The sequence below is a fragment of the Roseovarius sp. A46 genome (assembly GCF_004126395.1).
GTDB classification, from domain to species: Bacteria; Pseudomonadota; Alphaproteobacteria; order Rhodobacterales; family Rhodobacteraceae; genus Roseovarius; species Roseovarius nitratireducens.
The window spans coordinates 1-54,828 of record NZ_PVWS01000013.1; the positions used below are offsets into that span (position 1 = coordinate 1).

Genomic DNA, 54,828 nt, shown 5'->3' on the forward strand with positions numbered 1-54,828 from the left:
CCTTCTTCTTCATCGCATCACGCAGGCTGGGAAAGGCGGGCTGTTTCGGCATCGGCAGGACTCCTCTGGCGGACGCCCCAAACCTATCAGATTAGGCAGAAAGTCGCAGGTTTTTCAGACGTTCCTTTAGTGGAAATGAACGTGCCGTTACTCTCCGCCTTTACTCAAAATTTGGTTACTCGATTGATCTCCCAGCAACAATGTGGACACCTACAGTTGTCGAAGTCACCCATGAAGAATTTCGCGCGCGAATAAAATCTGGTTACATTGACATGGTTATATCTAGATTGGATACGAAAAAGAATGTCGATTTTGAGTATAATACACAAGAGAAATTGCCCTTGATCCATCAAGTTGGGTTTCTGTGTCTCATTAATTGGTCGCGCGAAGGAGAAGTTAAATTTGAAGTTTGTTGTGAGCTAGGGAAATTGTTTGCAGGCTCTTTTGGAAGTAACTTTGAGCAACAGGCTTGGATGGTTGAATTTGAAAGTGTAGGGCACCATTTATTAGATATACTAGGCGCTGAGAAAAGTCTCGCTACTGAATTTAGCTTTTGCGACTTTGAGAAACTAAATAATACTATAATCTTTGCAGCCTCGTTGTTCTCAGCTGGCTCAATTCGATTCGAGGGCGAGTATGATTATGAAATAGATGACTTTGCAAGGGCAATTGGATACTACACAGGAAAAGTTGGAGAATGGTCTTTTGCAGCGATCTGGCGTATGCCTCTCGTTGCACGTGAAATAAGAAATGATAGGCATGTATTTGACTTCGGTCAGCCTGAAATTATTTGGAAGCAAGCATTCAAACAACCAATTGATTTATTAAGAAAACAAGTCCGTGAAGAATTTATCCGTTATAAGTGTAGTCAAGTTGAGTCCTTTGCGACTTTTCAAGACGGAGACTTGGTCGCGCTGGCGAAAGCTCTCTTCGACGAGAGATCAATCTATATAGCTGTGGATGATCCGGCATTTTAAGCCCTAGAGGCAAAGTAACCGCAGCGCAGGCAACGCTGGGCTTCGCCTACCCTGCGGTTTACCTCCGGCCTTTTGCGAACCTGGGGATGGTGCACTGAGCCGCGCGGGCGGCCGACCGTGGGTGGGCGCTGTGACGGTGGGGCGGCGCGCTTTATGGTGCAAGATACTTCCTAGTTCGCCGCTGCTTGAGGCGTTGCAAAAGCGCCCGCCCGTGCGGGTGGGTCATGCCGGAGGCATGCGTTCGGCATGACCGCTCGCGCGGCGGCGTGCAAGCACGCCTTGATTCCGCGCGGGGGAGGGTTGGGCGGTCAGTGAGAGAGAGGCAGGCGCTGGGTGGGTGCCAACCTACCGTGTGCGACGGTCGTGCCAGCAAAGGTGGGGTTTCAAGACCCTACGCGATGCGGGCGACCCGGCTGCCCCCCTCCCCTACCTGTTCAAATGATCCAGCCGCGCGCGGACTGACAATCCGTGGGCCTCGAGGCTCTCGGCGTTGGCCAGCGTCTCGGCGGCAGGGCCGATTTTGGCGAGCGCCTCGGGGGTCATCTTGGCCAGCGTCGTGCGCTTGAGGAAATCCATCACCGACAGCCCGGACGAGAACCGCGCCGAGCGGGCCGTGGGCAGGACGTGGTTGGGCCCGCCGACGTAGTCGCCGATGGCCTCGGGCGTCCAGGCGCCGAGGAAGATCGCGCCGGCATGGGTGATCCGCTGGCTAAGCGCATCCGGGTCGGCGACGCAAAGCTCCAGGTGCTCTGGCGCGATGCGGTTGCTGAGGGCTGCGGCGGTGGCGAGGTCGGGCACGGTGATGATGGCGCCGAAGTCGCGCCAGCTTGCCCCCGCGATGGCGCGGCGCTCCAGCGTTTCGAGCCGGGCCTCGACGGCGGCGGCGACGTCGCGGGCGAGGGCTGCGTCATCGGTGATGAGGATGGCCTGCGCGCTCTCGTCATGCTCGGCCTGGCTGAGCATGTCGAGGGCGATCCAGTCGGGGTTCTGGCCCTTGTCGGCGATGACGAGGATCTCGGAAGGCCCGGCGATCATGTCGATGCCGACGCGCCCGAAGACCCGCCGCTTGGCCGCCGCCACGTAGGCGTTGCCGGGGCCGGTGATCTTGTCCACGGGCGCGATACTCTCGGTCCCGTAGGCCAGCGCCGCGATGGCCTGCGCGCCGCCGACGCGGTAAATCTCGTCCACACCGGCGAGGCGCGCGGCCAAGAGGACCAGCGGGTTGGCGCGGCCATCGGGTATCGGCACGGTGATGGCGAGGCGCGCCACCCCCGCCACCTTGGCGGGAATCGCGTTCATCAGCACCGAGGACGGGTAGGAGGCGAGCCCGCCGGGAACGTAGAGCCCCGCCGCGCCAACCGGCGTCCAGCGCCAGCCGAGGGTGGCGCCGTCGGGGTCGGTCCAGCTTTCGTCCTGCGGCATCTGGCGGGCGTGGTAGGCGCGGATGCGCTCGGCGGCGAGATCCAGCGCGGCGCGCTCGGCATCGGGCACCTCGGCCACCAGCGCGTCGATCTCGTCGCCGGAGAATCGCAGGGTCTGGGGCGAGAGCGCCACCCGGTCGAATTTCGCGGTCAGCTCTATCAGCGCCGCATCGCCGCGCGCGCGGATATCGGCGATGATCGCGGCGACGGTGTCGTCCACGTCCGCGCTGTCCTCTCGCTTGGCGCCGAGCAGGGCGGTGAACCGGGTCTCGAAATCGGGCGCTGTCGAGTCCAGAAATACAGGCATTGTGCTCTCCTTGGTCTCCAGAGCCATAGAACGTTGTGCCGGGGGTCTCAACACGTGAAGGTGAGGGAGCAAGACCAAAACATATTCACATGTCACTGATCTAGATTAATGACACACGCCCTGTGACCCGTAATGCTCGGCTATCGAATGTTCTTCGATGAAATGCGCGAATGTTTCCAAGGAAGGACACACAATGACGTCGATTTTCAAGAGTGTTTCCGTGACGATTACCTGCCTTCTTGCCGGTGCTGTTCAGGCCGATGAGCTGGGCAAGGCTGAGTACATGAGTGCCTGCGCCTCGTGCCACGGAGAGAGCGCGGCCGGAGATGGCCCGCTGGCCGAGTTGATGACCGTGCCGGTGCCCTCGTTGACGGGGCTGAGCGCGGCCAATGACGGCGCGTATCCGATGCTAAACGTGATTCACACCATCGATGGTCGCCAGGGGACGCGTGGACATGGCTACCCGATGCCCGTCTGGGGAAGCCGATTCAAGGCAGAACTGGAGAATACCGGGCCCTACGGCGCGGAGATCCTGGTGCGGGGGCGGATCCTGTCGATCGCCTATTACCTCGAAACGCTGCAAGAGTAACGCGGCACGGGTCCCCGTGCCCGGGGTTTATGCGCCATGGGCACGGGGATGGATCAATCGTGTGACGGAACCTTGCCCGAGGGGGCGCGGTAGGGGCGGGTGACATCGCGGAGCGTGACCTCCAGCGCCTCGATCTCGAGCCGGATCGCGCCGTCGCCGGCGAGCGTCAGGATCAGGTGGCCGGTGCCTTCCTCGCCCGGCTCGAACGTCACCGACAGCAGCGACAGCACGGTATCGGGATCGTCCCGGTCGATACCCTGGCTGGCCACGCCGAGCACGTTTTCCACCACCAGAAGCGATTGCGTGCGTTCCGGCCCGTGACGCTCGCGGCCCTCGTCCTCCCAGCGGAAGCGGTTGACGAGCAGCGCGAAGCGATGGCGGCGCGCCTGCCAGCGCATTTCGGTGATGGGAAACACGGCGTCCTGCGCCAGTGCGGAAATCACCTTGAGATCGTCAGGGTCGAAGGCGCCCAGATTGAGCGGCGTCTCGCGCCCGTCCTCGAACGTGGCATCGTCGGTCATTGGCCGGTAATCCTTTCGATTCTGGCGCCTACGCCGCCCAGCTTTTCCTCGACGCTCTCGTAGCCGCGGTCAAGGTGGTAGACGCGGTTGACGATGGTCTCGCCCTCGGCCGCGAGCCCCGCGAGGATGAGCGAGACGGAGGCGCGAAGGTCGGTGGCCATCACCGGCGCGCCCTTGAGCGTCTCGACGCCGGTGACGGTGGCGGTGCCGCCCTGCACGTCGATCTGCGCGCCCATGCGCATGAGTTCGGGTGCGTGCATGAAGCGGTTCTCGAAGATGCGTTCCTCGAGCACCGAGGTGCCCTGGGCCGTGCACATGAGCGCCATCATCTGCGCCTGAAGATCGGTGGGAAAGCCGGGGAACGGCGCGGTCACCACATCGACGGCGCGCACGCGGCCGTTGCGGCGCGCGACGGTGAGGCCGGCCTCGGTCTCGGTCACGTCGATGCCCGCCTCGTCGAGCTTCTCGCAGAAGGCGGCCAGCAGGTCGATCCGCCCGCCAAGGCAGGTCACCTCGCCGCCGCAGATCGCGGGGGCGAGCATGTAGGTGCCAAGCTCGATGCGGTCGGGCACCACGGCGTGGGTGGCGCCGCCGAGCCGGTCCACCCCCTCGATGGTGATGGTGTGCGTGCCCTCACCCTCGATCTGCGCGCCCATCTTGCGCAGGCATTGCGCGAGATCGACGATCTCGGGCTCGCGCGCGGCGTTGTCGATCACCGTGGTGCCGCGCGCCAGCGTCGCGGCCATGAGCGCGTTTTCCGTGGCCCCGACCGAGACCATGGGAAACGTGACCCGACCGCCCCGCAGCCCGCCGGGGGCGCGGGCGTGCACGTAGCCGTCGCGCAGGTCGAGCTCGGCGCCCATCGCCTCTAGCGCCTTGAGGTGAAGATCGACGGGGCGCGCACCGATGGCACAGCCGCCGGGAAGTGATACCACCGCGTGCCCGTCGCGCGCCAGCATCGGGCCAAGCACGAGGATCGAGGCGCGCATCTTGCGCACGATGTCGTAATCCGCGCGGTGATTGGCTATGCTATTCGACGACAGCGTCAGCACCTGCCCGCCCTGCATCTGCGCCACCTCTGCGCCGAGCGATTCCAGCAGCGTGCTCATGGTGCGGATATCCGACAGGCGCGGCGCGTTGGTCAGCGTCAGCGGCTCTTCGCTCAGCAGCGTGGCGGGCATCAGCGTGAGGCACGCGTTCTTGGCCCCGGCAATGGGAATCTGTCCGTGAAGCGGCCCGTTGCCGGTGACGACGATGGAATCCATTTGGCTCTAGTCCTTCTGCTCTTCGCCGTGCCCTGCCTCGGTGTGCCCGGCCTCTCCGGCGGCCCGCGCACGCATCTGTGCCTTGCGCCGTGCGAGATTGGCCTTGAGGGTGGATTTGAGCCTGTCCCCGCGCTCTTTCGGCGCGGCTTTGCGGGTTTCTGGCTTGGGTTTATCGCTCATGCCCCCCCTCTTACAGGAGGTGCGAAATAGCGTCCAGTTACCCCTTGCGCCCCCGGCGAGAAGCGTCTAATCACCGCGCCACATCGGCGCTGCTGTAGCTCAGAGGTAGAGCACTCCCTTGGTAAGGGAGAGGTCGAGAGTTCGATTCTCTCCAGCAGCACCATTTCAACCCATTGAAATGAAATAAGGCCCTTGCATCCAAGGACCTTTGGCCGTTCGAAGGTTACAAACCTGGTAACATACGATCGTTCTCATGGCGGGTAGGGTCAGGCACTTGGTGAATCGCAGCGGGCGCTATCATGCCGGGCTGGTCGTGCCGAAAGACCTGCGCGGAATCGTCGGCAAGACCGGGTTGCGAACGCCTCCGGGCGGCGATTACCGGCAACTCCAGATAAGGCTGAGCTGGCCGATCTGGTAGGGCCTCAGAGCGCGCCGGCCCTGCGGCGCGTGCAGCTGCTGCGACGCGTCTGTGAGGCACCGAAGGCGTAGCGAGGAGGAATGCGCGAACCACGGCGAGGAAGGGTCGGGCTGCCGTCCCTCGCCGGGTCCCGCCAGAAAGGTTACCCCAAGTTTACGCTACTTGAGAGATTCTGCCGGGAAAACGTGTTACCCTCGGCGCGATGTAAACCTTCCGGACCCGACGGCCCGGTTCACGCACGCTCGTGGCGCCGGGCTAACCATGCTCGATCAGACGCACGTCGCGAAACCGGGTCCGCGCCCCCATATTGACTGAACAGGCGTGATAGTCTCCGCCCAAGAAAGGCATCACTCGATGACCATGTTTTCCATGAAGCCACAGTTCAACCTTGCCGAATTCCTCGCGGTGCCCGCCCCCGTGGGTGGGGCCAGATCCCGCAACGCACGGCGCCGCAAAATGCAGTTCCAACCCGGTGCGAAATCTGAAGGTTCAGTCCCGCCGAAGCCCGCTGAAGACACCGAACCGACCGACAAACCGGAATAGTAACCGGGGTGGTGGCGCTCGCGCGTTCCTAAAGACCAAAACAGGCGCCGCCTGCAACAACCTGGCAGGTCAGTTTGAGTCTCATGCTATCGTCGTCCAACCCCGACAATCAGCGTCGCGGCGGGGCGAGAATTTCAAGGGATTCGCCTTCGGCAATCTTGCTGCGCCCGGACACCGTCTGCGACGCAGAAGAACGGATCAGGTGGTCGCATCGGGCGACTTGCCCATCGCGCATCAGGCCATTTCGGGAATGTCGCCGAAAATGGCTGCGGCCAAGGGCGGCATTGGTGCGGCCAGCGGTGAGAAGGCGGTGGCGAGCGACAGTTCGGAGGCGCGCGCGTATTTCAGCGCCATGTTCCAGGCCACCTGGCCCAGCACGATGGCCACGCCTGCATACAGCCAGATATACTGCCACTGCCGCCGCTCGGAAGGTGCTCGAGGACGGCGTGGCGTTCATTGAGCGGGTCAGGCTGGCTGTCGGCTACGAGGATACTGCCTTCTTCCGACGGATATTCAGGCACCATGGCGGCCTATCGCAGCGGGCAGAGATCATTTCGGCTTGCAAGAGGCTTGTGCTCACGTTCCCCTGGACCCCGGCGGCGTCCAGGGCAACAACCGTCTCAGGTATGGGCGCCCGACGCCTCGAACAGGATCAGTTCGACCCGCTCATCACCCGCGACATAGGCATCGTGACCTGGCGGAATCTCGAAAAAGTCGCCCCTGGTGATCGGCGTCTCCTCTCCGCTTTCGATCATCCGCACGACGAGCCGGCCCGAGAGGCAGTAGCCGGTGTGATGCATCGGGCAGGTGTCGGGGGAGCCAAGAAGCGGTTTTTCATCCACCTCCCAGGTCCAGCCGGGCTCGAACACGGCGCGCATGCCGGTGGAGCCTTGTTCGGTCTTGATGATGTCGATGCCGCCGCGCTCCTTCATGTCGAGCCGGTCATCGGGGGTCTCGAAGCGGCGAATTTCGATGGTAGCTGTCATGTGTTTTCTGCCTTTCTGTGGGCCGGACTCGAAGGGCCGGACCATTCATATATAGGTAATTTCGGAGTTCAGAGTGTAAAGCATCCCCTCGACCTTGATGCAGGTCTCCGAGTCGTAATTCCAAGAGGCCAGCGTCGTCTTTGGCCTCGTCGATCTCCATGTCGCGATGGGCCTCGGTCATGCTCCGATCCCGGTAGCCGTCCGACCGCTGATACTGGCGGCGAGGATTTCGCAGATGTTCGGCGATCAGCCGGATGCCGGTGGCGTCTCCAGGGCGGTCGGTGAGCGTCACGATCTCCAACTCCCTGGCGAGAGATTGGGTGATTGCTGTTCCTTTCGTCTTTGTCCGCGAGTTCGCTCAGGCGGGTTCGATTTGCGCCGACTTGACTGCCTCTGCGGTCATCGGCTCATCACCCCCGTTCTTGCTGTCAAGCGGCAAACAAGCCATAGTGTTGTGCTGAGCATTGGTCTGAGTTTCACAGGCTCACCACGATGCGGGTGCCAGTTCACCGATCGCCAGAGCATTCAATCGCTAGATCAGCCACCGCACGAGCACGGGCACGATGATGCTGGTGAGCAAGGCATTGAGCGCCATCGCGATGCCAGCATAGGCCCCGGCAGTCGGGTTCACCTGGAATGCGCGCGCCGTTCCGATGCCGTGTGATGCCAGCCCGACGGAGAACCCACGCGCGCGCCAGTCCTTGATACGCAGCACTGTCATTAGGGGCGTGACGATCACGGCCCCGATGATCCCGGTCAGGATCACAAGCACGGCCGTCAAAGCGGGAAGGCCGCCGACCGCTTCGGATATCCCGAGCGCCACGGGCGCGGTCGTGGATTTGGGGGCGAGCGACAGGATCACCTCGGTCGAAAGACCGAACGCCTGCGCCAGCAGAATGGCGGAGCCTGCCGCCGTCACCGAGCCGGCCAGAAGCGCCAGCAGGATCGGCGCGACGGACTGGCTAATGGTCTCGCGGTTGTCCCATAGCGGCAGCGCCAGCGCGATCGTCGCCGGGCCCAGCAGGAAATGGATGAACTGTGCCCCCTCGAAATAGGTCGCATACTCTGTCTGCGTGACCCAGAGCACCGGCGTGATCATCAGGACCGCGAGGATCACCGGGTTGGCCAATGGATTATTGTCCAGCCGTCGCGCCACCGCGTCAGCGGCAAGATACGCCAGAACGGTCGCGGTCAGCCACAGAAGGGGACTTGTGGACAGATAGCTCCAGAGGTTTGCCACGTCCGTCATGTCGAGCGCCCTTCGGTCAGGCGGCGCACACCAATAAAGGTGCCGACAGCCGCCAGCATGGCCAACAGCGTGGACAGCACAAGCACGACGAGGAGCGCAAACCAATCCTCCGATAGGACCTCCAGATTGCCGATCACACCGACGCCCGCCGGAACGAATAGCAGGGACAGGTTTGCCAGGATGACCGTGATGGTCGCCCGTAGCTGTTCGGCAAGTGCCGGCCTGAGGCGAAGGATGAGAATGAGCAGCGTCAGCCCGATGACGGGGCCGGGGATGGACAGGCCGATGCCGCGGACGATCACCTCTCCGATGAGTTGGCAGACAAGAAGCAGCCCGAGAGTTGGAAGCATGGGAATTACCTTTTCAGGAGCGTGCGCCTGATCTTGGTGACAGCTAAGTCTGCGTGCCACAATCGCATCGCGCAACCAGTAACACTGTTATGCCCGCCGCGCAGGCGCGGCCTGGTCTCAATTCAGCCTCCACCGGCCACGGTCAGGCCCAGCAGACGCCAGACCTGCATGCCGCCGCGGTAGTATGAGATCCGCTCGGCGGGGTAGCCGGCCGCGATCATGTTGCGGATCGCCGTCGGGGACTGCCCGCACCAGATCCCGTTGCAGAAGAGCGCGACCCGCTTGGCCTCCGCACAATCCCAGCCGTCGAAATCCGGCAGGCACCCGAGCCGGCCGAGCTCATCGACGACATACGTATAGGGAATGTTGATCGCGCCCGGGATCGTACCGCCCTGAAACCAGTCAGACGTCCGGCTGTCCACGACAACGGCTTCAGGGTCCTGCAACATCTCCAGAAGCTCGAGTTCCCCGATCGTCGATACACCCGGAGCGGGGACCATCGGCTGTATGCAGAATTCCGGACACGGGCGCGAGGTGCGCGCCCACTCGCCGGTTAGCTCGTGCGACGGATCCTGTATGCGCTTGATCACCTGTGGGCCATTCTTGGTCTGAACGGTCGCCTCGGGCATGGATTTCGTGATCCCCACTGTAGGGTCGGCCTGCGCCGACCCGGCAATGAATGCGGCAGCGAAAGCGGTGGCAAGTGTCTTCATTTTGTCCTCCGGTCTGTGCGTTATTACGCGCGGCGCAAGGGTGTCGGAAAGGGGCACGCCGATCCGGGCTGCGCGAGGCGCGCTCTGGCGTGTTTCCGCGTCTGTCGCCCGCGAGAAGCATAGGGCCACTACCCTGCACGCTCTTTGATCTTGCGCAATGGCCAAGACGGTCGTCCGGCACCTCGATCATCCGCGGGGGCGCTACCTGTTTCATCGGCCTCGGCTTCTCGACCGGTGGCCATGGCCCTGTTGATGGCGTCGAGGCCCCGTCAAGGCATTGTAACCCGGCGCCGCGCATGTAGGGTATGCCCGGGATGTGAAAGGGAGGCAGGCAGATGATCGCAGTGAACCCCGAGAGATTTCTGGCCGATCTGCACCGGCTGCGCGAGTTCGGCGCGGCAGGGGTGGGCAAGGGCGTGGTGCGCCCGGCCTATAGCGAGGCCGACATCGCGGCGCGGGACTGGCTGGCGGGACGGATGCGCGAGGCGGGGCTGGTGCCGCATCTCGATCCGGTGGGCAATCTCTTTGGCCTGGCCGAGGGGCGCTCGATCCTGCTGGGCAGCCATAGCGACAGCCAGCCCGAGGGTGGCTGGCTCGACGGGGCGCTGGGCGTGATCGCGGCGCTGGAGGTGGCGCGCGCGAGCGTCGAGGCAGGTGGGCCGCCGGTTTCTGTCGTGTCCTTCCAGGACGAGGAAGGGCGGTTCGGCGTCACCACCGGTAGCGCGATCTGGTCTGGAAACCTGTCGTTGGAGGATGCCGACCGGCAGACCGACCGCGAGGGTGTGCGCTTTGCCGAGGCACGGGCGGGGATCGCGGAGCGGGCCGGGGATTTCGTCGACCCGGGGCGTTTCTCCGGCTTTGTCGAGATGCATATCGAGCAGGGTCCGTGGCTCTATGAGGCGGGCGAGGCGGCGGGCGTGGTCACCGATATCGTCGGCATCCGCGACATGCGGATTACCTACGACGGCGAACAGAACCACGCGGGCACCACGCCGATGCACCGCCGCCGCGACGCGTTCCAGGGGCTGGCACGGTTCAACGCGCTGCTGAATGACCGGCTGCGCAACGTGGTCACGCCGCAGACGGTGTGGACCATCGGCCATGTCCGGCTGCACCCGGATGCCCATTCCATCGTGCCGGGACGGGCGGTGTTTTCCATGCAGTGGCGCGACGGCGACGCGGACCGGCTGCGCCGGATGGAAGAGATCATCCGCGAGACGGCGCAGGAGGTGGCGAAGGACGCGGGGTTGAGCGTGAGCTTTGGCGACATGCTGGGGCTGGAGCCGATGCCGATGGACGAGACCTTGCGCGACGCGCTGTGCGACAGCGCCGAGGCGGTGGCGCCGGGGCGCTGGCGGCGGATGCAGTCGGGGGCGCTGCACGATGCGACCAACGTGGCGCGGCTGATGCCCGCCGCGATGCTGTTCGTGCCCTCGATCGACGGGATCAGCCATGCATTCGCCGAGGATACCGCCGAGGCCGACCTGGTGACCGGGCTGGAGGTATTGGCCGGGGCGGTGGGGCGTGCCGGGGGGTAATATCGTCACCGTCCGGTGTGACCGGCGGAAGTATGCCGGTCGCGCCCGGCGCGGCATTCAATAATCATCCTTCGTGCCCATCTGTCGGTCAGGACAAGATGGAGAGCGACATGGCACGCGAGCCGCAGCGCGACCGCGCCGAAGCTGAGATTCTCTACACCCATCACACGCCGCGCGACATTCGCGACAGGATCGCGTTGCGGGTGGTCAAGACCATGCGCGTCTTTGCCGACGCGTTCTTCTCTGCGCGCTACGGGCACCGCGCCGTGGTGCTGGAAACGGTAGCGGCGGTGCCGGGCATGGTCGGCGGCCTGTTGCGGCATCTAAAGGCGGTGCGCCATATCCGCGACGACCAGGGCTGGATCCGCGATCTGCTCGACGAGGCCGAGAACGAGCGCATGCACCTGATGACCTTCATCCATGTCGCGCAGCCGACGCGGGTGGAGCGGCTGCTGATCATGGTGGCGCAGGTCGTGTTCTACAACGTGTTCTTCTTCACCTACCTGTTCGCCCCGCGGATCGCGCATCGCATCGTCGGCTATCTCGAGGAGGAAGCGGTGGTCAGCTACACGGAATACCTGGCCGAGATCGACGCCGGGCGGCAGGAGAACGTGCCCGCCCCGCGGATCGCCATCGACTACTGGGGGCTGCCCGAGGAGGCCCGGCTGCGCGAGGTGGTGATCCGCGTGCGTGCCGACGAGGCACATCACCGCGACACCAACCACGGGTATGCCAACCAGATCATGGAGGGAACCGATCCGTGAGCAGGATCACCCCCAGCGCACATCGCCGAGGAAGATGTAGCCCGCGCCGTAGATCGTCTTGATCAAGCGGGGATTGCGGGGGTCTTCGCGCAGCTTGGTGCGCAGGCGCGAGATGCGCACATCCATCGCGCGGTCAAAGCTTTCGCCCGCGGCGCCGCCAAGCGCCTCCTGCATCGCCTGCCGCGAGATGAGCCGTTTGGGCCGTTCGAGGAACAGCCGCAGCACCTCGCCCTCGGCATGGGAAAAGGGGGTTTCCGCGCCGCTGTCATCCTCGAGCACGTAGCGGTCGAAATGCGCGGCCCAACCGTTGAAGTGCGCCACCTCGCCAGTCTGGGTGCTGGGCGTGCCGCGGCGCAGGCGGGCGCGGATGCGGGCCACCACCTCGGCCGGGTCGAACGGTTTTATGATGTAGTCGTCGGCCCCAAGCTCCAGCCCGGTCACGCGGTCCTGCACCTGCGCGCGGCCCGAGATGATGATCACCGTCGCCCCCTGTTCCAGCGCCAGCCGGTGCACGAGGCCGAGGCCGTCGCGGTCGGGCAATGACAGGTCGACGAGGCAGACATCGGGGCTCGCCTGCCTGAGCGCCGCCTCGAACTCTGTCGCGCGACCGAACGCCATGGTGCGAAAGCCTGCCTCCTCCAGCGCCTCGGCAAGCATGGTGCGGATCGCGGGCTCGTCGTCGAGGATCGTCACGAGGGGGGCGTTTGCGGGGGCGGTCATGGGCGGTCTCCGGTGGAAAGGGCGGCGTCGAGCTGTGCGGCGGTGAACGGCTTGCGCAGGACCGGGGCCACGTCTGCGGCGGCACGGTGGAGCGGGTCGTCGGGCGGCAGCGAGGTCATCAGCACCAGCGGGCAGTCGCCGGGACGGGGCAGGCGCGCGAGGTCGATGCCGGTGGCGCTGCCCTCCAGCACGATATCCGACAGGATGGCGGAAATCTCGGGCAGGTCGGCGAGAATGTCGGCGGCCTCGGCCACGCTCGCCGCCTCGATCACGCTGTGGCCCGCGCCGCGCAGCATGTCGCGCAAGGCCGAGCGCAGGTCGGGGCTGTCCTCGACCAGCAGCACGAGGCCGGGGGGGCGCGCGTCGCCCGCGGGCCGGAGCGGCAGGCGCAGGGTGACGCGCCCGCCGGCATCGGTATTGCCCAGCATGATGCGCCCGCCGGCGAGCTTGGTCATGTCGTAGACCATCGACAGGCCGAGCCCCGAGCCCTCGCCGCCCTTGGTGGTGAAGAACGGGTCGAGCGCGTGGTCGAGCGCCTCGGGCGAGAAGCCCGGACCGGTATCGCCGACGGTGAATTCCAGCCACGTTTCCTGCACCGGGCGGACGGTGAGGGTGACCCGGCCACGGCTGCCGCAGGCATCGCGGGCGTTGAGCACGAGGTTCAGCAGCGAATCCTGCAACATGCCCGCGTCGAGCAGGTAGCGCCCCCCTGCCCCTTGCGTGTCGATGGCGAAGCTGATCCCCGAGGGCAGCGCCGAGCGCGCCAGCGTGTCGAGATCGGCGAGGAAGGCGGCGAGATCGGTGGGCACCGGCTCGTGCTCGCGCGGGCCGGTCATGTCGGCGATGCGACCGAGCAATCCGCCGCCGCGCCGTGCCGCCGCCAGCGTGGCATCGATCAGTTCGCGCGCCTCGGCAGGCACCCCCATCCGCGCCAGTCGCGACTGCATGCCAAGGATGATCGTCAGCAGGTTGGAGAAATCATGCGCGAGGCCGGAGGTGAGCTGCGCCGCCATCTCGCGCCGCTTGGTCTGTTGCAGCGCGGCGCGCGCCTGGCTCTCGCGGGTGATATCCATCGACAGGATATAGACGCCACCCGAGATCGGGTCGGGCGTGAGCGCCACGCGGATGCGATGCGAGCTTGGCGGGTGGGTGAATTCGAACACCGAGGGTTCGCCCGCGTAGGCACGATCGAGGTGCGGGCCAATGACCGCCCATGTCCCGGGGTCGAACACATCGGCGGCGTCCACGCCGATCGGGTCGGTGCGCGTGCCCGGCATCACCGAGGTCAGCCTTCGATTGGAATAGGTATAGCGGCGGTCGTGCCCGACATGGGCGATATGGGCGGGCATCATCTCGGCGGTCAGCCGCGTGCGCGCCTCGGCCTCGGTGATCTGGCGCTTGGCCTCTTCGAGCGCGGTGATGGTGGCCTGAAGCTCGCGGTTGGCGGTGGCCAGGTCTTCGGAATAGGCGAGTATCTGGTCCGACAGTTCCTCTGACCGGGCGCGCAGCAGCGCCTCCTGCCGCTTGGCCGGGGTGATATCGGTATAGACCGTCACCCACCCGCCCTGCGGCAGCGGCGTGCCCTCGACGCTGATGGTGCGGCCATTGGCGCGGGTGCGCTCCATGTAATGCGGCTCGAAGGCGCGGGCGGTCTCGACCCGCTCGGCGACGAAATCCTCCACGCAGCCCACGTCGCCGTAATCTCCGCGCCGGGCGAGGTAGCGGATGGTGGCGGCGAAATCCGCGCCGGGCGTCACCAGCGCGTCGGGCAGGGCGAACATTTCCTGGAAGCGGCGGTTGCAGACGGCAAGCCGCAGGTCGCGGTCATAGATGGTGAGCGCCTGCTGGATGAGGTTCAGCCCGGCCATGGTCATGGCGTCGCGGTCGGTCGGCATGGGGGCTAGTCTCCGGGGTGCAAGGCGGGGGTGTTCCCCCGCGCGGAACAAGGCGAGCCTGCATGCCGCCGCGCGAGCGCCCGACCGCCCGCACGGGCGGGCGCGCGGCTCATCGCCGGATACCAGGAGGTTTGCGTGCCCACCAAGCCATACCCCTCATCCTGTCCCTACCCCCTCTCCCCTAGCACCGCGCGCGGGGGGCGCAAAGACCGTTCCCGCGCGGTAACAATTCGTAAGGATTGCGACATGTTCAGGAAAAAGTTGACCGCCAGCAATATTCGCGCACCCTTGAGGCAAGAAGAATCGCGCACAGGGGCGCGGCCCGCATGGAGGATGCGGGCATAAGGGAGGAGAGAAATTTGGCACAGCCGTCACCAGCGGCGGATGGGGCGCGCTCCATTCCGGCGCTCTTGCAACGCAACGCCAGCCGTTTCGCGGGCCGCCACGCCTATCGCGAAAAGGAATACGGCATCTGGCAGACCTGGACCTGGGCCGAGGCCGAGAAGGAAATCGAGGCGCTGGCGCTGGGGCTGATAAACCTGGGCGTGGACGAGGGCGATTTCATCGCCATCATCGGGCGCAACCGGCCGCATTTCTACTGGTCCATGGTTGCCGCGCAATCGGTGGGCGCGATTCCCGTGCCGCTCTACCAGGATGCCGCTGCCGACGAGATGGCCTATGTCATGGACCATTGCGGCGCGCGTTTTGCGATCGTCGAGGACCAGGAGCAGGTCGACAAGCTGATCGAGGTGCAGGAACGCCTGCACCAGCTTGAGCACATCATCTATATCGACCCCAGGGGCCTGCGCAAATACGACCACCACAAGCTGCACCGCTTCATCGACATTCAGGAGCAGGGGCGCGCGGCCCATTACGAATTCATCGAAGATCTCAAGGCGCGGCGCGACAAGCTCGATTACGGCAGCGTGTGCGTGATGCTCTATACCTCGGGCACCACGGGCAAGCCCAAGGGCGTGGTGCTGAGCAATCGCAACATCATCGAGGCGTCGAAATCCTCGGCGGAATTCGACAACCTGAGCAAGGACGAGGAGGTGCTCGCCTACCTGCCGATGGCATGGGTGGGCGATTTCATCTTTTCCATCGGGCAGGCCTATTGGTGCGGGTTCTGCGTCAACTGCCCGGAATCGCCCGAGACCATGCAGACCGACCTGCGCGAGATCGGGCCGACCTATTACTTTGCCCCGCCGCGCGTGTTCGAGACGCAGCTTACCAACGTGATGATCCGCATGGAGGATGCCAGCCGGTTCAAGAAATGGCTGTTCGATCACTTCATGGCCGTCGCGCGCCGGGTGGGCCCCGACATCCTCGATGGCAAGCAGGTCGGCGGCATGGACCGGTTGCGCTATGCCTTGGGCAACCTGTTCGTCTATGGCCCGCTGAAGGACACGCTGGGCCTGGGCCGGGTGCGGGTGGGCTATACCGCGGGCGAGGCAATCGGGCCGGAAATCTTCGATTTCTACCGCTCGCTCGGCATCAACCTCAAGCAGCTCTACGGCCAGACCGAGGCCAGCGTTTTCATCACCCTGCAACCCGATGGCGAGGTGCGCAGCGACACGGTGGGCGTTCCGGCACCGGGTGTGGAGGTTCGCATCGGCGACAATGGCGAGGTCTATTATCGCGGGGCCGGCACGTTCGAGTATTACTACAAGAACGAGGAAAGCACGAAGAAGACCAAGGACGCGGAAGGCTGGGTCGCCACCGGCGACGCCGGCTTCTTCGAGGAGGGATCGGGCCACCTGCGGATCATCGACCGCGCCAAGGATGTGGGCAAGATGGCCGACGGCAAGCTGTTCGCGCCGAAATACGTGGAGAACAAGCTCAAGTTCTACCCCAACATCCTAGAGGCGGTGGTGTTCGGCAATGATCGCTCTGAATGCACCGCCTTCGTCAATATCGACCTGGCGGCGGTGGGCAACTGGGCCGAGCGCAACAATATCGGCTATGCCTCGTATCAAGAGCTGGCAGGGCACCCGCAGGTGCTCGATATGATCCGCGGCCATGTCGAGGAGGTGAACCGCTCTCTCGCCGACGACCCGATGCTGTCGCATTGCCAGGTGCACCGCTTCCTCGTGCTGCACAAGGAGCTGGATGCCGACGATGGCGAGATGACGCGCACGCGCAAGGTGCGCCGCGGCGTGATCTCCGAGAAGTTCGAGGACCTGCTGGTGGCACTCTATGACGGGTCCGAGGAGGTCTACACCACCACCGAGGTGACCTACGAGGACGGGCGCAAGGGCAGCATTTCGGCGACGCTGAAGATCGTGCCGGTGCAGGTCGCGGTGGAGCAGACAGCGAAGGTGGCGGCGGAATGAAGGACATGGACGCAGAGGGCTACACCACCGAGGACGGCCGCAAGATCGGCGGCGTGCTGATGGAGATGCGCAACATCACCCTGCGGTTCGGCGGGGTGGTGGCGATCGAGGATATCAGTTTCGATATCCGCGAGGGCGAGATCCGCGCGATCATCGGACCCAACGGCGCGGGCAAGTCGTCGATGCTCAACGTGATCAGCGGCTTCTACAATCCGCAGGAGGGCGAGGTCTGGTACAAGGGGGCAAAGCGCCCGCAAATGAAGCCCTACCAGGTGGCGCAACAGGGCATCGCGCGCACCTTTCAGAATATCGCGCTGTTCGAGGGGATGACCGTGCTCGACAACGTCATGACCGGCCGCATCCGGCAGATGAGCGCGGGGCTGTTCGCGCAGGCGCTATGGAAGGGCCGCGCGGAAGCCGAGGAAACCGAGAACCGCGCGGCAGTGGAGAAGGTCATCGACTTTCTCGAAATCCAGCACATCCGCAAAACGCCGGTGGGCCGCCTGCCCTATGGCCTGAAAAAGCGGGTGGAGCTTGCCCGCGCGCTGGCCGCCGAGCCGTCGATCCTGTTGCTGGACGAGCCGATGGCGGGGATGAACGTCGAGGAGAAGGAGGACATGAGCCGCTTCATCCTCGACGTGAACGACGAGTTTGGCACAACGATCGCGCTGATCGAGCACGACATGGGCGTGGTGATGGACCTGTCCGACCGGGTCGTGGTGATGGATTACGGCAAGAAGATCGGCGACGGCTCGCCCGACGAGGTGCGCAAGAACCAGGCGGTGATCGACGCCTACCTGGGGGTGGCGCATGATTAAGGCGCTCGGCCTCGCGCTCCTGCTGCCCGCCGCGGCCCATGCCGGGGCGTGGGCGGATTTCGAGACGCGCTGCCTGTCGGCGCTGGAGAACCAGGTGCCGCCGGTGGTGGCCGGGCTGGGGACGGGCGCGCGTGACGGGGATGTCGTGCGCTACGCGCTGACCGCGGGTCGAACCCTCGCGGTCGAAACCGCCCCCGCCGACGGGATGCGGGCCTGCGCGGTACGCGACCCCGAGGGCGCGCCGGTGCCAGGGTTCGACACCTGGATCGCGGCGTCGGTGGAGGCGGGGCGCTACGTGCCCGTGGCCACGGGCCGCTGGCACAGCCACCTGTGGATCGAGCCGGTGCTCGAAGTGCAGAAAACCAATGCGGACCGGGGCATCACCCTGCGGATCGTGGAGACATACCTTGAAGCCTGACACGACGCGAGCGCGCGCAATGGGAGAGGAGGCAGACCATGCCTGACCAGTTGATTTTCGCGATGGAGGTGTTTCTCAACGGCCTCATGGCCGGGGTGCTCTACGCGCTCGTGGCGCTGGGCTTCGTGCTGATCTTCAAGGCGAGCGGCATCTTCAATTTCGCGCAAGGGGTGCTCGCGCTCTTTGCCGCGCTGACGCTGGTGGGAATCATGGACGGGCAGGTGCCCTTCGCGCATCTCATCAATGCCGTTTTCGGCACCGAGGTCCATCATTTCGGCTGGCATGTCCCGGCGCTGGCCGCGATCCTGCTGACGATGGTGGTGATGGTGGCGCTGGCCTGGGCGGTCAACCATTTCATCTTTCGCCACCTCGTCGGACAAGAGCCGATCATCCTGTTCATGGCCACCATCGGCCTTGCCTATTTCCTCGAAGGGTTCGGCGACATCATGTGGGGCGCCGACATCAAGAAGCTCGACGTGGGCCTGCCGCAGGGCATCAACACGGTGATCGACGAGGTCACATACGGTATCTTCGGCTACGGGTTCTTTATCGACAATCTCGACCTGTGGGCGACATTCGTGGCGGCGCTTCTGGTGATCGCGCTGGTGATCTTCGCGCAGTATTCCAAGCATGGCCGGGCCATGCGCGCGGTGGCCGACGACCATCAGGCGGCGCTGTCGGTGGGTGTGTCGCTCAACTTCATCTGGGTAATGGTGTGGTCGCTGGCGGGTTTTGTCGCGCTGGTCGCGGGTATCATGTGGGGCACGAAATCGGGCGTGCAGTTCTCGCTGTCGCTGATCGCGTTGAAGGCACTGCCGGTGCTGATGCTGGGCGGATTCACGTCGATCCCCGGCGCCATCGTCGGCGGACTCATCATCGGGGTGGGCGAGAAGCTGTTCGAGTTCGCCATCGGTCCGATGGTGGGGGGCGCAACAGAGAACTGGTTCGCTTACGTGCTGGCGCTTCTTTTCCTCGTCTTCCGGCCGCAAGGTTTGTTCGGCGAGAAGATCATCGAGAGGGTGTGAGGGGTATGCAGAAACTGATTGCCATCCTCAACGTGATCGCCTGGGCCGGGTTCTGGGCCTTCGGATACCTCGCGCTGACGGCGCGGGTCGATCATACCGGACAGATGGTCACCGCCGCGCTGCTCGCCGCGTTGGGAGGGGGCGTGGGGATGCTCGCCTTCTTCTGGCTGGTGCGCCACTCCGAGGCGACGGGATATGCCAAGCCCGCCAACCGCGCCGAGAAGCGCGACGACGACGAAATCCATGGGGAGGTTCTCTGAGATGTTTTACCGCGAGGCTGGAGATTTCAAGACCTCCTATACCGACGACAGCCAGACCTTCCCGATCAAGTTCGACCGCTACCGCTATTACGCGGTGCTGGTGGCGGCCTTTGCCGTGGTGCCCCTGGTCATCGACGATTACTGGGTGAACGCGGTGTTCCTGCCGTTCCTGATCTACGCGATCGCGGCGATCGGGCTGAATATCCTCGTGGGCTATTGCGGGCAGGTCAGCCTCGGCACTGGCGGGTTCATGGCGGTGGGGGCCTATGCGGTCTACAAGCTGATGACAGCCTTTCCCGAGGTGAGCATCTTCTTCCACGTCATCATCGCGGGCGGGATCACGGCGGCGGTCTGCGTGCTATTCGGCCTGCCATCCCTGCGGATCAAGGGGTTCTACCTCGCGGTGGCGACGCTGGCGGCGCAGTTCTTCCTTGTGTGGCTGTTCAACCGGGTGCCGTGGTTCTACAACTATTCGGCCTCGGGCCAGATCAGCGCGCCCGAGCGCACCATCGCCGGCGTTCCGATCACCGGGGCGGAAACCGCGCCGTGGGCGGCCTATCTCTTTTGCCTCGTCTTCGTGACGGCCTCGGCGCTCATCGCGCGCAACCTGACGCGCGGCATGGCGGGGCGCAAGTGGATGGCCATCCGCGACATGGACATCGCCGCCGAGATCATCGGGGTGAACCCGCTCAAGGCCAAGCTGTCGGCCTTTGCCGTCTCGGGCTTTTTCGTGGGTATCTCGGGCGCGCTGTTCTTTGCCGTCTATCTGGGTGCTGTCGAGGTGGGCGAGGCGTTCGGCATCAACAAGTCGTTCCTGGTGCTGTTCATGGTCATCATCGGCGGGCTCGGCTCGATCTTTGGCAGCTTTGCGGGGGCGGCGTTCCTCGTGCTCTTGCCGGTCTTGCTGAAGAACACGCTGGTGGGCACGCTCGGCTGGCCGACGGACCTCGCCGCGCATCTCGAACTGATGATCGTGGGTTCGCTGATCATCGTGTTCCTGGTGGCCGAGCCGCACGGGCTGGCGCAACTGTGGCGCGTGGCAAAGGAGAAACTGAGGCTTTGGCCCTTCCCGCACTAGGGCGGGCCATCGGTGGGTTGGCACCCACCCTACGCGATTGGGCGCAGGAGATCGCGTTCAAGGAAAGACATCGGATAAACCAAGGGAGGATAAGACCGATGAAACAGAAACTCATGGCAACCGCGCTGGCGGCTGCGATGGTGGCAGGACCGGCGCTCGCCGATCTGACCATCGTCGATACCAGCTATCGCACCGGCCCCTATGCCGCGAACGGCATCCCGTTCTCGGACGGCTACCAGGATTATTTCACGCTGCTGAACGAGCGTGACGGCGGTATCGGCGGGGAAAAGATCAACCTCGTGGAATGCGAGACCGGCTACAACACCGAGAAGGGCGTCGAGTGCTACGAGGCCACCAAGGGCGAAGGCGGCGGCGCGCTGGTCTATCAGCCGCTCTCGACCGGCATCACCTATCAGCTCATTCCCAAGGCCACCGCCGACGGCATTCCGCTTCACACGATGGGCTACGGGCGCACCTCGGCCAAGAACGGCTCGGTGTTCAAGTGGGTGTTCAACTATCCGGCCAACTACTGGGACGGGGCGAGCCACGCCATCACCCATATCCTCAACGAGAATGGCGGTGACATCAGCGGGCGCAAGATCGCGCTGGTCTATCACAACTCTGCCTATGGCAAGGAGCCGATCCGGACGCTCGAAGAGCTGTCGAAAAAGCACGGCTTCGAGTTGATGCTGCTGCCGGTGGATCACCCCGGCCAGGAGCAGAAGTCGCAATGGCTCCAGATCCGCCGCGAAAAGCCCGACAACGTGATCATGTGGGGCTGGGGCGTGATGAACCAGGTCGCCATCCAGGAGGCCGTCAACATCCGCTTTCCGATGGACCAGTTCATCGGCATCTGGTGGTCCGGCTCCGAGAACGACGTGAAGGCGGCGGGCGACAAGGCCAACGGCTACAAGGCGCTGACCTTCCACAACCTTGGGTCGGATTACCCGGTCTATGACGACATCCAGAAGCATGTCGTCGACTCCGGCAACGCCGCCGGCGCGGGCGACCAGATCGGCACCGTGCTCTATAACCGGGGCATGTATGCCGCGATGCTGGCCGCCGAGGCGATCAAGACCGCGCAGGAAATGCACGGCGTGAGCGCGATCAACGCGGCCCAGATGCGCGACGGCATGGAGAACCTCGAAATGACCGAAGAGAAGATGGCCGGGCTGGGCCTTCCGAACTTTGGCCCCGAGTTTACCGTGTCCTGCGAGAACCACGGCGGTAACGGCTATGGGGCCGTGTCGCAGTGGAATGCCGAGGCGGGCGAGTTCGAGCTGATCACCGACTACTACCAGTCGGACCAGGAGATCATCTCGGCGCTCGTGGCCGAGGATTCCAAGCAGTTCGCCGAAGAGAACGGCATCGAACCGGGCTGCTGAAGCCATCACCATGTCCGGCCGCCGCACCCTGCGGCGGCCGGACGATCTGAGTATTTTTGCCAAGAAGAAACCGGGACGCGTGCCCTGAGACGGGGCTGGCGCGGCCTGATGAAACGGAGCCTGGGCGATGCTGGATGCAGGAAAGACCGACGAGGCGCTTCTCGAGGTCAACAATATCGAGGTGATCTACAATCACGTGATCCTCGTGCTGAAGGGCGTCAGCCTCAAGGTGCCCAAGGGCGGGATCACCGCGCTTCTGGGCGGCAACGGCGCGGGCAAGACCACCACGCTCAAGGCCATTTCCAACCTGCTGAAATCCGAGCGCGGCGAGGTCACCAAGGGCGCGATCCGCTATCGCGGCGAACGGGTGCAGGACCTGCTGCCCTCCGATCTGGTGAAGATGGGGGTGGTGCAGGTGATGGAGGGGCGGCACTGTTTCGAGCACCTGACCATCGAGGAAAACTTGCTGACCGGTGCCTATACCCGCGGCATTGGCCGGGCCGAGCTCGATGCCGATCTCGAGATGGTTTATGACTATTTCCCGCGCCTCAAGGAGCGCCGCCGCAGCCAGGCGGGCTATACCTCGGGCGGCGAGCAGCAGATGTGCGCGATCGGTCGCGCGCTGATGGCGCGGCCCGAGACGATCCTGCTGGACGAGCCGTCGATGGGGCTTGCGCCGCAACTGGTGGAACAGATTTTCGAGATCGTGAAGTCGCTGAACGAAAAGGAAGGATATACCTTCCTGCTGGCCGAGCAGAACACCAACGTGGCGCTGCGGTTCGCGCATCACGGCTATATCCTGGAATCCGGGCGCGTGGTGATGGACGGCCCCGCCGCCGCGCTGCGCGAGAACCCGGACGTCAAGGAATTCTATCTCGGCGTGTCGGACGAGGGGCGCAAATCGTTCCGCGACGTGCGCAGCTATCGCCGTCGCAAGCGGTGGCTGAGCTGAGGAGGATCAGCCTTGCAACAACTCGGCCCGCATCTCCTCGATCAGATCGAGCGCCTCGGCCCGCGTGTTGCGGATGTTGGGGCGGAAGCCCTGGCTCTCGGCGCGCAGGCGGATGTCCTGCTCGGTTTCCGAACCCGCGGCATACCGCGCCGATCCAAGCGATGCCGCCTCGTTGAGCCGCTTGCCGCGATGCGCGTAGCGCACCCATGCCGCGGGCAGGATCCGGCAACCGTTGAGGTTGACGAGGAAGAACCACTTGCGCTCGGTTTCGCGGATGCGGGCCTCGATATGGTCGTAGACGTGATCGACATCGCGCCCGTGATGGAAGGTGAAATCCGAGAAATCCGCCTCCATGATGCGCCGCCCGGGATCGAAGCTGATCCGGCGCGCGATCTCTTCGTCGCTGTGGCTGGGGGGGCGGATCACGCGCTTGCGCCGCGTGCTGGGGAAATCGGCGATGCGGTCGAGGGCGGCTTCGCGGGTCAGGCACAGGTTGGGGTCGAAGGCTTCGGTATCGGCGGCGCGTTCGATCTGGCGGCGGGTGTCGTCGGAGGCGTCGAACCGCACCGAACCCATCGAATGCGCGTAGTTGAGCGCGCGACCGCGGCGCGAATAGGCGATCCATGCCGCCGGGTCGATGCGGGTGCCGTTGAGGTTGACGAGGAAAAACCAGAGCTCTTCGCCGGTCTCGCCGATGCGTGCCTCGAGCCGGTCGTAGACCCGGTTGACGGTGGCGGAATCCTCGAAATGGAGCCTCGAGAAATCGGCCTCCATCACCTGGATGTCAGGGTGAAAGGCGATCCGGCGGTCGAGTGCGGCATCGTCGAGCGCCTCGGGCGCGTCTGTCGGGGTCGTCATGGCGGGCCTCGGGCAAGATATGCGTTCGGTATACAAAAGAGCACCGTTTATGCGCCGAACGCCGGTTTCAAACAATTGGTCAAGCTGTCGCAACGTAAGGCGGCAGGCAGAGGATGACGCGATGACCCAGTATTTCGACGAGTTGGAAACGCGCAGCAACGAGGCGCGGGCCGAGGCGCTGGCGCGCGCCCTGCCCGCACAGATCGCCCGTGCGCAGGCCTTGCCGGGCTATGCCGGCGCGCTCGACGGGGTCGAGGCGGCACGGGTAACGGATGCGGGTGCGCTCGCCACGCTGCCGGTTCTGCGCAAGTCCGATTTGGGGCGCGCGCAGGGCGCGGCGGCCCCCTTCGGCGGGCTGACCGCGCGGCCCGCGCATGGTTTCGCCCACATCTTTCAGTCGCCGGGCCCGATCTACGAGCCAGGCGGCGACAGCCATGACTGGTGGCGCGTGGGCCGCTTCCTGCATGCCTGCGGCGTGGGACAAGGCGATATCGTACAGAACTGTTTCGGCTATCACCTGACGCCCGCCGGCATGATCTTCGAGAACGGCGCGCGCGCGGTGGGCGCGGCGGTGCTGCCTGCGGGCACCGGGCAGACCGAGTTGCAGGCGCGCGCGGCGCATGACGTGGGCGTGACCGCCTATGCCGGGACGCCCGATTACCTGAAGGTGATCCTCGACAAGGCCGAGGAGATGGGCCTCGCGCTGAACATCACCAAGGCGGCGGTGGGGGGCGGCGCGCTGTTTCCGTCGCTGCGGCAGGAATACGCGGATCGCGGCATCGCCTGCCTGCAATGCTATGCCACCGCCGACCTGGGCAATATCGCCTATGAAAGCGCCGCGCAGGACGGGATGATCGTGGACGAGGGCGTGATCGTCGAGATCGTGCGCCCCGGCACCGGCGACCCGGTCCCGCATGGCGAGGTCGGCGAGGTGGTGGTGACCACGCTCAACCCCGATTATCCGCTGATACGCTTTGCCACCGGCGACCTGAGCGCGGTGATGGAGGGGACAAGCCCCTGCGGCCGCACCAACATGCGCATCAAGGGCTGGATGGGCCGCGCCGACCAGACCACCAAGATCAAGGGCATGTTCGTGCGCCCCGAGCAGGTGGCCGCATTGGTGGCCCGTCATGACGGAATTGGGCGCGCCCGCGTGATCGCCAGCCGAGAGGGCGAGGCGGACGTGATGACCGTGCGCATCGAGGCGGCGGAGGGTGAAGCCGATCACTATGCCGGGGCGGTGAGCGAGGTGCTCAAGCTCAAGGGCCGGATCGAGATCGTGCCGCCGGGCAGTCTGCCCAACGATGGCAAGGTGATCGAGGATTTGCGCAGTTACGAGTGAGTTTGTAGGGTGAAGGTATGGTGCAGCGTAAACTTTTCTCGGCGGTCTTGTGGCTCTGCGTGCTGGCTGGGCCATCGCTTGCCGCCGATCTGGCGCTGATCCTCGATACCCGTGCGCAGGGTGACCGGCGCTCGGCGGTGGCGTTCGACCCGGGCGCGGCGCTGGAGCAGGCCGGGTTCGAGGTGGTGGCCCCCGAGGGCGAGGGTATCGCGCCGCTGCGCGCCGCCGCGCTCGATCTCGAGGCACGGATCACGGCGGGCGAGGTGGCCCGGCTGGTGATCCTCGCCGCCGGAGAGATGGCCGGGGACGGGCAGGATAGCTGGCTGTTGCCGGAGGGTGTGGGCACGGTCTCGCGACTGCGGATCGGCGCGGCGGGGCTGTCGGTCAATGCGCTCTCGGCGATTGCCGGGGCGGTGGAGGGACCCGCCGTGCTGGTTCTGGCACCCGAGGAGGGCGAAGCGGCGGGCGCGGGGCTGATACCGGGGCTGTCGGGATTTTCCGAGGTGCCGGGCGTGACCTATGCCATCGGCCCGCGCAAGGGCATCGCCGCGCTGCTGGGCGGACCCTTGCTCGCCCCCGGGACGAGCTTTGCCGGGGTGGCGCGCGCGGCACCGGACGGCGTCATCCTGTCGGGCAACCTGTCGGGCGAGATGGGTCTGATGGGGCCGGGGCCGGACATGGTGCCCGAGGCGCAACTGGCCGAGGCGCGCGAGGATGGCTTCTGGCAGGCGGTCGAGACGCTGGACACGGTGGCGGCCTATGACGCCTATATCGCCGCCTATCCCGAGGGGCGTTACCTGGGCGAAGCGCAGGAGCGCCGCGACTGGCTGCGAGACGCGCCCGAGCGTGAGGCGCGCGCCGCCGAAGAGGCACTGGACCTGACCCGGGCGGACCGCCGGGACGTGCAGCGGTGGCTGGCGGTGCTGGGGTTCTACGAGCGGGGCATAGACGGGATTTTCGGACGCGGCACGCGCGGCGCGATCGCCGACTGGCAGGAACAGGCAGGCGTGGCGCCGACCGGCTATCTGGATCGCAACGACCTTGCGCGGCTGCGCGCGGACGCGACCGCCCGTCAGCGCGAGATCGAAGAGGAAGAGCGCCGGCAGCAGATGCAGGAGGAGCGCCGCGACCGCGCGTATTGGCGCGACACCGGGCGCGGCGAGGACGAGGCGGGGCTGCGCGCCTATCTCGACCGCTACCCCGAGGGGCTTTTCGCCGAGACCGCGCGCGCCCGGCTCGACGAGATCGAGGAGGCCCGCCGCGACGAGGCCGACCGGGCGGCGCGCGCCGACTGGCAGGCCGCACGCGAGGCCAACACGGCCGAGGCCTATGCCGCCTTCCTGCGCGATCACCCCGAAAGCCGCTTTGCCGAGGAGGCGCGCGCGCGGCTCGACGAGATCGAGCAGGGCCGCGCCGAGAACGAGGCCATCGCGCAGGCGCGCGAGGAGGAGAAGATCTATGCCGGGGCCGAGGTGGTGCGTATCCTGATCGAGCGCCGGCTGGCGCAGGTCGGGGCCGAACCGGGGCCGGTGGACGGCCGGTTCACCGAGGAGACGCGCGCGGCGATCCGCCGCTTCCAGCGCCATCGCGGCCTGCCGGTCACGGGCCATGTCTCGCAGGCGACAGCGGCGGCGCTGATGGGAATGCGCTGAACGGCGTCAGGTAAAGCGGTTGGCGTCATAGGGGGCGAGATCCAGATTGGGGCGCTTGCCGCCGATCAGGTCGGCCACCATGCGCCCCGTGCGCGGCCCCGCCGTCAGCCCGACATGCTGATGCCCGAAGGCGGCAAAGACGCCCGTCGCGCCGATTTCGCCGATAAGCGGCAGGCTGTCGGGGGTCGAGGGGCGCGGGCCCATCCATTCCTCTGCCGTCTCGAACCGCAGATCGGGAAAGACGCGGGCGATCTCGCGCCGGATCATGGCAAAGGGCGCGCGCGACGGCGGTGCGTCCGGATCGCCCAGTTCGACCGTGCCCGCGCAGCGCAACCCGGTGGCCATCGGCGTCACCGCGAACTTGCCCCGCGCCATCATCAGCGGCTGGCGCGGCAGGGCCGAGGGCTGGGCGAGGTGCAGGTGATAGCCGCGCTCGGCGGCCAGCGGCACCTTGAGGCCGAGTTTCTTCATCAGCGGCCCGGACCAGACCCCCGCCGCCAGCACCGCCGCGTCGCAGGCCAAGGGGCCCTGATCGGTCAGCACCTGCGTGATGCGCCCGTCGGCGAGGGTGACATCGCGCGCCTCGGCTTGCAGGTACCGCCCGCCTTCGGCCTGAAAGACGGCTGCGAGATCGGCCATGTAGGCGCCGGGATCGCGCACATGCCCCTGCCCGCGCAACATTGCGAGGCATCCGATGGCGGGGCCTACAAGCGGCTCCGCCTCCTGCACGGCCGCGCCCTCGATCACATCGGGAATGAACCCCGCCTCGCGCTTGGCCTGCCAGCCATAGGCATCGGCCTCATAGGCGGCGCGGCTGTCATACGCGTAGGCGAGATCGCTGGTGGCGAGCCATTTCTCGGCGCGGGTGCCGCGCACCAGCGCGCGGTGCTGATCGACGCTGTCGGTGACCAGCGGGATCAGCCCCCGGGTCATGCGCGCGGCGTCGCGCGGGTTGGCGTTGCGCGCGAACTGCCACAGCCACGGGGCGAGGCGCGGCAGGTCGCGCCAGCGGAGCCACAGCGGCGCGCCGGGATCGGCGAGATACTTGAGCGCCGTGGTCAGAATGCCCGGCGTGTTGACCGGCACGATGGCCCATTGCGCCATCAGCCCGGCATTGCCCTGCGACGCCCCGGCGCCGGGCGCATCGCGGTCGATGAGCGTGACGCGGTGGCCCGCACGGGTAAGCCATATGGCCGAGGCGAGACCACAGATGCCGGCGCCGATGACGACGATGGTGCGGGTATGGCTCATGCGCGAGGGGCTCCTTCGGGGGATAGTGCGCCGCCAAGGAAGCCCAGCCCGCGCGCCGGTGCAAGCCCTGTCATGGCACAGGGGTGGAAATGGCGTGGAGCGGACGTTGAACGTCAAGCGCTGAGCCGCGCCTCGCATGTCCGCGGGCAGGCGACCCGACGGTTTTTCAGTGCGCTTTATTTCAGCTTTCCCGCAAAAGATTTAGTCGGCGCGCTGGCTTAACCATATCGCCTGTCCGTCACGCCAAAGGCGTGCCGATACAGGTTGGCGCACCTCCGGTGCGACGGGCGGACATGCGATGGCGCGGCGGCCTTCGGCCTTGAATCCGCGCCGGGACCAAATCCCAAAGACCGCTCCAGGCCGAAGGCGGCCCCCGACCCGCCTCAGGCGGTGAGGCCCTCCGGCTCCGCCAAGCCATTCGCGCGGCAGCAGGCGGTGACGGTGTTGGCCAGCAGGCAGGCGATGGTCATCGGCCCCACGCCGCCCGGCACCGGGGTGATCGCGCCCGCCACCGCCGCGCAGCTCTCGAAATGGCAATCGCCCACCAGGCGGGTCTTGACGCTGCCATCCTCGTTCGTGCCGCGTTCCGGCGCCTCGATCCGGTTGATGCCGACGTCGATCACCGTGGCCCCCGGCTTGATCCACTCGCCCGGCACCATTTCGGGGCGGCCGACGGCGGCCACCACGATGTCGGCGCGGCGCACCACGTCGGGCAGGTCGCGGGTGCGCGAATGCGCGATGGTCACGGTGCAGCTCTCGCCCAACAGAAGCTGCGCCATCGGCTTGCCGACGATGTTGGAGCGCCCGACAACCACCGCATCCAGCCCGCTCAGCGATCCCAGATGGTCGCGAAGCATCATCAGGCAGCCCAGCGGTGTGCAGGGCACCATACTTTTCTGCCCGGTGCCCAGCAGGCCGACGTTGGAGATGTGAAAGCCGTCCACGTCCTTGGCGGGGTCGATGGAATTGATCACGAGGTCCGAATCGATATGCCCGGGCAGCGGCAGTTGCACGAGGATGCCATGCACGTCCGCATCGTTGTTGAGCGTGTCAATGAGCGCCAGCAGGTCGGCCTGCGAGGTGTCGGCATCCAGCTTGTGCTCATAGGAGTTCATCCCCGCCTCGACGGTCTGCTTGCCCTTGGACCGGACGTAGACCTGGCTGGCCGGGTCCTCGCCCACCAGCACCACGGCGAGGCCGGGGGTGATCCCGTGCGTTTCCTTCAGCCGGCTGACGTGATCGCCCACCTTGCCCCGGATGGTGGCCGCAAAGGCCTTGCCGTCGATGATCGTCGCGCTCATTGCCCGTGTCCTTTCCGTTATTGTGCCGCGCCGGTATAGGTGGCGCGGTAATGCTCCATCTGCATCCGCGTGGCCAGCACCGCGTTCTGCATCAGCACCGACACCGTCACCGGCCCAACACCCCCCGGCACCGGCGTGATCCAGCCTGCCACCTCGGCGCAGCTATCGAAATCGGCGTCGCCCACCGTCTTGCCGCCCTCGGGCGTCTCGACCCGGTTGATGCCGATGTCAATGAGCGCCGCGCCGGGCTTGAGCATCTCGCCCGTGACCAGACCAGGCTTGCCCACTGCCACGAACACCACGTCCGAGGCGCGCGAATGCATCGGCACCGAGCGCGTCATGTGATGGCACACCGTCACCGTCGCGCCCAGCCCCATCATCAGAAAGGCGATGGGCTTGCCGACGATCTCGGAATGCCCGATCACCGTCACGTCCAGCCCCTCGAGGCCGAGCGGCAGCGTCTTGAGGATTTCCACCGCTGCCACCGCGGTACACGGCCCGAGCGCGAGATCGTTGTAGACGATATTGCCGATGGAGGCGGGGTGCATCCCCTCCACGTCCTTGAGCGGGTGCACTGCCTTTTGCAGCGCCTTGACCGGGATATGCGCGGGCAGCGGACGCTGGATGATGATGCCGTTGACGCGCGGGTCGGCGTTGAGCCCGGTCAGCACCCCGGTCAACTGCTCGAGCGAGATGTCCCCGGGATAGGCGCGGGTCTCGAACTCCACCCCCGCCTGCTCAGCCGCGCGGCCCTGGTTGCGCACGTAGATTTCGGCGGCGGCGGTGTCGCCCACGCTGACCGATACCAGCCGCGGCATCCAGCCCGTCTCGGCCAGCGCCTGCGCCTGCGCACGGGTCTCGGCCCGCATCCGGGTGGCGATGGCCTTGCCGTCGATGACCTGTGCGCGCATGTCGCTCTCCCGCCAACGTGTCGCGGGGCCCGGTCGCCTGCGCGACACGGGCCCCGCGGAGAGGATCAGAACAAGCCTTCGATCTGGCCCGCGTCGTTGAGGCGGATGTTCTCCGCCGCCGGGCGCGAGGGCAGGCCCGGCATGGTCATGATCTCACCACAGACCACCACGACGAACCCCGCCCCTGCCGACAGCCGCACCTCGCGGACCGGCACCGAATGCCCGGTGGGCGCGCCGCGCAGGTTGGGATCGGTGGAAAAGCTGTATTGCGTCTTGGCCATGCAAACGGGCAGGTTGCCATAGCCCTGCGCCTCCCAATCCTTCAACTGGTTGCGGATCTTGGCATCGGCCAGCACCTCGTCGGCGCGGTAGATCGACTTGGCGATGCGCTCGATCTTGTCGAACAGCGGCAGGTCGTCGCGGTAAAGCGGGGCGAATTGCGACGCGCCGCTCTCGGCGATCTCGATCACCTTCTGCGCCAGCGCCTCGGCCCCCTCGCCGCCGTGCTCCCAGTGGCGGCTGAGCACCGCCTCGCTGCCCTGCGTCTCGACATAGGCCTTGACCGCCGCGATCTCGGCATCGGTATCGGTGACGAAATGGTTGATCGCCACGACCACCGGCACGCCAAAGGATTTGAGGTTGCCGATATGCCGCCCGAGATTGGCGCAGCCCTCCTCGACGGCCTCGACATTCTCGGCCCCCAGATCGGCCTTGGCCACGCCGCCATTCATCTTCATCGCCCGCACGGTCGCCACCAGAACCACGCAATCGGGCGCGAGCCCGGCCTTGCGGCACTTGATGTTCATGAACTTCTCGGCGCCCAGATCGGCGCCAAAGCCCGCCTCGGTCACCACGTAATCGCTCAGCCGCAGCGCGGTGTTGGTGGCGATGACCGAGTTGCAGCCATGCGCGATATTGGCGAACGGCCCGCCATGCACGAAGGCGGGGTTGTTCTCCAGCGTCTGCACCAGGTTGGGCTGCATCGCGTCCTTCAGCAGCACGGTCATCGCGCCCTCGGCCTTGATGTCGCGGCAGAACACCGGCGTCCGGTCGCGGCGATAGGCCACGATCATCGCGCCGAGCCGCTCCTCGAGGTCCTTGAGGTTCTTCGACAGGCACAGGATCGCCATCACCTCCGACGCGACTGTGATGTCGAACCCACCCTCGCGCGGAAATCCGTTGGCGACGCCGCCGAGGCTCACGTTGATCTGCCGCAGCGCGCGGTCGTTCATGTCCACCACCCGGCGCCAGACCACGCGGCGCACGTCGATATCCTGCTCGTTACCCCAGTAGATGTGGTTGTCGATCATCGCCGACAGCAGGCTGTGCGCGCTGGTGATGGCGTGGAAATCGCCGGTGAAATGGAGGTTCATGTCCTCCATCGGCACGACCTGCGCACGCCCGCCGCCCGCGGCGCCGCCCTTCATGCCGAAATTCGGGCCGAGGCTCGCCTCGCGGATGCAGACCGTGGCCTTCTTGCCAAGACGGTTCAGCCCGTCGCCCAGCCCCACGGTGGTGGTGGTCTTGCCCTCGCCCGCGGGGGTGGGGTTGATCGCGGTCACGAGCACCAGCTTGCCGGTCTTGTTGCCCTGCACCGAATCGATGAAATCCTGGCTCACCTTGGCCTTGTCATGGCCGTAGGGCAGCAGGTGATCGGACGGAATGCCCAGCTTGGCACCGATCTCCTGGATCGGTTTCTTCTGGGCCTCGCGCGCGATCTCGATGTCGGATTTATAGCTCATGTCCGGTCCTTTCCCTGGGCGGGGTGGGGGGTTGCGTCACCCCCGCCTATAACGGCTTTGCCGCCGCGCGAGAGAGGCGAATCCGACACATCCCGCCCCACTTGCGGCGGGCTGTCGCAGGCGCGCGTCAGCTGCGCATACAATCGTGTCCCGACCATGCCGGCTGATCGGGGATGTGCAGTCGCAGCATCTCGCCCAGCGCGATTCGCCCCTCGCGCTCGACCCATGCGGTGACGCCCCGCCGGCCCTCCGATGCTGGCTTGAAGCCCTTGCCAAGCCCCGGCATGTGCCGCTCGATCACCCGGGCAGGCAGCTGGCAGGGCCGGTTCTCCATGTCGATCACGAGGGTCGCGCCCGACGACCCCTGAAGCCGCGACGAGGGCGGCACATGGGTGAAATCGGGGATGCCCTCGATCACCAGCGACGCGCCCAGCCAGGCGGGCGCGAGCACCTCCACCCCCATCTCCGCCGCGATCGCCGCCATCTCCTCGGCCGACAGCACCGACAATTGCCGCACGTTGGCGATCTCGGTGTCCCGGGGGTGCTGCGCCACGACCCGGCTGCACGAGGGCCGCGTGCGCCCGCCATGCGCCTCGCCCGCGATCCCGGCGAATGTCAGATCGGCCGCGTCCAGCGGCTCTGCCTCCAGCCGTGCCTCGCGATCCGTCACCCGGCCCAGCCAAACCACACGCGCAGTGAACTCCGTCGGTTTCAATGCCGGCATGGCCGCCCTCCGCGCTTCATCTTGCCAGAAATATCCGCCCCGCAGGGCCGCTTTCCATCCCGCTCAGACCGTGAGGGTAAAGAACAGCCGCCGGAACGGGAACAGCACCGTGCCATCGGCGCGCACCGGATAGGCGGTGTGCATCACCTCCTCGTAGCGGCGGATGATCTCGGCCTTCTCGTCCGGCTCCAGCATCGCCAGCACCGGGCGGGCATAGGTGCTCTCGGTGTAGCGGCGCACCGGGTGGCTGCCCGGCTCGGCGGTCAGGCGCTGGTAGTAATCGGTCTCCCACAGCCGTAACTGCCCCAGCCCGGCCAGCAACTCCTCGTAGCGCACCGGCGCCATCACGCCGGGGGTGCCCATCTTGCCGGTCCCGCCGGGGCGGAACTCCTCGGCAAGGCTGAGCCAGACCCGGTGCGAGGGCGCCTTGTTCTGGTGCGGCATCTGCACGGCGAGCGTACCGCCCTTGCCCAGCATCCCGGCCAGCCGGGGCATCAGCACCTCGTGGTTGCCAACCCAGTGCAGCACCGCGTTGGAATAGATCATCCCCGGCGCGCGGCGCGGGTGCCACTCGGCGATGTCGGCCTGCTGGATCGCGTCGTATCCGCCAGCCGCCCGCGCCTTTTCCAGCATGGCAGGGCTCGCATCCACGCCGATCAGGCTGCGCCCGGGGGCGCGGGCGCGCAACGCTTCGGCCATCACCCCGTTGCCACAGCCAAGATCGACCACGTCGCCCGCCCCCATCTGTCCGACCCCGTTCAGCAGGTCGAGCGCGGGGCGCAGACGCTGATCCCGGAACCGCGCATAGGCCCCGGGATTCCAGTCCTGCTGCTGGGGCGCGGCCCGGCTCACGTCGAGGGCTCGGGCTCCAGCCCGCCATCGCCGCCCTCACCGCCGCGCGAGGATTTGGGCTTGGTCTTGGGAACGGCGATGACAGAGGGTTTCTCGGTCACCGGCGCGCTGCCCTCGTCGCCGCCCGATTCCGGCGGATCGCCCGCCATCACGCGGCGGATCTCGTCGCCGGTCAGCGTTTCGTATTCCAGCAGTCCCTCGGCCAGCCGCTCCCATTCCTTGCGGCGCTCCTCGAGGATAGACTTGGCGCGCTGATAGGCCTCGTCGATGAGGCGCTTGACCTCGTCCTCGATCAGCTCCTTGGTATGCGCCGAGATCGAGAAGCCACCAGCGGCATTGCCCATGTAGCCCTCGTGCGCCTGCTCGTAATCGACATTGCCGACCTTGTCGGACATGCCCCAGCGCATCACCATCGCCCGCGCGAGCCCACTGGCCTGCTGAATGTCGCCCGCCGGGCCGTTCGAGACGTTGTCCTCGCCGTACTTGAGGATTTCCGCCGCCTTGCCGGCCATCGTCATCGCCAGCTTTTCCTCGCATTCCGAGCGGTGCCAGTTCAGCCGGTCGATCTCGGGCAGGCTGACAACCATGCCCAGCGCGCCGCCGCGCGGGATGATCGTCGCCTTGTACACGGGGTCGCATTTCGGCAAGGTGAGTCCCACCACCGCGTGCCCGGCCTCGTGAAAAGCGGTCTTTTCCTTCTGGTCGTCGGTCAGCACCATCGAGCGGCGCTCGGCCCCCATCATCACCTTGTCCTTGGCATTCTCGAAATCGACCATGGTGACAAACCGGCGGCCTACCCGCGCGGCGGTCAGCGCCGCCTCGTTGACGAGGTTGGCAAGGTCCGCACCGGAAAATCCGGGCGTGCCGCGCGCGATCAGGCGCAGGTCAACATCCGGGCCCAGCGGCGTCTTGCGGGCATGCACGCCGAGGATCTTCTCGCGGCCCTTGATGTCGGGGTTGGGCACCGTCACCTGCCGGTCGAAACGGCCGGGGCGCAGCAGCGCGGGGTCCAGCACGTCCTTGCGGTTGGTGGCGGCGATGATGATCACGCCCTCGTTGCTCTCGAACCCGTCCATTTCCACCAGAAGCTGGTTCAGCGTCTGCTCGCGCTCGTCATTGCCGCCGCCATAGCCCGCGCCACGGTGGCGGCCCACGGCGTCGATCTCGTCGATGAAGACGATACAGGGCGCGTTCTTCTTGGCCTGCTCGAACATGTCGCGCACGCGCGAGGCGCCCACGCCCACGAACATCTCGACAAAATCGGAACCCGAGATGGTAAAGAACGGCACCCCCGCCTCGCCCGCGATGGCGCGCGCGAGCAGCGTCTTGCCGGTGCCCGGCGGGCCCACCAGCAGCGCGCCCTTGGGGATCTGCCCGCCAAGGCGGCGGAATTTCTGCGGGTTGCGCAGGAACTCGACGATCTCCTCGAGCTCTTCCTTGGCCTCGTCGATCCCGGCCACGTCGTCGAAGGTGACGCGCCCGCTCTTCTCGGTCAGCATCTTTGCCTTGGACTTGCCAAAGCCCATCGCGCCGCCCTTGCCGCCGCCCTGCATCCGGTTCATGAAATAAATCCACACGCCGATCAGCAGCAGGAACGGCAGGAGCGAGATCAGGAAGGACTGGAACCCCGATTGATCCTGGCTCTCGGCCTTGACGGCAACGCCGTTCTCGATCAGCCGCTGCGTGATCTCGGCATCCTCGGGGCGGATGGTGGTGTATTGCGCACCGTCAGTGCCGCGGTAGCGGATCGTTTCGCCGTCGATCGTGGCCTCGCTGACCGAGCCCTTATCGACCGCGGTCACGAATTCCGAGTAGGGGACCGCCTGGCTTTGCAGCGTGTTGCCCGATCCGCTGAACAGGTTGAACAGTGCCAGGATCAGCAGGAACAGGATCAGCCAGAAGGCGATGTTGCGCGCGTTACCCAATAGAGATCTCCCGAAATGAGGTCATCGTGCCCATAGCACGGGGCGTTAGTACCTTAAATAGATATTGGCCGCCGGGGTTCAATGAAAGAATGGGCTTTCGAACGGTCGCTGCCCGTGGCGCGCGGTCGCGGATATGCACCTGCTTGCCGCGAAATGCCTCAGCCCGAGATCCTGTCCAGATAATCCCCGAACCCGCGCAGCAGGTCCAGCCGCCAGCCATTGGGCCACCCCGCCAGCGGCGCGGCAACGAGGGTGTCGCCCCGCCACAGCCCCGGGCTCGCCAGCGCCGAGCCGTGCGGCAGCCCGCCCGCGCGCCAGTCAGGGCAGGCGCGCAGGCCCACCGGCCCCAGTGCCGCCACCGTGGCCCGCCCGGGGCCACCCTTGGCGCGCCAGCGCCCGTCCCACACGGCCCCGGCGGGCGCGCGCAGCCCCGCCACCGCGCGGTATTCCCGCGACAGCCGCAGATGATCGCGCCCGGCGCTCAGCACGCAGCCCTGCAAATTCATGCGCCGCCCCGCGCGCGCGGCCTCGAGGAACGCCACCCCCGCCGCACCGCGCGGCGGATAGTCCTGCCCGGTCATCCACGCGATCCCCCCCAGCAACAGCCGCCGCGCCGTCTCGTCGGGAAGGGCATCGAAACCGTCGCGCCGCCACAGAAGGTCGCCGCCCTCCTCCCGCGCGATTTCCTGCGCCGCGCGGCGGGCGCAGACGCCGAGCGCCACGCGCGCCTCGCGCAGCCGCCCCGCCGCCGCCGCCAGCGTCCCGGCATCGAGGCCGAGCGGCCCGAGTGTGGCCAGCGCCGCGCGCGCGCGGGTGCGGTCGTAGGCCGGGTCATCGTTGGTGGGATCGTCTGCCCACGCCACCCCCCGCGCGCGCAGCATGTCGCGCAGGTCATCGCGCCCGAGCATCAGCATGGGCCGATGAAAGGTGACACCCTCCGCGCACCAGCGCGCCCGCATCGCCGCCAGCCCGTCCACGCCCGCACCCCGCGCCAGCCGCATGAGAAAGGTCTCGGCCACGTCGTCGGCGGTGTGGCCGATGGCCACGTCCGCGATCCCCTGCCGCCGCGCCCATCCCGTCAGCAGCCGGTAGCGCGCGCGCCGCGCCGCATCGGGCAGGTTGCCCCGCGCCCCCTGCCCGTCCCAGCGCAGGCTATCGTGGCCGATCCCCAACCCGGCACAAATCCGCGCCACCTGCGCGGCCTCGGCGCCTGCCTCGGGGCGCAGCCCATGATCGACGGTCGCCACGCGCAGGGCGGGGCCGCCCTCTTCTCGCCAGTCATTGAGGATATGCAACAGCGCCAGCGAATCGCTGCCGCCAGAGACCGCGACCCCCAAGGCTTCGGGCGGGGCCGCGCCGAAATACGCGCGCACCGCCCCCCCGAGCGCCGCGCCTGCGCCGCTCACGAACAGCCGAGCCGGGCCATCTCTGCCTCTGCCTCGGCCACCGCTTCCGCGCCGGGATAGCGCGGCGCGACCTGCCCCAGCGTCACGCAGGCGTCCTCGGTCTGGCCCAGCCGTCCCAGCGCCCGGCCCAGAAGGTAGAGCGCCTGCGACGCCTCCGGGCCGTCTGGCGCGGCGCTGAACGTGTCGAGAAAGGCGCGTGCCGCAGCACTCTGCTGCCCGTCCGCCTCGAGCGCGCGGCCCCGCAGCAGCCCCGCCTGCCCGGCGAGCGGGCTGCCGGGATAATCGGCGAGGAAGGTCGCGAGTTGCTCGGCGGCCTGCGCGTGCTCGCCGGCCTCGAAGGCCGCTTGCGCGCGCTCGAAATCATCGCGCTCGCCCACGGCGAGCTGCGGGCCGTCGGTCTCGCCCTCGCCGTCTCCCGCGCCGGGATTCGTGACGCCACCCGTCGAGGGCGTCACCCCGCCCAGCGTGTCGCCCGGCTCCAGCCCGGCGATGTCACAGCCCGGCTCCATCTCGCACAGGCGAAACTCCAGGTCGCCCACGCGGTTGGTGCCATCCGCCACCACCCGGTCGATGCGGAATTCCAGCTCCTCGGTCTTGTCCGTCAGCCGCTCCACCTGGGCCTCGATCGCGTTGACGCGGTCGAGCATCGGGCCGCCACCCGCTGGCTGCGCGGCCCCGCCCGTGGTGCTCAGCTCGCGCTTGAGCTTCTGCAACTCGACGAACAGAACCGTCAGTTCCTGCCGGATGTCGGCCAGCGTTTCAGCGTTTTGCGCCGCCGCCCCTGCGGGGGCGAGGAGCAGCGTTAGCGCGATGGCCTTGAGCGTTGCGCGCATGGCTCCGGCCTCAGCTTACGGACCCGGCGGCGAGCACCGTCACCGCGCGCCGGTTCTTGGCATAGCACGCCTCTTCGCTGCAAATCTCGATCGGGCGTTCCTTGCCATAGCTCACGGTGCGCAGCCGGTTGTCGGCCACGCCGCGGCTGACGAGGTAATCGCGCACCGAGTTCGCCCGCCGCGCGCCCAGCGCGAGGTTGTATTCGCGCGTGCCCTGCTCGTCGGCATGGCCCTCGATGACGGCGGTATAATCGCTGTTGGTCATCAGCCATTGCGCCTGCGCGTCAAGCGTGGACTGCGCCTGCGCCGACAGCGTGGACTGGTCCACGGCGAACAGCACGCGGTCGCCAACGGCCTGCTGGAAGTAGGCCGACGACGTCGGGTCCGAGGCCGCGCCCGACAGCCCGGCACCACCCGCGCCGGAACCGTTGCCGTCGGCGAACCGGTCGGGATTGGTGCAGGCGGCGAGCGCCAGTCCGGCCACCAGGATGATCGTCTTGCTCAGATAGGTCATGTTGCATTTTCCCTTTTCATTATACGTGTCATACCACAGGCCGCAGCCCAAGAAAACGCGCGCTCTCGCACACGCCGGTCACTCCTGCAGCGGCCCCCAAGAGGGGTCGCTCGCGCCGCCATTCGTGGGCACCTGCCGCAGGTTGCGGCCGGTGATGTCCACCGTGTAGAGCCGCGCCTCGCCCTGTTCTCCCCGCGTCTCGCGGGTGAACATGATGACGCGGCCATTGGGCGCCCATGTCGGCCCCTCGTCGAGGAAGGACGCGGTGAGAAGCCGCTCCTCGCTGCCATCGGTGCGCATCACGCCGATATGAAAACGGCCCTCCGCCTGCTTGGTAAAGGCGACGAGATCGCCGCGCGGCGACCAGACCGGCGTGCCATAGCGCCCGCGGCCAAAACTGACGCGCTGCGCCTCGCCGCCGCTCGCCTCCATGATGTAGAGTTGCGGGCTGCCCGAGCGGTCGCTCTCGAACACGATGCGGCTGCCGTCCGGGCTGTAGCTGGGCGCGGTCTCGATCGAGGGCGCGTTGGTCAGCCGCACGCTGGCACCGCTGGCGATGTCCATCGTGTAGAGGTCCGTATTGCCGCCCTGCGTCAGCGAATAGAGCACCGTCCGCCCGTCGGGCGAAAAGCGCGGGGCGAAACTCATCGTGCCGTCCAGGGTGGGCAGCGCCCGGCGGCCCACATCGGCCACGTCGAGCAGGTAGATGCGCGGGAACCCCGTCTCGTAGCTGGTATAGAGCACCCGGTCGCCGGTGGGCGAGAAGCGCGGCGCCAGCACGATGGTCGAGGCATCGGTGAGGTAACGCAGGTTCGCACCATCGTAATCCATGATCGCCAGCCGCTTGGCGCGCTCGCCCTTGGGGCCGCTTTCCGACACGAACACCACGCGGCTGTCGAAATAACCGCCCTCGCCGGTGATCCGGGAATAGACCTGGTCGGCCACCTTGTGCGCGATCCGCCGCCAGCCGTCTGGCTCACCCACAAGCTGCTGGCCGCGGCCCAGCTCCTGCCCGGCAAACACGTCGTGGATGCGGAACTTGACCACCACCCGCCCGGCGCCGTCGAGGTTCACCGCCCCGGTGACCAGTGCCTGCGCATTGATCGCGCGCCAGTCGGCAAACTGCACCGGGCTGTCGAAATTGGTGATGCGGCCGATATGCGCCTCGGCGGGGATCTCGCGAAACAGGCCGGTGCCGCTCAGGTCGGCGGCGATGACGCGCGCGATGCGGGTGGCTAAATCGCGCGCCTGCGCACTCTCGGCCACGAGATCGGGCACGGCAAACGGCATCGGTTCGATGACGCCCTCGGTGATCTCGAGCCGGAGCGGGCCGGAATTCTCCTGGGCGGTGGCTGGCATCGCCCAGAACGTCAGGGCCGCGAGGAGGGTCAGGAAAGAACGCATCATTTGATCCTCATTTTCTCCGGGTTGAATGTCATTTCGATGTCGCGCCACTGCGCGTATTTCTCCTGAGGCAGATCAAAACCGTCGGCACCGCAGCGGATGATCGCACGGCGCGCCGCCTCATAGGCCTGCCGCGCGGCACTGGCAGAGCCGCCGGAATGGCTCAGCATGCGGATGCTGGACATTTCGGGCTTGCCAGTCTCGGCCATGCTCACGGCGACGACCACCGTGGTGGCGAGCGCATCGGAACTGAGGCTGCCAACGTTCCAGCATTGCTGCACGGCCACGCGCAGCGCGTCCTTCTCCCCAGCCGACAGCGGCGGGCCGGACGGGCGGCGCTCCGTCGGGGCGCTGTCCTGTCCCAGCGCGGCGGCGAGCGCGTCGCTGACCGCGTCGCGGTCCGTGTCGGGCGGGGTCGGTTCGGTCGGCTCTGTCGGGGCGGTCGCTGTCTCGGTGTCGGCTTCCGTCTCTGCCGGGCGCGTGGGCCGCGCGCGCGGGCGGACCGAGGCGGTGGGCGCCGGGGTCTCGGGGCGCTCGGCCTCGGTGACGATCTCGGTCGTGGCTTCCTCGGGGGCGGTCGCCTCCTGCTGATCCTCGACCGCGTCGGCCCCCTCCTCGGGGGCCACCTCGGGGCGGGCCACGTCATCCACCCGCACATCCGGCTCGGACGGGGCCACCGGCTCGGGGGCCACGCGCGGCGCGGGGCGCGGCTGCGGACGCAGCGATGTCTCGGGCACCAGCGCGGCGGTGTCCTCGGACGGAGCGGTCAGCGCGGGGGGCGTGTCGGTCACATCGGTCGGTGCCGGGGCGGGGCGCTCGGGCACCTCGGGGCGCGCGTCGGGGGGCGACGTATCGCTCACCTCGGGCCGGTTCACCTCGGGGGCGGCATCGGTCCCGGACGACAGCGCCGGCGCCGCCTCGCCCTCGGCGGGCGGCGCGGGCGTGTCGACATTGGCAACCGCCTCGGGCGCGCTCTGCCGGGCCATGATGGCGGTGTATTCCTCGGACGACACCGCCACCGCCTCGACCACCTCCACCTGCGGCGGATCGGACTGGAGAACGCCCCCGAGAAAGACCCACCCGATCACCGCCAGGTGGGCCGCTCCCGATATGATCTGTCCGGTGTTCACCCGCGGCACCCCCGGCCTAGCCGTCCCGCCCGTCGAGCGCGGGGCCGCCGGTCTCCGTCACCAGCCCGATATTGGCAAATCCGCCGCGGTTGAGCGCCCCCATCACCTCCATCACCACGCTGTAGGGCGCATTGCCGTCGGCGCGCAGGAACACCCGCGTGCCCTCGCGCTCGGCGGCGATGGCGCGCAGCCGCGGCAAAAGTTCACCGCGCGGCACGTCGGTGGTCTGGATGCTCACCCGCCCGTCGGCGCCGACCGTCACGGTGAGCGGCTCCTCCTGCTCGCCCGGCAGCGCGTTGGCGGCGGTTTTCGGCAATTCCACCGGCACGCCCACCACCAGCAGCGGCGCGGCCACCATGAAGATGATCAGCAGCACCAGCATCACGTCCACGAACGGCGTGACGTTGATCTCGGCCATCGGTCGCGTGCGCCCGCGCCCGCGCCTGCGCCGCCCGCCGCTCTCCCGGTGCTGAACGACCCCTGCCCCCATCGTCAGCTATCCAACTGGCGGCTGAGGATGGTCGCGAACTCGTCGGCAAAGGCCTCGTAGCCCGCCACGATCCGGTCGGAATCTGCGCTCAGCTTGTTGTAGAAGATCACCGCCGGGATCGCCGCCAGCAGCCCCAGCGCGGTGGCCAGAAGCGCCTCGGCGATACCGGGTGCGACCACCACAAGGCTTGTGTTCTGCTGTGCCGCGATGGCCATGAAGGAGTGCATGATCCCCCACACCGTGCCAAACAGCCCGATGAACGGCGCGGTGGAGCCCACGGTCGCCAGCACCTGCAACCCGCCCTGCAGGTTGTCGGCCTCCTTGGCGATGGCCACGTCCATGGAGCGGTCGATCCGCGCGGCCGCGCCCGCGATCAATTCGCCATCGTTGCGGTGGCTGCGCCGCCATTCCGTCATCCCGGCGGCGAATATGCGCTCGGACTGCCCGGCGGGGTCCGGCCCGATCTCGTCAAACAGGCCGTCAAGCGGTTCGCCAGACCAGAAACGACGGTCGAACACGCCGGCCTCGCGGCGCGCGCGGCGATAGGTTATGAGCTTCTGAATGATGATCGACCACGCCCAGAACGATGCGATGGTCAGGATCAGCATCACCAGTTTCACGATGAACGTGGCGCGTGCGAACAGCGCCCACATGGAGAAATCCATCTCCTGCGCCAATGCGAGGGTTTCCGCTTCCATTTGCCTGCCTTCATGCCTCGGATGGCCGTTTCCCGGCCTTATCAAGGGCAAATTACCCGATTTCCAAGGGGAAAGCCATGCGCATCCGCCCGCTCACGCGCGATTGAACGTAACGGACCGCGCTTGCGGCGGATATTCGCTTGCAAGGGACGTTCAGTCGCGCTCGATCAGCATGTAGCCGCGCCCTTGCACCGTGCGGATGCGCCGTGCGCCCGCCTCGGCGTCGGCAAACAGCTTGCGGCGCAGGCGGCTGATGATTCCGTCCACCGCACGATCATTGATCGTGCGGTCGCCGCCCTGGGCCGCGGTGATGATCCGCTCGCGCGACAGCACCTCGTTGGTCCGCCGGGCAAGCACCATCAGAACGTCGAACTCTCCCTGGCTGAGCTTGACCGGACGCTTGCCCACTCTCACGAGGCGCAGCACGTCGCAGATCTCGATATCGTCCACCTGCCGCAGGAAGTCTCCGGGCCCCCGGCGCGCGCGGCGCGCTTCCGCGGGCGTGACAACGGTGCGCCGCAGGATCGTGCGCACCCGCGCGCTCAACTCTCGCGCGCGCACCGGCTTCACCATGTAGTCGTCAGCCCCCATCTCGAGCGCGAGGTTGGCGTCGATCTCGTCGGCGCTCTGGCGCAGCATCAGGATGCCGGCGGTCGAGTCATTGCGCAGATCGCGCACCACGTCGAAGCCATCCCGCCCCAACGCGCGGTCGCCCACGAGGTAGATATCCACCGCCTCGCGCTTTACCGCTGTGGGGATGTTCAACGCCTTGTGACATGACGCGAGCCGAAATCCCTGGTTGCTCAGACAGCCCGCCACCATGGTCGTATGCGCATGATCATCGTCAAGAATCATGGCGGTCAGATCGACCAAGAATCGCTCCTTTCAGAAAAATGTGTTATTAATCATAGGTATTAGACTAACATATATTCCAGCTTCAGTCAACCTTTGGGATAGTTTTCTTCAATAATTTCAACTCTATGATTTCACAAACTGCAAGCGTGCGTTTGCACAACCTTAGACAACCCTGCCGCATTTCGGACAAATTTCGAAGAATAATGGTTAACGTTGCGATAACTGATGAAACACAACCACAGGCTGAAATTGCCGGGGCCAAGAAAAAGTAGGAAGGAGTAGAAAAATGAGTATCCAGTTCTTCACTCCACGCGGGCCGAAGAATGAGATCATAAGGCTGCCCACCGCCCTGCGCAAAACCGTGCGCTGGCTGCCGCAGATCGGCGATGTCTTTCCCGATTTCAGCGTCGAGACGACCGAAGGCGACCTGAATTTCTGGGAATGGGCAGAAGGTTCGTGGATTCATCTGTTCAGCCACCCGGCGGCCAATACCCCGGTCTGCACCACCGAGATGGCGTCGATCACGGCGCTTTCCGAGGAGTGGCAGGAATTGAATGTCAAACATCTCGCGCTCAGCGGGTCGAGCCTCGGTGAACAGTGCGCATGGCACGGCGATATCGCGCGGCTTTTCGGACTTGAGGTCGATTTCCCCTGCGCCCACGACCCCGGTCTGCAACTGTCGCGCCTCTTCGGCATGATGCACGACAAGGCCGATGCTGCCCGACCGATCCGCAAGAGCTTTCTCATCGACCCGGGAATGCACGTGGCCATGCTGTTCGAATACCCGACATACCTCGGGCGCAACTTCGAGGAGTTGCTGCGCGTCGCCCGGGCGCTGCAGATGCGCGCCACGACCGGTGCGGCGACGCCTGCGGACTGGCAGGGCGGCGACATGGTCATCATCCCCGACAACCGCTCCGAGCAGGAAGTGATCCGCCAGTTCGGCACCGCGTCCGAGCTGCTTCTGCCCTATTTGCGCGTGGCCGGCGCAACCTGATCCTGCGGCTGACCCAGGATGGCGGCGGGCAGGCGCACCGGGCGGCCCGTCCGCGACAGGCAGGCCACCGTCACCACCGCACGAAACAGCAGGTCCTCGCCGCGCCATACCGATTGCGCCATCTCCAGCCGGGCCCCCGTCGCGCGCAAGGTCCGCGTCTCGATCCCGAGCGCGTCGTCAAGCCGCGCAGGCGCGAGAAAATCCGCCTCCACCCGCCGCACGACAAACACGGTGCCCGCCTCGCGCATGGCGTTCTGGTCCAGCCCCAGATCGCGCACCCACGCGCTACGGGCGCGCTCGATGAATTTCAGGAAATTGGCGTGATAGACGATGCCGCCCATGTCGGTATCCTCGTAATGGACCTGGACAGCATAGCGATGGGTCATGGCCTGCCTCTCTTGTTGCGCGGCGCAGCCTAGGATCGCGACCCGGTCAGGTCCAGCCGAATGAGACAGCGCCTCGTGCCGAATGCACCGGGAATGGTCCCGACGCGGTGCCCCGGGCCCGTCCCCCCGGCGACCCCCCGCCGATCCGCCCGCAAACAGCCCTTTCGCCCGGACCGCACGCCCCCTATAACGACGCATGGCCCTGGGGCATCCCCGAGTCGCGGGGCCTTTCACCTATGGGGCAACAGGATACGGGCACAGATGGCGATGTTTGACAGAATTCCGAGCTTCTTTTCCTCGGACATGGCGATTGATCTCGGCACCGCAAACACACTCGTCTACGTCAAGGGCCGCGGCATTATCCTCAACGAGCCCTCGGTCGTGGCCTACCACGTCAAGGACGGGGTCAAGAGGGTGCTCGCCGTGGGCGAGGACGCCAAGCTCATGCTGGGCCGCACCCCCGGAAGCATCGAGGCCATCCGGCCCATGCGCGAGGGCGTGATCGCCGATTTCGACACCGCCGAGGCGATGATCAAGCACTTCATCCGCAAGGTGCACAAGCGCTCGACCTTCTCCAAGCCCAAGATCATCGTCTGCGTCCCGCACGGCGCCACCCCTGTCGAGAAACGCGCCATCCGCCAGTCGGTGCTGTCGGCCGGTGCCCGCCGGGCCGGGCTCATCGCCGAGCCCATCGCCGCGGCCATCGGCGCGGGCATGCCGATCACCGATCCCACCGGCTCGATGGTCGTCGATATCGGCGGCGGCACCACCGAGGTGGCGGTGCTGTCCCTCGGCGATATCGTCTATGCCCGCTCGGTGCGGGTGGGCGGCGACCGCATGGACGAGGCGATCATCAACTACCTGCGCCGCCAGCAGAACCTGCTGGTGGGCGAATCCACCGCCGAGCGGATCAAGACCACCATCGGCACCGCGCGGATGCCCGATGACGGGCGCGGCGCGTCGATCCGGGTGCGCGGGCGCGACCTCCTGAACGGCGTGCCCAAGGAGACCGAGATCAGCCAGGCGCAGGTGGCCGAAGCACTGGCCGAACCGGTGCAGCAGATCACCGAGGCGGTGATGACCGCGCTCGAGGCGACGCCGCCGGACCTCGCCGCCGATATCGTCGATCGCGGGGTGATGCTGACGGGCGGCGGGGCGCTTCTGGGCGATCTCGACCTGGCGCTGCGCGAGCAGACCGGGCTCGCCGTCTCGATCGCCGATGACAGCCTCAACTGCGTGGCACTGGGCACCGGCAAGGCGCTCGAATTCGAGAAACAGCTGCGCCACGCGATTGACTACGACAGTTAACCGGCCCACCTTTTAACGCTAAAGGGGTTGCCAGTGGCCAGCGACCGCGGACAGAGCAACGACTACCGGGGCCCGCTGAGGCGATTGCTCCTCGGGGTTCTGCTTGTCTGCCTTGTCGGAATCTTCCTGCTCTGGCGCATCGACAGCCCGCGGGTCGAACGGTTTCGCGCACAGGTGGTGGACCGGGTCGTGCCCTCGATGGACTGGGCGATGGCGCCGGTCACCGGCGCGGTCCACATCCTGCGCGATTTCCAGTCCTACCAGCGCATGTACGAAAAAAACCGCGAGCTGCGCCGCGAGCTTCAGCAGATGAAGGCATGGAAGGAAGCGGCGCTGCAACTGGAGCAGGAAAACGCCCGCCTGCTCGATCTCAACAACGTGCAGCTTGATCCGCAGCTCACCTATGTCACCGGCGTGGTGATGGCCGATAGCGGCTCGCCCTTCCGGCAATCGGTGCTGCTCAACGTGGGCGCGCGCGACGGCATCATGGAAGGCTGGGCGGCGATGGACGGGCTCGGGCTCGTCGGGCGCATCTCTGGCCTGGGGCAGAATACCGCGCGCGTGATCCTGCTCACCGATACGTCGAGCCGCTTGCCGGTGACGATCCAGCCCTCGGGGCAGCACGCGCTGGTGATCGGCGACAACTCTCCCGCGCCGCTCCTGGATTTCATCGAGAACCCGGACCAGATCCGCCCCGGCGACCGGGTGCTCAGCTCGGGGGATGGCGGGGTGTTTCCGGCGGGGCTCGCTGTCGGGCAGGTGGTGGCCGACCCCGGCGGGCGGATGCGGGTGCGCGTCGCCGCCGATTACGAACGGCTCGAATTCCTGCGCGTGCTGCGCAGCTACGATCACGAACGGATCGACGATCCCGGCGACCTGATCGCCCCCACCTCCCCCGCGACTGCCCCGGCGCCCCCGGCCCCCGCGCCGCAGGCAGCGGCAGAGGGTGGCAATGGCTAGAACCGGCACGCTTCACCTGTGGCTCATGCGGGCGCTCTTCGCCGCGCTGGCCGGTGCGCTCGTCTTCGCGCGGCTCTTGCCGCTCGACATGGCTCCGCCGGGCTTGGCGGGGCCGGACCTGTTCCTCGCGCTCGCCTTTGCCTGGGCGGTGCGGCGGCCGGAATACGTGCCTCCGCTTCTCGTGGCCGGGCTGGCGCTGGCGATGGATCTTCTGTTGCAGCGCCCCCCCGGCCTGTGGGCGGCACTGACACTCGTTGGTTGCGAAACGCTGCGCCACCGCGCGCCCGCGCTGCGCGACCTGACCTTCCTTGCGGAATGGGCGACGGTGGCGGGCACGCTGGCGGCGATGACGCTCGCGTACCGCCTGGTGATGACCATTCTGCTGGTGGACCAGGCTCCGCTCGGGCTCAACCTGATGCAGCTTTTCGCGACCCTCATCGCCTACCCGCTGGTGGCGGCGTTGTCTCATCTCGTCTTCGGGGTGCGCAAGCGCGTGCCCGGTGAACTCGCAACCGGGAGGCAGACGACATGAGACGCCCCACCCGCGACCGCGCCGAAGGCCAGCGCCGCGTCACGCGGCGCGCACTCGTGCTCGGTGGTGCGCAGGTGGCGGTGCTGGGCGCACTGCTGTTCCGAATGAACCACCTTCAGGTCGATCAGGCCGACGAGTTCCGCCTGCTGGCCGACGAGAACCGCATCAACCTCCAGCTTCTCGCCCCCGCGCGCGGCCGCATCTTCGACCGCGAGGGCCGCGTCATCGCCGAGAACGTGCCCAGCTACCGAATCACCATCACGCGCGAACAGGCGGGCGACGCCGAGGCTGTGCTCGACCGGCTCGCCCGGCTGGTCGATATAGCGGCGGGAGAGCTGGAAAAGGCCCGCCGCGACCTGGTCGAGCTGCGCGGCGACACACCGGTGACGGTGGCCGATCGCGTGGACTGGGAGGCGATCGCCCGCGTTGCGGTCAACGCCCCCGCCCTGCCCGGCGTGATGCCCGAGGTGGGGCTGTCGCGCCGCTACCCGCTGGGCGCGGCCTATGCCCACACAATCGGCTATGTCGGCGATGTCAGCGCGCGCGACATCGAACGGCTGGAGGCCCCCGAGGCGCTGCTGCGCCTGCCACGCTTCCAGATCGGCAAGATCGGGCTCGAGGCCGAGCTCGAACGCTCGCTGCGCGGCGCGGCGGGCACCCGCCGCGTCGAGGTCAACGCCGCCGGCCGGGTCATGCGCGAGCTCGAACGCGAAGAGGGCCGCCCCGGCGCGGATGTCCAGGTCACCTGCGACAACGCGCTCCAGACCTATGCCCATGCGCGGCTGCGCGGCGAGGGGGCGGCGGCGGTGATGCTCGACTGCGAGAGCGGCGATATCCTCGTCTGCGCCTCCAGCCCCGGCTTCGATCCCAACCTCTTCGTGCGCGGCATCTCCAGCGCCAATTACCGCGCTCTGCTCGACGACCCGCTGCGCCCGCTGCCCAACAAGGCGGTGCAGGGCATCTATCCGCCCGGCTCCACCTTCAAGATGGTGACCGCGCTTGCCGCGCTTGAGGCCGGGCTCGTCGATTACAACGAAACCGTCTACTGCCCCGGCTTCAAGGAGGTCAGCGGGCGGCGCTTTCACTGCTGGAAACGCGGCGGCCACGGCAATGTCGACCTGCACCGCTCGCTGCGCAACAGTTGCGACGTCTATTACTACGAGATGGCGATGCGCGTCGGCATCGAGGGCATCTCGGCGATGGCGCAGCGGTTCGGAATCGGGGTGCAGTTCGACCTGCCAATGACCAGCGTGGCAGAGGGGCTCGCCCCCTCGCGGCAGTGGAAGCTGGCCTATCGCGGCACGCCGTGGATGGTCGGCGACAGCGCCAACACCGCGATCGGCCAGGGCTTCGTGCTCGCCTCACCGCTGCAACTCGCGGTGATGTCGGCGCGGCTCGCCACCTCGCGGGCGGTTGTTCCGCGGATGGTGAAATCCATCGACGGGGTGGATCAGCCCACCGGCCACGGCGACAGCCTCGGCCTCAACGAAAATCACCTGCGCGAAATCCGCCGCGCCATGTTCGCCGTCAGCAACAGCCCCCGCGGCACCGCCTATCGCAGCCGCATCGCCGAGGACAGCCTGCGCCTCGCGGGCAAGACCGGCACCAGCCAGGTGCGCAATATCTCCACGTCAGAGCGCGAGGGCGGCGTGCGCTCCAACTCCGACCTGCCCCGCGAACAGCGCGACCACGCCCTCTTCGTCAGCTTCGCCCCCCACGACGCGCCGCGTTTCGCGCTGTCGGTGGTGGTCGAGCACGGTGGCGGCGGCTCGACCGCGGCGGCGCCCATCGCGCGCGACATCATGCTTCAGGCGCTCTATGGCGGCGATCCCCCGCTCTCTGCCTACCCCGCCTCCGACCGCCCGCGCATCCGCACCCTGCAGGAAGAGCTGCGCCGCGAGCGCGAGCGCCCCGCCACGGAAACGAGCGACCGCGCATGAGCTATCTCGAACATACCGTAAAGTCGGTCCCCGCGGGCCCGCGAAAGATCCTGTACCTGAACTGGCCGCTCGCCATCCTGCTGGCCAGCGTGGCCTCCATCGGCTTCCTGATGCTCTACTCGGTGGCGGGCGGATCGCTCTCGACATGGGCCGAGCCACAGATGAAACGCTTCGCCGCCGGCTTCGCGGGGATGATCGTGGTGGCGCTGGTTCCGATCTGGTTCTGGCGCAACATGTCGCTGCTGGCCTATCTCGCCTCGCTCGCGCTGCTGGTGGCCGTGGCGCTCATAGGCATCGAGGGCAAGGGCGCGCAACGCTGGCTCGACCTGGGCGTCATGCGCATCCAGCCCTCCGAACTGGTCAAGATCACCCTCGTCATGGTGCTCGCCGCCTATTACGACTGGCTGCCCATGTCGCGGATTTCCCGGCCCGTCTGGGTGCTCATCCCGCTTACGGTCATCCTCGTGCCGGTGGGCATGGTGTTGCGCCAGCCCGATCTCGGCACCTCGATCCTGCTGGTGCTGGGCGGCGGCGCGATGATGTTCGTTGCGGGTGTCCACTGGGCCTATTTCGCGACCGTGATCGCGCTGGGGCTGGGCGCCGTCTTTGCCGTCTTCACCAGTCGCGGCACCGATTGGCAGCTTCTGGAGAATTACCAGTACCGCCGCATCGACACCTTCCTAAACCCCGACAGCGACCCGCTCGGCGCGGGCTATCACATCACCCAGTCCAAGATCGCGCTGGGCTCGGGCGGCTGGACGGGGCGCGGCTTCATGCAGGGCACCCAGACGCGGCTCAACTTCCTGCCAGAAAAACACACCGATTTCATCTTCGTCACGCTGGCCGAGGAATTCGGCTTCATCGGCGCGGCCTCGCTCCTGGGGCTCTACACCCTCGTCATCGTGTTCTGCGTGGCCTCGGCGCTCACCAACCGCGACCGGTTCTCGTCGCTGCTGACGCTGGGGGTGGCGATGACGTTCTTCCTGTATTTCGCCGTCAACATGGCGATGGTCACGGGGCTGATGCCGGTGGTCGGCGTGCCGCTGCCGCTGGTCAGCTATGGCGGCTCGGCGATGCTGGTGCTGATGCTTGGCTTCGGCCTCGTGCAAAGCGCGCATGTCCACAAACCGAGGTAATCCCATGACCGCCAACATCCTCTTTGCCGCCGGTGACACGCGGTGGACCACCTACGAGGCGCCGCTGCGCCGCGCGCTCGACCGCGCAGGCGTCACCGCCCACCTCGCCACCGACATCGCGCCCCAAGAGGTGGATTACATCGTCTACGCCCCCGACAGCCCGGTGCAGGATTTCACCCCCTTCACCCGCGCCCGCGCGGTGCTCAACCTCTGGGCCGGGGTGGAAAATATCGTGCCCAATCCGACGCTGCATATCCCGTTGGCGCGCATGGTCGATCACGGGCTGACGAGCGGCATGGTGGAATGGGTCACCGGCCACGCGCTGCGCCACCATCTCGGGATGGATACCCACATCCTCCACCAGGACGGGGTCTGGCGTCCCGACGCCCCGCCGCTGGCCTCGGATCGCCGGGTCAGCGTTCTGGGCCTCGGCGCGCTCGGGGCCGCCTGCGCGCAGATGCTCGCCACGCTGGGGTTTGCCGTGACCGGCTGGAGCCGCACACCCAAGTCGATCGACACCCTGCGCTGCCTCTCGGGCAAGGACGGGCTGCGCACGGCCCTGCAAGAGGCCGATATCCTCGTCCTCCTGCTGCCCCTCACGCCCGAGACGGAGAACCTGCTGAATGCCGCGCGCCTCGCCCTCCTGCCCACGGGCGCGGTGATCCTCAACCCAGGGCGCGGGCCGCTGATCGACGACGACGCGCTCATTGCCGCGCTCGACACGGGCCATATCGGCCACGCCACGCTCGATGTCTTCCGCGAGGAACCGCTGCCGCCCACCCATCCCTTCTGGGCGCATCCCCGCGTGACGGTCACGCCACACATCGCCTCCGAGACGCGGCCCGAAACGGCGGCGCAGGTCATCGCCGAGAACATCCGCCGCGGCGAGGCGGGCGAGCCACTCCTGCACCTGGTGGACCGCGACGCGGGGTATTGACGGGGGAGGCCAGGGCGGGACTGGCCCGTTCCTCCCATTCGTCACCCATCCCGCGCGGAATCACGGCGTGCTTGCACGCCGCCGCGCAGCGCCCGACCGCCCCCCGGGCGGGCGCTTTTGAAACGCCTAAACCTGCACAATCGTTGAAGTATCTTGCACCATAAAGTGAAGACCACAAGCGTTTGAGCGCCCCCCCGCGGTCGGGCACTGCGCGGCTCCCCGACCGCTGCCCGATGACCGTTCAAGGCCACGCTCCCCTACCGCAACCGTGGCGGCCGCTCCGGGTCCGACCCCGGCGCCGCCGGTGTGGCCCGCACCTCCGGCTCCGGCAGATCGAACCGCAGCCCGCAGCCCGCCATCCGCGCCAGCACCGGGTCGCTCGCGTCAAAAAAACCCACGTCGAGCGCCGCCGCCTCCAGCCCGGAAAAGGCCAGCACCTCCGACACCGCCCGCGCCAGCGCGCGCTCCGCGCCCGGCGCGGCCCCGACAAAGCCCAGCAAATGCCCCTGCGCGCCATCCTCGTAGCGCGCCGCCACCAGCCACGCGGCGCGCGCCATGCCGGCCATGCCCGCCAGCCGCGCATCCAGCGCGCGCAGCACCGCCTCGGGCAGCCCGCCGGGCACGCGGAACTCCACCGGCCGCGCGGCGACCTCCTCGGGCGCCTCCGCCAGCATCTCCGTCAGCCAGTCCATCGCCTGCGCAGGCAGCAGTATCGCCGACGGCGCCACCCCGAGGTTGAGCCCCAGCCCCAGCCCCTGCCCGGCCAGCATCCCGGCCAGCGCCCGCCCCGACAGCGCGGCATAGGGCGCGGGCCCCTCGGCAAATTCCGCCAGCCGCGCTTCGTTATCGAATGCCAATACGCAATCGCCGCCCTCCGGCGCGATCACCACCGGGTCGATGCGGTCGCCCTCCGCCTCGCGTGTCAGCAGCAGGCACAACTCGCTCGCCGCCAGCCGCTCGTAGAATCGCAGCCGCGCGCCCTCGTCGCCCGGCGCGGTCTCCATCGCCGCGTGCGCGGCATCCAGCGGGGTCATCTCAGCCACCCAGAACCTCTCTCACCGCGCCCCGCAGCGCCGGGAGCACCTCGTCGCCGAACCACGGGTTCTTCTTCAGCCACGCGCTATTGCGCCAGGACGGGTGCGGCAAGGGAAACCTGCGCGGTGCATGGTCGCGCCAGCCGCGCACCGTCTCGGTCACCCCCGCCCGCGTGCCAAGGTGATAGCGATGCGCGTGCCCACCCACCAGAACGGTCAGAGCCACGTCCGGCAGATGCGCCATCACCCGGTCATGCCATGTCTGCCCGCAGATCGCGGGCGGCGGCAGATCGGCCCCCTTGGCATCGTAGCCCGGAAAGCAGAACGCCATCGGCACGATGGCCACCCGGTCGCGGTCGTAGAACTCCGCCGGGCTCACTCCCAGCCAGTCCCGCAGCCGCTCGCCGGACGGATCGTCGAAGGGCCGCCCCGAGCGATGCACCCGCAGCCCCGGCGCCTGCCCCGCGATCAGGATGCGCGCCGTGGGGCGGAACCAGACCACCGGGCGCGGCGCGTGCGCCGTCTCGGTCGCGGCGAATCGATCGGCACACAAACGACAAGACCGGATTTCGGCACCGAGCGCCGTTTGCGGCGAACCGTGCGGTTCGCGCGCCGAACCTGTAGGTTCAGTCAAGCGTGACCCCCGCCTCGCGCATCGCCACCTCGGCCTGCGCGAGTGATCCGTCGAGGTCGATTGCCCGGCACAGATCGCGCCGCACTGTGACCCTGTAGCCCAGCTTGGCCGCGTCAAGTGCCGAGAATTGCACGCAGAAATCCGTGGCCAGCCCAACCATCACCAGCTTTGTGACCCCGCGCGTCTGAAGATATCCGTCAAGCCCGGTATGCGTCGCCCGGTCATTCTCGAAGAACGCAGAATAACTGTCTATTTTCAATGACATACCCTTGCGGATAATCAGGTGCGCGGGGGCCGTGTCGAGATCCGGATGAAACGCCCCACCATGGCTCCCCTGCACACAATGGTCCGGCCACAACACCTGGGTGCCGTACTCCATCTCCACCGTCTCGAACGGCGCCTTGCCCGGGTGCTCCGAGGCAAACGAGGAATGCCCGGCGGGGTGCCAGTCCTGCGTCAGGATTATCTCTTTGAAATCAGTCATCAAGGCGTTGATCTTCGGCACGACCTCGTCCCCGCCCGGCACCGCCAGCGCGCCCCCGGGGCAGAAATCGTTCTGAACGTCGATCACCAATAATGCAGCCGTCATGCCCGCCTCCTTCGCGCCACATGGCTAGGACGCGGGTCGTCCCGCGTCAATCCCGGCCCTTGCCCGCACGTCCCTGCACGCGTAAATGCAGCCCCATGTACCGGATCGCCGCACTCTATCATTTCACCCGTCTCGATGACCCCGCCGCCCTGCGCGCACCGCTTCTCGGCTTGTGCGAATCCGAAGAGGTGCGCGGCACATTGCTGCTCGCGCGAGAGGGAATTAATGGAACGATTTCCGGGCCTTGGAAGGGTGTTACCCGCGTTCTCGACCATCTCCGCGCGCTGCCCGGATGCGCCGAGCTCGCGTGGAAGGACAGCTACAGCGCCACCCCGCCCTTCGGCCGCATGAAGGTGCGCGTCAAGCGCGAGATCGTGACGATGGGGGTCGCCGATGTCGATCCGCGCGCCGCGACCGGCCACTATGTCGCCCCCGCCGAGTGGAACGCGCTGATCGCGGCCCCCGATGTCGCGGTGATCGACACCCGCAACGCCTACGAAGTGGCCATCGGCAGCTTCGAAGGGGCCGTGGACCCCGGCACCGATAGCTTTCGCGATTTCCCCGCGTGGTGGCAGGCCAACAAGGGCCGGTTTCACAACAAGCGCGTGGCGATGTTCTGCACCGGCGGAATTCGTTGTGAAAAATCAACGAATTACCTTCTGAGCCAGGGGGTGGAGGAGGTCTATCACCTCAAGGGCGGCATCCTGAAATACCTCGAGGAGGTGCCCGAGAAACAGAGCCTGTGGCGCGGCGCGTGTTTCGTTTTCGACGGGCGGGTGTCGGTGGGACACGGGCTGCGCGCCGGGCCGCATGTGCTCTGCCATGCCTGCCGCCGCCCTATCTTGCCCGAGGACCGCGCCCGCCCCGAGTACGAGGCCGGTGTCGCCTGCCACCATTGCACCCACGAGACCAGCGCCGAGGACAAGGCCCGCTTTCGCGAACGGCAGAAACAGGTCACCCTCGCCGCGGCGCGCGGCGAGCGGCATATCCGATGGATGGCCGAGGGCTGAACCGGCTGAATTTACTCACAAAACTTCGAACAACTTGTCCCGCGCACCCTGCCCGCGCACCAGCCTGAGCCGCGTTTTCGGCACCCCGATGGCCTTTGCCAGAAGTGCCTGCACCGCGGCATTCGCCTTGCCCTCCTCGGGCGGCACGGTAACGTAGACACGCAGGCTGTCCCCCTCCGCCACGATCCGCGCGCGCGAGGCCCGCGGCGTCACCCGCAGGGAAAAGCGGGTGCCCGGCGCCGCGAGATGGCCCAGGTCGGGGTGATCCATGCTGACACGCCTCCTCGCGTCCAGGTCGCTACCGACGGCAATGATGGCACGCCCGACCCCCGCAGTCGAGAGCCGGAGGCCGCGTTCGCCGGGTGGCCCTACCCGCCGCCATCGCCATCCTCGTCGGGCTGCAAGAGGCTGATCTCGCCCGCCGCTTCGAGCCGGCGCACGGCGTTCACGATCTCGGTCTGCGCGGCCTCGGCCTCGCGCGGGCGCACGCGACCCCGCTCCGCGATTTCCTCGCGCAGCGCGTCAGCCATGCGTTTCGACATGTTGGACAGCAGGAATTCGGCCACCGGGGCCAGCGCGCCATCAAGCGCCCCGGCCAGCGCGGCGACCTGCACAGGCTGATCCACCTCGCGCAGGATGCGCGGGATATCGGTCGGATTGACGCGGTCGGGCAGGTGCAGGAACGTAAAAATCGCACGTCGCACCAGCGCGGCGAAATCCTCGTCGGTGTCTTCAAGACCCTCGAGCACCTCGTCGCGGATGATTGCGGCCG

Annotated in this window: 58 protein-coding genes and 1 tRNA gene (1 of these 59 only partly in view); 26 read left to right on the top strand and 33 right to left on the bottom strand. The window is 66.9% G+C overall.

Translation table 11 applies throughout. The annotated features are described in order from the left end of the window. Both C6W92_RS17845 and C6W92_RS08505 read left to right on the top strand, forming a co-directional pair. A partial coding sequence (locus tag C6W92_RS17845; RefSeq protein ID WP_206735517.1) for a hypothetical protein occupies positions 1-255 on the top strand: 255 nt, incomplete at its 5' end. A 32-nt stretch (positions 256-287) separates the two neighbouring features. Then, the gene (locus C6W92_RS08505; protein WP_164989201.1) at positions 288-977 is read left to right on the top strand and encodes a hypothetical protein; all 690 of its coding nucleotides are present in this window, start codon (positions 288-290) and stop codon (positions 975-977) included. A 426-nt stretch (positions 978-1,403) separates the two neighbouring features. Here C6W92_RS08505 and hisD read toward each other — a convergent pair whose 3' ends face one another. Then, complete coding sequence (gene hisD / locus C6W92_RS08510) at positions 1,404-2,705, bottom strand: histidinol dehydrogenase (protein ID WP_129432570.1); 1,302 nt, start codon at positions 2,703-2,705, stop codon at positions 1,404-1,406. Between the two features lie 193 nt (positions 2,706-2,898). On the opposite strand from hisD, the gene C6W92_RS08515 reads away from it, so the two are divergent. Beyond that, positions 2,899-3,294, top strand: a complete 396-nt coding sequence (locus tag C6W92_RS08515; RefSeq protein ID WP_129432571.1) for a c-type cytochrome — start codon at positions 2,899-2,901, stop codon at positions 3,292-3,294. 53 nt (positions 3,295-3,347) lie between these two features. Here C6W92_RS08515 and C6W92_RS08520 read toward each other — a convergent pair whose 3' ends face one another. From C6W92_RS08520 to C6W92_RS17665, 3 genes are read right to left on the bottom strand one after another with little or no spacing between them, the layout of a single operon-like run. Further along, positions 3,348-3,815 carry a DUF2948 family protein gene (locus tag C6W92_RS08520; RefSeq protein ID WP_129432572.1) on the bottom strand — a complete coding sequence of 156 codons (468 nt, stop codon included), beginning with the start codon at positions 3,813-3,815 and terminating at the stop codon, positions 3,348-3,350. Beyond that, the gene (murA, locus tag C6W92_RS08525) at positions 3,812-5,080 is read right to left on the bottom strand and encodes a UDP-N-acetylglucosamine 1-carboxyvinyltransferase (RefSeq protein WP_129432573.1); all 1,269 of its coding nucleotides are present in this window, start codon (positions 5,078-5,080) and stop codon (positions 3,812-3,814) included. Before murA ends, C6W92_RS08520 begins: the two co-directional genes overlap by 4 nt. A gap of 6 nt (positions 5,081-5,086) precedes the next feature. Then, positions 5,087-5,260, bottom strand: a complete 174-nt coding sequence (locus C6W92_RS17665) for a hypothetical protein (RefSeq protein WP_164989202.1) — start codon at positions 5,258-5,260, stop codon at positions 5,087-5,089. Between the two features lie 88 nt (positions 5,261-5,348). On the opposite strand from C6W92_RS17665, the gene C6W92_RS08530 reads away from it, so the two are divergent. The 3 genes from C6W92_RS08530 (at position 5,349) to C6W92_RS08535 (ending at position 6,221) form a co-directional block, all read left to right on the top strand. Next, positions 5,349-5,423: transfer RNA gene (locus C6W92_RS08530), tRNA-Thr, on the top strand. A gap of 111 nt (positions 5,424-5,534) precedes the next feature. Next, positions 5,535-5,678, top strand: coding sequence for a hypothetical protein (locus C6W92_RS17670; protein ID WP_164989200.1), 144 nt, complete (start codon positions 5,535-5,537; stop codon positions 5,676-5,678). Positions 5,679-6,032: 354 nt separating this feature from the next. Beyond that, complete coding sequence (locus C6W92_RS08535) at positions 6,033-6,221, top strand: hypothetical protein (RefSeq protein WP_129432574.1); 189 nt, start codon at positions 6,033-6,035, stop codon at positions 6,219-6,221. Between the two features lie 234 nt (positions 6,222-6,455). Here the strand turns inward: C6W92_RS08535 and C6W92_RS08540 are convergent, their stop codons facing one another. From C6W92_RS08540 to C6W92_RS08560, 5 genes are all read right to left on the bottom strand, one after another. Continuing rightward, positions 6,456-6,608 carry a hypothetical protein gene (locus tag C6W92_RS08540; RefSeq protein WP_241691107.1) on the bottom strand — a complete coding sequence of 51 codons (153 nt, stop codon included), beginning with the start codon at positions 6,606-6,608 and terminating at the stop codon, positions 6,456-6,458. A gap of 233 nt (positions 6,609-6,841) precedes the next feature. Beyond that, entirely contained in the window at positions 6,842-7,207 is a 366-nt protein-coding gene (locus tag C6W92_RS08545; RefSeq protein WP_129432576.1) for a cupin domain-containing protein, read from the bottom strand. Between the two features lie 532 nt (positions 7,208-7,739). Continuing rightward, a complete protein-coding gene (locus tag C6W92_RS08550; protein WP_129432577.1) occupies positions 7,740-8,456 on the bottom strand; it encodes an LrgB family protein in 717 nt (238 codons plus the stop codon). Further along, positions 8,453-8,806, bottom strand: coding sequence for a CidA/LrgA family protein (locus tag C6W92_RS08555; RefSeq protein WP_129432578.1), 354 nt, complete (start codon positions 8,804-8,806; stop codon positions 8,453-8,455). Before C6W92_RS08555 ends, C6W92_RS08550 begins: the two co-directional genes overlap by 4 nt. A gap of 122 nt (positions 8,807-8,928) precedes the next feature. Then, positions 8,929-9,519 carry a rhodanese-like domain-containing protein gene (locus tag C6W92_RS08560; protein WP_129432579.1) on the bottom strand — a complete coding sequence of 197 codons (591 nt, stop codon included), beginning with the start codon at positions 9,517-9,519 and terminating at the stop codon, positions 8,929-8,931. Positions 9,520-9,854: 335 nt separating this feature from the next. On the opposite strand from C6W92_RS08560, the gene C6W92_RS08565 reads away from it, so the two are divergent. Continuing rightward, positions 9,855-11,057: a hydantoinase/carbamoylase family amidase gene (locus tag C6W92_RS08565; protein WP_129432580.1), complete on the top strand. Its 1,203-nt coding sequence runs from the start codon at positions 9,855-9,857 to the stop codon at positions 11,055-11,057. A 110-nt stretch (positions 11,058-11,167) separates the two neighbouring features. Continuing rightward, on the top strand, positions 11,168-11,821 hold the full coding sequence (locus C6W92_RS08570; RefSeq protein WP_129432581.1) for an alternative oxidase: 654 nt from the start codon (positions 11,168-11,170) through the stop codon (positions 11,819-11,821). 6 nt (positions 11,822-11,827) lie between these two features. Here the strand turns inward: C6W92_RS08570 and C6W92_RS08575 are convergent, their stop codons facing one another. Both C6W92_RS08575 and C6W92_RS08580 read right to left on the bottom strand, forming a co-directional pair. Continuing rightward, the gene (locus tag C6W92_RS08575; RefSeq protein WP_129432582.1) at positions 11,828-12,541 is read right to left on the bottom strand and encodes a response regulator transcription factor; all 714 of its coding nucleotides are present in this window, start codon (positions 12,539-12,541) and stop codon (positions 11,828-11,830) included. Next, entirely contained in the window at positions 12,538-14,436 is a 1,899-nt protein-coding gene (locus C6W92_RS08580; RefSeq protein ID WP_129432583.1) for a PAS-domain containing protein, read from the bottom strand. Before C6W92_RS08580 ends, C6W92_RS08575 begins: the two co-directional genes overlap by 4 nt. A gap of 359 nt (positions 14,437-14,795) precedes the next feature. Between C6W92_RS08580 and C6W92_RS08585 the strand changes: the two genes are divergently transcribed. The 8 genes from C6W92_RS08585 (at position 14,796) to C6W92_RS08620 (ending at position 22,705) form a co-directional block, all read left to right on the top strand. After that, positions 14,796-16,769 carry an AMP-binding protein gene (locus tag C6W92_RS08585; protein WP_241691108.1) on the top strand — a complete coding sequence of 658 codons (1,974 nt, stop codon included), beginning with the start codon at positions 14,796-14,798 and terminating at the stop codon, positions 16,767-16,769. Beyond that, positions 16,766-17,587 carry an ABC transporter ATP-binding protein gene (locus C6W92_RS08590; protein ID WP_129432585.1) on the top strand — a complete coding sequence of 274 codons (822 nt, stop codon included), beginning with the start codon at positions 16,766-16,768 and terminating at the stop codon, positions 17,585-17,587. The genes C6W92_RS08585 and C6W92_RS08590 overlap by 4 nt, the downstream gene beginning before the upstream one ends. Continuing rightward, positions 17,580-18,005 (top strand): hypothetical protein, encoded by a 426-nt coding sequence (locus C6W92_RS08595; protein WP_129432586.1) that lies wholly within the window; start codon positions 17,580-17,582, stop codon positions 18,003-18,005. Before C6W92_RS08590 ends, C6W92_RS08595 begins: the two co-directional genes overlap by 8 nt. A 38-nt stretch (positions 18,006-18,043) precedes the next feature. Continuing rightward, positions 18,044-19,030, top strand: a complete 987-nt coding sequence (locus C6W92_RS08600; protein ID WP_129432587.1) for a branched-chain amino acid ABC transporter permease — start codon at positions 18,044-18,046, stop codon at positions 19,028-19,030. A 5-nt stretch (positions 19,031-19,035) separates the two neighbouring features. Beyond that, positions 19,036-19,290: a hypothetical protein gene (locus tag C6W92_RS08605; protein ID WP_129432588.1), complete on the top strand. Its 255-nt coding sequence runs from the start codon at positions 19,036-19,038 to the stop codon at positions 19,288-19,290. A 1-nt stretch (position 19,291) separates the two neighbouring features. Further along, the gene (locus C6W92_RS08610; protein WP_129432589.1) at positions 19,292-20,368 is read left to right on the top strand and encodes a branched-chain amino acid ABC transporter permease; all 1,077 of its coding nucleotides are present in this window, start codon (positions 19,292-19,294) and stop codon (positions 20,366-20,368) included. Positions 20,369-20,466: 98 nt separating this feature from the next. After that, positions 20,467-21,753, top strand: coding sequence for an ABC transporter substrate-binding protein (locus C6W92_RS08615; protein ID WP_129432590.1), 1,287 nt, complete (start codon positions 20,467-20,469; stop codon positions 21,751-21,753). 127 nt (positions 21,754-21,880) lie between these two features. Then, positions 21,881-22,705 carry an ABC transporter ATP-binding protein gene (locus C6W92_RS08620; protein WP_129432591.1) on the top strand — a complete coding sequence of 275 codons (825 nt, stop codon included), beginning with the start codon at positions 21,881-21,883 and terminating at the stop codon, positions 22,703-22,705. A 6-nt stretch (positions 22,706-22,711) separates the two neighbouring features. Here the strand turns inward: C6W92_RS08620 and C6W92_RS08625 are convergent, their stop codons facing one another. Beyond that, positions 22,712-23,563 (bottom strand): hypothetical protein, encoded by an 852-nt coding sequence (locus C6W92_RS08625; protein ID WP_129432592.1) that lies wholly within the window; start codon positions 23,561-23,563, stop codon positions 22,712-22,714. Between the two features lie 121 nt (positions 23,564-23,684). Here C6W92_RS08625 and C6W92_RS08630 point away from each other — a divergent pair, with 121 nt between their 5' ends. Next, complete coding sequence (locus C6W92_RS08630) at positions 23,685-24,905, top strand: AMP-binding protein (RefSeq protein ID WP_129432593.1); 1,221 nt, start codon at positions 23,685-23,687, stop codon at positions 24,903-24,905. Between the two features lie 20 nt (positions 24,906-24,925). Beyond that, complete coding sequence (locus tag C6W92_RS08635) at positions 24,926-26,557, top strand: peptidoglycan-binding protein (protein WP_164989203.1); 1,632 nt, start codon at positions 24,926-24,928, stop codon at positions 26,555-26,557. A gap of 6 nt (positions 26,558-26,563) precedes the next feature. Here the strand turns inward: C6W92_RS08635 and C6W92_RS08640 are convergent, their stop codons facing one another. From C6W92_RS08640 to C6W92_RS08710, 15 genes are all read right to left on the bottom strand, one after another. Next, complete coding sequence (locus C6W92_RS08640; RefSeq protein ID WP_129432595.1) at positions 26,564-27,808, bottom strand: FAD-binding oxidoreductase; 1,245 nt, start codon at positions 27,806-27,808, stop codon at positions 26,564-26,566. Between the two features lie 383 nt (positions 27,809-28,191). Beyond that, on the bottom strand, positions 28,192-29,109 hold the full coding sequence (gene folD, locus C6W92_RS08645; RefSeq protein ID WP_129432596.1) for a bifunctional methylenetetrahydrofolate dehydrogenase/methenyltetrahydrofolate cyclohydrolase FolD: 918 nt from the start codon (positions 29,107-29,109) through the stop codon (positions 28,192-28,194). A 17-nt stretch (positions 29,110-29,126) separates the two neighbouring features. Beyond that, positions 29,127-30,020: a bifunctional 5,10-methylenetetrahydrofolate dehydrogenase/5,10-methenyltetrahydrofolate cyclohydrolase gene (locus C6W92_RS08650; RefSeq protein WP_129432597.1), complete on the bottom strand. Its 894-nt coding sequence runs from the start codon at positions 30,018-30,020 to the stop codon at positions 29,127-29,129. Between the two features lie 65 nt (positions 30,021-30,085). Beyond that, positions 30,086-31,762 carry a formate--tetrahydrofolate ligase gene (locus C6W92_RS08655; RefSeq protein ID WP_129432598.1) on the bottom strand — a complete coding sequence of 559 codons (1,677 nt, stop codon included), beginning with the start codon at positions 31,760-31,762 and terminating at the stop codon, positions 30,086-30,088. Positions 31,763-31,889: 127 nt separating this feature from the next. Further along, positions 31,890-32,486: an MOSC domain-containing protein gene (locus C6W92_RS08660; RefSeq protein WP_129432599.1), complete on the bottom strand. Its 597-nt coding sequence runs from the start codon at positions 32,484-32,486 to the stop codon at positions 31,890-31,892. A gap of 63 nt (positions 32,487-32,549) precedes the next feature. Next, positions 32,550-33,338 carry a methyltransferase domain-containing protein gene (locus tag C6W92_RS08665; protein ID WP_129432600.1) on the bottom strand — a complete coding sequence of 263 codons (789 nt, stop codon included), beginning with the start codon at positions 33,336-33,338 and terminating at the stop codon, positions 32,550-32,552. Next, the gene (ftsH, locus tag C6W92_RS08670; protein WP_129432601.1) at positions 33,335-35,263 is read right to left on the bottom strand and encodes an ATP-dependent zinc metalloprotease FtsH; all 1,929 of its coding nucleotides are present in this window, start codon (positions 35,261-35,263) and stop codon (positions 33,335-33,337) included. Before ftsH ends, C6W92_RS08665 begins: the two co-directional genes overlap by 4 nt. A 158-nt stretch (positions 35,264-35,421) precedes the next feature. Continuing rightward, on the bottom strand, positions 35,422-36,669 hold the full coding sequence (gene tilS / locus C6W92_RS08675) for a tRNA lysidine(34) synthetase TilS (RefSeq protein ID WP_129432602.1): 1,248 nt from the start codon (positions 36,667-36,669) through the stop codon (positions 35,422-35,424). Further along, entirely contained in the window at positions 36,666-37,502 is an 837-nt protein-coding gene (gene ybgF, locus C6W92_RS08680) for a tol-pal system protein YbgF (RefSeq protein WP_129432603.1), read from the bottom strand. Before ybgF ends, tilS begins: the two co-directional genes overlap by 4 nt. A gap of 10 nt (positions 37,503-37,512) precedes the next feature. After that, complete coding sequence (gene pal, locus C6W92_RS08685) at positions 37,513-38,016, bottom strand: peptidoglycan-associated lipoprotein Pal (protein ID WP_129432604.1); 504 nt, start codon at positions 38,014-38,016, stop codon at positions 37,513-37,515. Between the two features lie 78 nt (positions 38,017-38,094). Then, positions 38,095-39,423, bottom strand: coding sequence for a Tol-Pal system beta propeller repeat protein TolB (tolB, locus tag C6W92_RS08690; RefSeq protein WP_129432605.1), 1,329 nt, complete (start codon positions 39,421-39,423; stop codon positions 38,095-38,097). Beyond that, the gene (locus tag C6W92_RS08695; RefSeq protein WP_129432606.1) at positions 39,420-40,550 is read right to left on the bottom strand and encodes an energy transducer TonB; all 1,131 of its coding nucleotides are present in this window, start codon (positions 40,548-40,550) and stop codon (positions 39,420-39,422) included. The genes tolB and C6W92_RS08695 overlap by 4 nt, the downstream gene beginning before the upstream one ends. 16 nt (positions 40,551-40,566) lie before the next feature. Continuing rightward, complete coding sequence (locus tag C6W92_RS08700; protein ID WP_104019544.1) at positions 40,567-41,040, bottom strand: ExbD/TolR family protein; 474 nt, start codon at positions 41,038-41,040, stop codon at positions 40,567-40,569. Positions 41,041-41,042: 2 nt separating this feature from the next. Continuing rightward, positions 41,043-41,738: a protein TolQ gene (tolQ, locus tag C6W92_RS08705; RefSeq protein WP_129432607.1), complete on the bottom strand. Its 696-nt coding sequence runs from the start codon at positions 41,736-41,738 to the stop codon at positions 41,043-41,045. Between the two features lie 153 nt (positions 41,739-41,891). Next, positions 41,892-42,611 carry a response regulator transcription factor gene (locus C6W92_RS08710; protein WP_241691109.1) on the bottom strand — a complete coding sequence of 240 codons (720 nt, stop codon included), beginning with the start codon at positions 42,609-42,611 and terminating at the stop codon, positions 41,892-41,894. Positions 42,612-42,879: 268 nt separating this feature from the next. Here C6W92_RS08710 and C6W92_RS08715 point away from each other — a divergent pair, with 268 nt between their 5' ends. Then, entirely contained in the window at positions 42,880-43,590 is a 711-nt protein-coding gene (locus tag C6W92_RS08715; RefSeq protein WP_129432608.1) for a redoxin domain-containing protein, read from the top strand. Here the strand turns inward: C6W92_RS08715 and ybgC are convergent. Continuing rightward, positions 43,563-43,976, bottom strand: coding sequence for a tol-pal system-associated acyl-CoA thioesterase (gene ybgC / locus C6W92_RS08720; RefSeq protein ID WP_129432609.1), 414 nt, complete (start codon positions 43,974-43,976; stop codon positions 43,563-43,565). The genes C6W92_RS08715 and ybgC overlap by 28 nt on opposite strands. Before the next feature lie 261 nt (positions 43,977-44,237). Here ybgC and C6W92_RS08725 point away from each other — a divergent pair, with 261 nt between their 5' ends. From C6W92_RS08725 to C6W92_RS08750, 6 genes are read left to right on the top strand one after another with little or no spacing between them, the layout of a single operon-like run. After that, complete coding sequence (locus C6W92_RS08725) at positions 44,238-45,284, top strand: rod shape-determining protein (protein ID WP_104019548.1); 1,047 nt, start codon at positions 44,238-44,240, stop codon at positions 45,282-45,284. Between the two features lie 33 nt (positions 45,285-45,317). Continuing rightward, on the top strand, positions 45,318-46,244 hold the full coding sequence (gene mreC, locus C6W92_RS08730) for a rod shape-determining protein MreC (RefSeq protein WP_129432610.1): 927 nt from the start codon (positions 45,318-45,320) through the stop codon (positions 46,242-46,244). Then, positions 46,237-46,776, top strand: coding sequence for a rod shape-determining protein MreD (locus C6W92_RS08735; protein ID WP_164989204.1), 540 nt, complete (start codon positions 46,237-46,239; stop codon positions 46,774-46,776). The genes mreC and C6W92_RS08735 overlap by 8 nt, the downstream gene beginning before the upstream one ends. Beyond that, the gene (gene mrdA / locus C6W92_RS08740) at positions 46,773-48,716 is read left to right on the top strand and encodes a penicillin-binding protein 2 (RefSeq protein ID WP_129432611.1); all 1,944 of its coding nucleotides are present in this window, start codon (positions 46,773-46,775) and stop codon (positions 48,714-48,716) included. Before C6W92_RS08735 ends, mrdA begins: the two co-directional genes overlap by 4 nt. Beyond that, a complete protein-coding gene (gene rodA, locus C6W92_RS08745) occupies positions 48,713-49,852 on the top strand; it encodes a rod shape-determining protein RodA (RefSeq protein WP_129432612.1) in 1,140 nt (379 codons plus the stop codon). The genes mrdA and rodA overlap by 4 nt, the downstream gene beginning before the upstream one ends. A gap of 4 nt (positions 49,853-49,856) precedes the next feature. Further along, entirely contained in the window at positions 49,857-50,789 is a 933-nt protein-coding gene (locus tag C6W92_RS08750; RefSeq protein WP_104019552.1) for a glyoxylate/hydroxypyruvate reductase A, read from the top strand. 257 nt (positions 50,790-51,046) lie between these two features. Here C6W92_RS08750 and C6W92_RS08755 read toward each other — a convergent pair whose 3' ends face one another. The 3 genes from C6W92_RS08755 to pncA all read right to left on the bottom strand — a co-directional run bounded on the left by C6W92_RS08755 (position 51,047) and on the right by pncA (position 53,046). Further along, a complete protein-coding gene (locus C6W92_RS08755) occupies positions 51,047-51,832 on the bottom strand; it encodes an SseB family protein (RefSeq protein ID WP_129432613.1) in 786 nt (261 codons plus the stop codon). Beyond that, entirely contained in the window at positions 51,825-52,376 is a 552-nt protein-coding gene (locus tag C6W92_RS08760; RefSeq protein ID WP_347232794.1) for a uracil-DNA glycosylase family protein, read from the bottom strand. The genes C6W92_RS08755 and C6W92_RS08760 overlap by 8 nt, the downstream gene beginning before the upstream one ends. Before the next feature lie 73 nt (positions 52,377-52,449). Beyond that, positions 52,450-53,046, bottom strand: a complete 597-nt coding sequence (gene pncA / locus C6W92_RS08765) for a bifunctional nicotinamidase/pyrazinamidase (RefSeq protein WP_129432615.1) — start codon at positions 53,044-53,046, stop codon at positions 52,450-52,452. Between the two features lie 95 nt (positions 53,047-53,141). Here pncA and C6W92_RS08770 point away from each other — a divergent pair, with 95 nt between their 5' ends. Continuing rightward, positions 53,142-54,056, top strand: coding sequence for a rhodanese-related sulfurtransferase (locus C6W92_RS08770; RefSeq protein ID WP_129432616.1), 915 nt, complete (start codon positions 53,142-53,144; stop codon positions 54,054-54,056). A 15-nt stretch (positions 54,057-54,071) separates the two neighbouring features. On the opposite strand, the gene C6W92_RS08775 is transcribed toward C6W92_RS08770, so the two are convergent. Beyond that, a complete protein-coding gene (locus C6W92_RS08775) occupies positions 54,072-54,326 on the bottom strand; it encodes a DUF167 domain-containing protein (RefSeq protein WP_129432617.1) in 255 nt (84 codons plus the stop codon). Between the two features lie 98 nt (positions 54,327-54,424). After that, on the bottom strand, positions 54,425-54,828 hold the 3' end of the coding sequence (locus C6W92_RS08780) for a FliG C-terminal domain-containing protein (protein ID WP_129432618.1). It continues 661 nt past the right edge of the window; only the last 404 of its 1,065 coding nucleotides appear in the window; its start codon lies beyond the right edge, outside the window; it ends in the stop codon at positions 54,425-54,427.

Excerpts from the sequence above, each read along its gene's own strand:
- hisD (WP_129432570.1), bottom strand. The coding sequence starts at position 2,705 with ATGCCTGTATTTCTGGACTCGACAGCGCCCGATTTCGAGACCCGGTTC.
- C6W92_RS08515 (WP_129432571.1), top strand. The coding sequence starts at position 2,899 with ATGACGTCGATTTTCAAGAGTGTTTCCGTGACGATTACCTGCCTTCTT.
- C6W92_RS08520 (WP_129432572.1), bottom strand. The coding sequence starts at position 3,815 with ATGACCGACGATGCCACGTTCGAGGACGGGCGCGAGACGCCGCTCAAT.
- murA (WP_129432573.1), bottom strand. The coding sequence starts at position 5,080 with ATGGATTCCATCGTCGTCACCGGCAACGGGCCGCTTCACGGACAGATT.
- C6W92_RS17665 (WP_164989202.1), bottom strand. The coding sequence starts at position 5,260 with ATGAGCGATAAACCCAAGCCAGAAACCCGCAAAGCCGCGCCGAAAGAG.
- C6W92_RS08535 (WP_129432574.1), top strand. The coding sequence starts at position 6,033 with ATGACCATGTTTTCCATGAAGCCACAGTTCAACCTTGCCGAATTCCTC.
- C6W92_RS08545 (WP_129432576.1), bottom strand. The coding sequence starts at position 7,207 with ATGACAGCTACCATCGAAATTCGCCGCTTCGAGACCCCCGATGACCGG.
- C6W92_RS08550 (WP_129432577.1), bottom strand. The coding sequence starts at position 8,456 with ATGACGGACGTGGCAAACCTCTGGAGCTATCTGTCCACAAGTCCCCTT.
- C6W92_RS08555 (WP_129432578.1), bottom strand. The coding sequence starts at position 8,806 with ATGCTTCCAACTCTCGGGCTGCTTCTTGTCTGCCAACTCATCGGAGAG.
- C6W92_RS08560 (WP_129432579.1), bottom strand. The coding sequence starts at position 9,519 with ATGAAGACACTTGCCACCGCTTTCGCTGCCGCATTCATTGCCGGGTCG.
- C6W92_RS08565 (WP_129432580.1), top strand. The coding sequence starts at position 9,855 with ATGATCGCAGTGAACCCCGAGAGATTTCTGGCCGATCTGCACCGGCTG.
- C6W92_RS08570 (WP_129432581.1), top strand. The coding sequence starts at position 11,168 with ATGGCACGCGAGCCGCAGCGCGACCGCGCCGAAGCTGAGATTCTCTAC.
- C6W92_RS08575 (WP_129432582.1), bottom strand. The coding sequence starts at position 12,541 with ATGACCGCCCCCGCAAACGCCCCCCTCGTGACGATCCTCGACGACGAG.
- C6W92_RS08580 (WP_129432583.1), bottom strand. The coding sequence starts at position 14,436 with ATGCCGACCGACCGCGACGCCATGACCATGGCCGGGCTGAACCTCATC.
- C6W92_RS08590 (WP_129432585.1), top strand. The coding sequence starts at position 16,766 with ATGAAGGACATGGACGCAGAGGGCTACACCACCGAGGACGGCCGCAAG.
- C6W92_RS08595 (WP_129432586.1), top strand. The coding sequence starts at position 17,580 with ATGATTAAGGCGCTCGGCCTCGCGCTCCTGCTGCCCGCCGCGGCCCAT.
- C6W92_RS08600 (WP_129432587.1), top strand. The coding sequence starts at position 18,044 with ATGCCTGACCAGTTGATTTTCGCGATGGAGGTGTTTCTCAACGGCCTC.
- C6W92_RS08605 (WP_129432588.1), top strand. The coding sequence starts at position 19,036 with ATGCAGAAACTGATTGCCATCCTCAACGTGATCGCCTGGGCCGGGTTC.
- C6W92_RS08610 (WP_129432589.1), top strand. The coding sequence starts at position 19,292 with ATGTTTTACCGCGAGGCTGGAGATTTCAAGACCTCCTATACCGACGAC.
- C6W92_RS08615 (WP_129432590.1), top strand. The coding sequence starts at position 20,467 with ATGAAACAGAAACTCATGGCAACCGCGCTGGCGGCTGCGATGGTGGCA.
- C6W92_RS08620 (WP_129432591.1), top strand. The coding sequence starts at position 21,881 with ATGCTGGATGCAGGAAAGACCGACGAGGCGCTTCTCGAGGTCAACAAT.
- C6W92_RS08625 (WP_129432592.1), bottom strand. The coding sequence starts at position 23,563 with ATGACGACCCCGACAGACGCGCCCGAGGCGCTCGACGATGCCGCACTC.
- C6W92_RS08630 (WP_129432593.1), top strand. The coding sequence starts at position 23,685 with ATGACCCAGTATTTCGACGAGTTGGAAACGCGCAGCAACGAGGCGCGG.
- C6W92_RS08640 (WP_129432595.1), bottom strand. The coding sequence starts at position 27,808 with ATGAGCCATACCCGCACCATCGTCGTCATCGGCGCCGGCATCTGTGGT.
- folD (WP_129432596.1), bottom strand. The coding sequence starts at position 29,109 with ATGAGCGCGACGATCATCGACGGCAAGGCCTTTGCGGCCACCATCCGG.
- C6W92_RS08650 (WP_129432597.1), bottom strand. The coding sequence starts at position 30,020 with ATGCGCGCACAGGTCATCGACGGCAAGGCCATCGCCACCCGGATGCGG.
- C6W92_RS08655 (WP_129432598.1), bottom strand. The coding sequence starts at position 31,762 with ATGAGCTATAAATCCGACATCGAGATCGCGCGCGAGGCCCAGAAGAAA.
- C6W92_RS08660 (WP_129432599.1), bottom strand. The coding sequence starts at position 32,486 with ATGCCGGCATTGAAACCGACGGAGTTCACTGCGCGTGTGGTTTGGCTG.
- ybgF (WP_129432603.1), bottom strand. The coding sequence starts at position 37,502 with ATGCGCGCAACGCTCAAGGCCATCGCGCTAACGCTGCTCCTCGCCCCC.
- pal (WP_129432604.1), bottom strand. The coding sequence starts at position 38,016 with ATGACCTATCTGAGCAAGACGATCATCCTGGTGGCCGGACTGGCGCTC.
- tolB (WP_129432605.1), bottom strand. The coding sequence starts at position 39,423 with ATGATGCGTTCTTTCCTGACCCTCCTCGCGGCCCTGACGTTCTGGGCG.
- C6W92_RS08700 (WP_104019544.1), bottom strand. The coding sequence starts at position 41,040 with ATGGGGGCAGGGGTCGTTCAGCACCGGGAGAGCGGCGGGCGGCGCAGG.
- tolQ (WP_129432607.1), bottom strand. The coding sequence starts at position 41,738 with ATGGAAGCGGAAACCCTCGCATTGGCGCAGGAGATGGATTTCTCCATG.
- C6W92_RS08715 (WP_129432608.1), top strand. The coding sequence starts at position 42,880 with ATGAGTATCCAGTTCTTCACTCCACGCGGGCCGAAGAATGAGATCATA.
- ybgC (WP_129432609.1), bottom strand. The coding sequence starts at position 43,976 with ATGACCCATCGCTATGCTGTCCAGGTCCATTACGAGGATACCGACATG.
- C6W92_RS08725 (WP_104019548.1), top strand. The coding sequence starts at position 44,238 with ATGGCGATGTTTGACAGAATTCCGAGCTTCTTTTCCTCGGACATGGCG.
- C6W92_RS08735 (WP_164989204.1), top strand. The coding sequence starts at position 46,237 with ATGGCTAGAACCGGCACGCTTCACCTGTGGCTCATGCGGGCGCTCTTC.
- mrdA (WP_129432611.1), top strand. The coding sequence starts at position 46,773 with ATGAGACGCCCCACCCGCGACCGCGCCGAAGGCCAGCGCCGCGTCACG.
- rodA (WP_129432612.1), top strand. The coding sequence starts at position 48,713 with ATGAGCTATCTCGAACATACCGTAAAGTCGGTCCCCGCGGGCCCGCGA.
- C6W92_RS08750 (WP_104019552.1), top strand. The coding sequence starts at position 49,857 with ATGACCGCCAACATCCTCTTTGCCGCCGGTGACACGCGGTGGACCACC.
- pncA (WP_129432615.1), bottom strand. The coding sequence starts at position 53,046 with ATGACGGCTGCATTATTGGTGATCGACGTTCAGAACGATTTCTGCCCC.
- C6W92_RS08770 (WP_129432616.1), top strand. The coding sequence starts at position 53,142 with ATGTACCGGATCGCCGCACTCTATCATTTCACCCGTCTCGATGACCCC.
- C6W92_RS08775 (WP_129432617.1), bottom strand. The coding sequence starts at position 54,326 with ATGGATCACCCCGACCTGGGCCATCTCGCGGCGCCGGGCACCCGCTTT.